Source organism: Burkholderia sp. GW821-FHT14F03, assembly GCF_058803765.1.
Map to the genome: position 1 here is coordinate 11,605 of NZ_JBXAPG010000009.1, position 57,671 is coordinate 69,275.

General features: G+C 68.6%; 45 protein-coding genes and 2 pseudogenes (1 of these 47 running past the window's edge). 18 read left to right on the forward strand and 29 right to left on the reverse strand.

The genetic code is table 11. From position 1 onward, the window contains the following. The first annotated feature begins 593 nt into the window (after window positions 1-593). The gene (locus tag AC1RQF_RS08185) at window positions 594-1,454 is read left to right on the forward strand and encodes an MBL fold metallo-hydrolase (protein ID WP_273998243.1); all 861 of its coding nucleotides are present in this window, start codon (window positions 594-596) and stop codon (window positions 1,452-1,454) included. A 58-nt stretch (window positions 1,455-1,512) separates the two neighbouring features. Further along, window positions 1,513-2,745 (forward strand): NAD(P)/FAD-dependent oxidoreductase, encoded by a 1,233-nt coding sequence (locus AC1RQF_RS08190; RefSeq protein ID WP_273998242.1) that lies wholly within the window; start codon window positions 1,513-1,515, stop codon window positions 2,743-2,745. Window positions 2,746-2,764: 19 nt separating this feature from the next. Here AC1RQF_RS08190 and AC1RQF_RS08195 read toward each other — a convergent pair whose 3' ends face one another. Together AC1RQF_RS08195 and AC1RQF_RS08200 are read right to left on the reverse strand one after the other, a co-directional pair. Beyond that, entirely contained in the window at window positions 2,765-3,205 is a 441-nt protein-coding gene (locus tag AC1RQF_RS08195; RefSeq protein WP_273998241.1) for a DUF2867 domain-containing protein, read from the reverse strand. Continuing rightward, window positions 3,202-4,446, reverse strand: a complete 1,245-nt coding sequence (locus AC1RQF_RS08200) for an MFS transporter (protein WP_273998239.1) — start codon at window positions 4,444-4,446, stop codon at window positions 3,202-3,204. Before AC1RQF_RS08200 ends, AC1RQF_RS08195 begins: the two co-directional genes overlap by 4 nt. A gap of 124 nt (window positions 4,447-4,570) precedes the next feature. Here AC1RQF_RS08200 and AC1RQF_RS08205 point away from each other — a divergent pair, with 124 nt between their 5' ends. From AC1RQF_RS08205 to AC1RQF_RS08220, 4 genes are all read left to right on the forward strand, one after another. Next, window positions 4,571-5,530, forward strand: a complete 960-nt coding sequence (locus AC1RQF_RS08205; RefSeq protein WP_492871739.1) for a LysR family transcriptional regulator — start codon at window positions 4,571-4,573, stop codon at window positions 5,528-5,530. Between the two features lie 487 nt (window positions 5,531-6,017). Further along, window positions 6,018-8,207 carry a glycoside hydrolase family 3 C-terminal domain-containing protein gene (locus AC1RQF_RS08210; RefSeq protein ID WP_492871740.1) on the forward strand — a complete coding sequence of 730 codons (2,190 nt, stop codon included), beginning with the start codon at window positions 6,018-6,020 and terminating at the stop codon, window positions 8,205-8,207. A gap of 501 nt (window positions 8,208-8,708) precedes the next feature. After that, complete coding sequence (locus tag AC1RQF_RS08215; protein WP_273998232.1) at window positions 8,709-8,981, forward strand: hypothetical protein; 273 nt, start codon at window positions 8,709-8,711, stop codon at window positions 8,979-8,981. Between the two features lie 35 nt (window positions 8,982-9,016). Next, window positions 9,017-10,414 (forward strand): MFS transporter, encoded by a 1,398-nt coding sequence (locus tag AC1RQF_RS08220; protein ID WP_273998230.1) that lies wholly within the window; start codon window positions 9,017-9,019, stop codon window positions 10,412-10,414. Window positions 10,415-10,493: 79 nt separating this feature from the next. On the opposite strand, the gene AC1RQF_RS08225 is transcribed toward AC1RQF_RS08220, so the two are convergent. The 12 genes from AC1RQF_RS08225 to AC1RQF_RS08280 all read right to left on the reverse strand — a co-directional run bounded on the left by AC1RQF_RS08225 (window position 10,494) and on the right by AC1RQF_RS08280 (window position 23,261). Continuing rightward, window positions 10,494-10,823 carry a hypothetical protein gene (locus tag AC1RQF_RS08225; protein ID WP_492871806.1) on the reverse strand — a complete coding sequence of 110 codons (330 nt, stop codon included), beginning with the start codon at window positions 10,821-10,823 and terminating at the stop codon, window positions 10,494-10,496. A gap of 188 nt (window positions 10,824-11,011) precedes the next feature. Continuing rightward, on the reverse strand, window positions 11,012-11,401 hold the full coding sequence (locus tag AC1RQF_RS08230) for a DUF4150 domain-containing protein (protein WP_273998229.1): 390 nt from the start codon (window positions 11,399-11,401) through the stop codon (window positions 11,012-11,014). An 11-nt stretch (window positions 11,402-11,412) separates the two neighbouring features. After that, window positions 11,413-12,048 carry a DUF3540 domain-containing protein gene (locus AC1RQF_RS08235; protein ID WP_273998228.1) on the reverse strand — a complete coding sequence of 212 codons (636 nt, stop codon included), beginning with the start codon at window positions 12,046-12,048 and terminating at the stop codon, window positions 11,413-11,415. Between the two features lie 49 nt (window positions 12,049-12,097). After that, complete coding sequence (locus AC1RQF_RS08240) at window positions 12,098-13,177, reverse strand: pentapeptide repeat-containing protein (RefSeq protein WP_492871742.1); 1,080 nt, start codon at window positions 13,175-13,177, stop codon at window positions 12,098-12,100. Beyond that, window positions 13,174-15,600, reverse strand: a complete 2,427-nt coding sequence (locus AC1RQF_RS08245; protein WP_492871743.1) for a DUF2169 domain-containing protein — start codon at window positions 15,598-15,600, stop codon at window positions 13,174-13,176. The genes AC1RQF_RS08240 and AC1RQF_RS08245 overlap by 4 nt, the downstream gene beginning before the upstream one ends. A gap of 31 nt (window positions 15,601-15,631) precedes the next feature. Continuing rightward, window positions 15,632-17,932 carry a type VI secretion system tip protein TssI/VgrG gene (gene tssI / locus AC1RQF_RS08250; RefSeq protein ID WP_492871744.1) on the reverse strand — a complete coding sequence of 767 codons (2,301 nt, stop codon included), beginning with the start codon at window positions 17,930-17,932 and terminating at the stop codon, window positions 15,632-15,634. A gap of 53 nt (window positions 17,933-17,985) precedes the next feature. Further along, entirely contained in the window at window positions 17,986-19,101 is a 1,116-nt protein-coding gene (locus tag AC1RQF_RS08255) for a type VI secretion system protein TssA (protein ID WP_492871745.1), read from the reverse strand. Continuing rightward, window positions 19,098-20,177 carry a type VI secretion system baseplate subunit TssG gene (gene tssG, locus AC1RQF_RS08260; RefSeq protein ID WP_273998218.1) on the reverse strand — a complete coding sequence of 360 codons (1,080 nt, stop codon included), beginning with the start codon at window positions 20,175-20,177 and terminating at the stop codon, window positions 19,098-19,100. Before tssG ends, AC1RQF_RS08255 begins: the two co-directional genes overlap by 4 nt. Further along, the gene (tssF, locus tag AC1RQF_RS08265; RefSeq protein WP_273998215.1) at window positions 20,177-22,066 is read right to left on the reverse strand and encodes a type VI secretion system baseplate subunit TssF; all 1,890 of its coding nucleotides are present in this window, start codon (window positions 22,064-22,066) and stop codon (window positions 20,177-20,179) included. Before tssF ends, tssG begins: the two co-directional genes overlap by 1 nt. A gap of 25 nt (window positions 22,067-22,091) precedes the next feature. Then, window positions 22,092-22,664, reverse strand: a complete 573-nt coding sequence (gene tssE, locus AC1RQF_RS08270; RefSeq protein ID WP_492871746.1) for a type VI secretion system baseplate subunit TssE — start codon at window positions 22,662-22,664, stop codon at window positions 22,092-22,094. Continuing rightward, window positions 22,651-22,803 carry a hypothetical protein gene (locus tag AC1RQF_RS08275; RefSeq protein WP_273998211.1) on the reverse strand — a complete coding sequence of 51 codons (153 nt, stop codon included), beginning with the start codon at window positions 22,801-22,803 and terminating at the stop codon, window positions 22,651-22,653. Before AC1RQF_RS08275 ends, tssE begins: the two co-directional genes overlap by 14 nt. Beyond that, window positions 22,800-23,261: a TagK domain-containing protein gene (locus AC1RQF_RS08280; protein WP_273998210.1), complete on the reverse strand. Its 462-nt coding sequence runs from the start codon at window positions 23,259-23,261 to the stop codon at window positions 22,800-22,802. The genes AC1RQF_RS08275 and AC1RQF_RS08280 overlap by 4 nt, the downstream gene beginning before the upstream one ends. 649 nt (window positions 23,262-23,910) lie before the next feature. On the opposite strand from AC1RQF_RS08280, the gene tssH reads away from it, so the two are divergent. From tssH to AC1RQF_RS08330, 10 genes are all read left to right on the forward strand, one after another. After that, the gene (tssH, locus tag AC1RQF_RS08285; RefSeq protein ID WP_492871747.1) at window positions 23,911-26,592 is read left to right on the forward strand and encodes a type VI secretion system ATPase TssH; all 2,682 of its coding nucleotides are present in this window, start codon (window positions 23,911-23,913) and stop codon (window positions 26,590-26,592) included. A gap of 36 nt (window positions 26,593-26,628) precedes the next feature. Further along, window positions 26,629-27,171 (forward strand): type VI secretion system contractile sheath small subunit, encoded by a 543-nt coding sequence (tssB, locus tag AC1RQF_RS08290; protein WP_273998206.1) that lies wholly within the window; start codon window positions 26,629-26,631, stop codon window positions 27,169-27,171. 38 nt (window positions 27,172-27,209) lie between these two features. Continuing rightward, window positions 27,210-28,706, forward strand: a complete 1,497-nt coding sequence (gene tssC / locus AC1RQF_RS08295; RefSeq protein ID WP_273998204.1) for a type VI secretion system contractile sheath large subunit — start codon at window positions 27,210-27,212, stop codon at window positions 28,704-28,706. Window positions 28,707-28,811: 105 nt separating this feature from the next. Next, complete coding sequence (locus tag AC1RQF_RS08300; RefSeq protein WP_273998202.1) at window positions 28,812-29,297, forward strand: Hcp family type VI secretion system effector; 486 nt, start codon at window positions 28,812-28,814, stop codon at window positions 29,295-29,297. Window positions 29,298-29,377: 80 nt separating this feature from the next. Then, window positions 29,378-29,881 (forward strand): type VI secretion system lipoprotein TssJ, encoded by a 504-nt coding sequence (gene tssJ / locus AC1RQF_RS08305; RefSeq protein WP_273998201.1) that lies wholly within the window; start codon window positions 29,378-29,380, stop codon window positions 29,879-29,881. A gap of 21 nt (window positions 29,882-29,902) precedes the next feature. Further along, the gene (gene tssK, locus AC1RQF_RS08310; protein ID WP_492871748.1) at window positions 29,903-31,249 is read left to right on the forward strand and encodes a type VI secretion system baseplate subunit TssK; all 1,347 of its coding nucleotides are present in this window, start codon (window positions 29,903-29,905) and stop codon (window positions 31,247-31,249) included. A gap of 47 nt (window positions 31,250-31,296) precedes the next feature. Then, entirely contained in the window at window positions 31,297-32,598 is a 1,302-nt protein-coding gene (tssL, locus tag AC1RQF_RS08315) for a type VI secretion system protein TssL, long form (protein ID WP_492871802.1), read from the forward strand. A 30-nt stretch (window positions 32,599-32,628) separates the two neighbouring features. After that, the gene (tssM, locus tag AC1RQF_RS08320; RefSeq protein ID WP_492871749.1) at window positions 32,629-36,555 is read left to right on the forward strand and encodes a type VI secretion system membrane subunit TssM; all 3,927 of its coding nucleotides are present in this window, start codon (window positions 32,629-32,631) and stop codon (window positions 36,553-36,555) included. Window positions 36,556-36,687: 132 nt separating this feature from the next. Continuing rightward, a complete protein-coding gene (locus tag AC1RQF_RS08325) occupies window positions 36,688-36,990 on the forward strand; it encodes an ArsR/SmtB family transcription factor (RefSeq protein ID WP_273998193.1) in 303 nt (100 codons plus the stop codon). A 59-nt stretch (window positions 36,991-37,049) separates the two neighbouring features. Continuing rightward, window positions 37,050-38,111, forward strand: coding sequence for an alkene reductase (locus AC1RQF_RS08330; protein WP_273998192.1), 1,062 nt, complete (start codon window positions 37,050-37,052; stop codon window positions 38,109-38,111). A gap of 9 nt (window positions 38,112-38,120) precedes the next feature. Here AC1RQF_RS08330 and AC1RQF_RS08335 read toward each other — a convergent pair whose 3' ends face one another. Continuing rightward, complete coding sequence (locus tag AC1RQF_RS08335) at window positions 38,121-38,606, reverse strand: GNAT family N-acetyltransferase (RefSeq protein ID WP_492871803.1); 486 nt, start codon at window positions 38,604-38,606, stop codon at window positions 38,121-38,123. 201 nt (window positions 38,607-38,807) lie between these two features. Between AC1RQF_RS08335 and AC1RQF_RS08340 the strand changes: the two are divergent. After that, window positions 38,808-39,182: pseudogene (locus AC1RQF_RS08340) on the forward strand (LysE family translocator); the annotation flags it as partial. Window positions 39,183-39,506: 324 nt separating this feature from the next. Here the strand turns inward: AC1RQF_RS08340 and AC1RQF_RS08345 are convergent. The 12 genes and pseudogenes from AC1RQF_RS08345 to AC1RQF_RS08400 form a co-directional block, all read right to left on the reverse strand. Then, window positions 39,507-39,938 carry a hypothetical protein gene (locus AC1RQF_RS08345; protein ID WP_273998191.1) on the reverse strand — a complete coding sequence of 144 codons (432 nt, stop codon included), beginning with the start codon at window positions 39,936-39,938 and terminating at the stop codon, window positions 39,507-39,509. Window positions 39,939-40,125: 187 nt separating this feature from the next. Then, window positions 40,126-40,287 (reverse strand): annotated as a pseudogene (locus AC1RQF_RS08350) (transcriptional regulator); the annotation flags it as partial. A gap of 218 nt (window positions 40,288-40,505) precedes the next feature. Continuing rightward, window positions 40,506-40,829 carry a hypothetical protein gene (locus AC1RQF_RS08355; protein WP_252986970.1) on the reverse strand — a complete coding sequence of 108 codons (324 nt, stop codon included), beginning with the start codon at window positions 40,827-40,829 and terminating at the stop codon, window positions 40,506-40,508. A 161-nt stretch (window positions 40,830-40,990) separates the two neighbouring features. Continuing rightward, window positions 40,991-42,193 (reverse strand): porin, encoded by a 1,203-nt coding sequence (locus tag AC1RQF_RS08360; RefSeq protein WP_492871750.1) that lies wholly within the window; start codon window positions 42,191-42,193, stop codon window positions 40,991-40,993. A gap of 131 nt (window positions 42,194-42,324) precedes the next feature. Beyond that, window positions 42,325-43,263 (reverse strand): helix-turn-helix domain-containing protein, encoded by a 939-nt coding sequence (locus AC1RQF_RS08365; RefSeq protein ID WP_492871751.1) that lies wholly within the window; start codon window positions 43,261-43,263, stop codon window positions 42,325-42,327. Between the two features lie 79 nt (window positions 43,264-43,342). Next, window positions 43,343-43,945, reverse strand: a complete 603-nt coding sequence (locus tag AC1RQF_RS08370) for a DUF3156 family protein (protein WP_273998185.1) — start codon at window positions 43,943-43,945, stop codon at window positions 43,343-43,345. An 8-nt stretch (window positions 43,946-43,953) separates the two neighbouring features. Beyond that, window positions 43,954-45,450: an APC family permease gene (locus AC1RQF_RS08375; protein ID WP_273998184.1), complete on the reverse strand. Its 1,497-nt coding sequence runs from the start codon at window positions 45,448-45,450 to the stop codon at window positions 43,954-43,956. 96 nt (window positions 45,451-45,546) lie between these two features. Then, window positions 45,547-46,893 (reverse strand): aspartate aminotransferase family protein, encoded by a 1,347-nt coding sequence (locus AC1RQF_RS08380; RefSeq protein ID WP_492871752.1) that lies wholly within the window; start codon window positions 46,891-46,893, stop codon window positions 45,547-45,549. 31 nt (window positions 46,894-46,924) lie between these two features. Next, a complete protein-coding gene (locus AC1RQF_RS08385; protein WP_492871753.1) occupies window positions 46,925-48,427 on the reverse strand; it encodes an aldehyde dehydrogenase family protein in 1,503 nt (500 codons plus the stop codon). Window positions 48,428-48,517: 90 nt separating this feature from the next. Next, a complete protein-coding gene (locus AC1RQF_RS08390; RefSeq protein WP_492871754.1) occupies window positions 48,518-49,231 on the reverse strand; it encodes a response regulator transcription factor in 714 nt (237 codons plus the stop codon). 158 nt (window positions 49,232-49,389) lie between these two features. Then, complete coding sequence (locus tag AC1RQF_RS08395) at window positions 49,390-50,214, reverse strand: SDR family oxidoreductase (protein WP_492871755.1); 825 nt, start codon at window positions 50,212-50,214, stop codon at window positions 49,390-49,392. Continuing rightward, window positions 50,211-51,032 (reverse strand): molybdenum cofactor biosynthesis F family protein, encoded by an 822-nt coding sequence (locus AC1RQF_RS08400; protein WP_273998179.1) that lies wholly within the window; start codon window positions 51,030-51,032, stop codon window positions 50,211-50,213. The genes AC1RQF_RS08395 and AC1RQF_RS08400 overlap by 4 nt, the downstream gene beginning before the upstream one ends. 145 nt (window positions 51,033-51,177) lie before the next feature. Between AC1RQF_RS08400 and AC1RQF_RS08405 the strand changes: the two genes are divergently transcribed. Next, window positions 51,178-51,975: an AraC family transcriptional regulator gene (locus AC1RQF_RS08405; protein ID WP_492871756.1), complete on the forward strand. Its 798-nt coding sequence runs from the start codon at window positions 51,178-51,180 to the stop codon at window positions 51,973-51,975. A 137-nt stretch (window positions 51,976-52,112) separates the two neighbouring features. On the opposite strand, the gene AC1RQF_RS08410 is transcribed toward AC1RQF_RS08405, so the two are convergent. After that, window positions 52,113-54,671 carry a glycosyl hydrolase family 95 catalytic domain-containing protein gene (locus AC1RQF_RS08410; RefSeq protein WP_492871757.1) on the reverse strand — a complete coding sequence of 853 codons (2,559 nt, stop codon included), beginning with the start codon at window positions 54,669-54,671 and terminating at the stop codon, window positions 52,113-52,115. Window positions 54,672-55,126: 455 nt separating this feature from the next. Beyond that, on the reverse strand, window positions 55,127-57,671 hold the 3' portion of the coding sequence (locus AC1RQF_RS08415) for a beta-glucosidase (protein ID WP_273998173.1). It continues 236 nt past the right edge of the window; the window shows 2,545 of its 2,781 coding nt (coding positions 237-2,781); its start codon lies beyond the right edge, outside the window; it ends in the stop codon at window positions 55,127-55,129.

Below are 57,671 nucleotides of genomic sequence, written 5' to 3' on the forward strand. Positions count from 1 at the left end.
GACTCGCCCGTCACACCCGCCACCCCGCGTACGACATGCATCGTGCGACGCTCGCCACCGATCCCATTCCCGCATCGCATACCCGATGCATCATCCCGATCGAACGCTGCCGCATTCCAACCGCCCGTGCACACCGCCGAGATCGCACCGATAGGCCGCCAAGTCCATATGCCCTCCGCAAGCACGCACGACCGACTCGCCCGTCACACCCGCCACCCCGCGTACGACATGCATCGTGCGACGCTCGCCACCGATCCCATTCCCGCATCGCATACCCGATGCATCATCCCGATCGAGCGCTGCCGCATTCCAACCGTCCGTGCACACCGTCGAGATCTCACCGATAGGCCGCCAAGTCCATATGCCCTCCGCAAGCACGCACGACCGACTCGCCCGTCAACCCCGTCACCCCGCCCATGAAATGCATCGTGCGCCGCCTGCCACCGATTCCATTCCCGCCTCGCACGCCCGATGCATCATCCCGATCGAGCGCTGCCGCATCCCCGCGCCACCTCGCGCTGAAACGGTTCCGCCCGCCGTTGCACACGGCGCGCGGTTGCACATTCCCCGCAATTGAGCGACCCTCTCGCCTCATGAAACCGACCATCGAAGCCTTCCACGATCCCGTCACCTCGACGCTCAGCTACGTCGTGCATGCCGGCCGCGCAACACCCTGCGCGATCGTCGACGCCGTGCTCGACTACGAGCCGCACGCGGGCCGCACCTCGACCCGCTCCGCCGACCGGATCGTCGATTACGTCCGCGCGCACGACCTGCGCGTCGAATGGCTGCTCGAAACGCACGCGCACGCCGACCACATCTCCGCCGCCCCGTATCTGCGCGCGCATCTCGGCGGCAAGATCGCGATCGGCGAGCAGATCCGCGCCGTGCAACGGATCTTCGGTCCGGTCTTCCACCTCGAACCGGCCTTCCTGCCCGACGGCTCGCAGTTCGACCACCTGTTCCACGAAGGCGAATGCTTCAGCGTCGGCGCGCTGCAAGCGAGCGTCATGCACGTGCCGGGCCATACGCCCGCCGACGTCGCGTACCACTTCGACGGCGTCGCGTTCGTCGGCGACACGCTGTTCATGCCCGACGTCGGCACCGCGCGCTGCGATTTCCCCGGCGGCGATGCGCATACGCTCTACCAGTCGATCCAGCGCCTGCTCGCGCTGCCCGACGAGACGCAGCTCTACATGTGCCACGACTATCCGCCCGACGGTCGCGCGCTGCGCTGGCACACGACGGTCGCCGAACAGCGCGCGGCCAACGTGCACGTCGGCGGCGCGATCGCAGAAGCGGACTTCATCGCGATGCGCACCGCCCGCGACCGCACGCTCGGCATGCCGACGCTGATCATCCCGTCGATCCAGCTCAACATCCAGGCCGGCAAGCTGCCCGAGCCGGACAGCAACGGCACCCGCTACCTCAAGATTCCGCTCGACGTCCTCTAGCCGCACGCCCGCGGACGGCCCGCGCGCCGCCCGCTTTCCCTATTCCATTCGATCGCCCATGACTTCTTCCTCCCTGACTTCCCGTTCATTCGACATCGTCGTGGTCGGCGGCGGCGCGGCCGGCATCGGCGTCACCGCCAGCCTGCTCAAGCGCCGCCGCGATCTGCGGATCGCCATCGTCGAACCCAGCGACCGCCATTACTATCAGCCGGCCTGGACCCTGGTCGGCGGCGGCGCCTACGACATCGACAAGACCGTACGCCCGACCGAATCCCTGATCCCGCGCGGCGCGCACTGGATCCGCGCCCGCGCCGCGCGCTTCGAGCCCGACCAGAACCACGTCGTGCTCGACGACGGCGCCGTGCTCGACTACCAGCAACTGATCGTCTGTCCCGGCCTGCAACTCGCATGGGATCGGATCGACGGCCTGGAGGCGACCCTCGGGCGCAACGGCGTGACCTCGAACTATCGTTTCGACCTCGCCCCCTATACGTGGGAATGCGTGCAGGCGCTCAAGCAGGGCCGCGCGCTGTTCACGCAGCCGGCGATGCCGATCAAGTGCGCGGGCGCGCCGCAAAAGGCCATGTATCTCGCGTGCGATCACTGGCGACGCACCGGCGTGCTCGATCGCATCGAGGTCGAATTCGACAACGCCGGCGCGGTGCTGTTCGGGGTCGCGGCCTTCGTGCCGCCGTTGATGGAATACGTCGAGCGCTATCGCGCGCAACTGGCGTTCAACTCGAATCTCGTCGCGGTCGACGGCCCGAAGCGCATCGCCACCTTCGACGTGAAGGACGCGAACGGCCAGGTCAGCCGCATCGACAAGCCGTTCGACCTGCTGCACGTGGTCCCGCCGCAGATCGCGCCGGACTTCGTGCGCGCAAGCCCGCTCGCGAATGCCGACGGCTGGTGCGAGGTCGACCAGGAGACGCTGCGGCACCCGCGCTATCCGAACGTGTTCGCGCTCGGCGATGTGTGCTCCGCGCCCAACGCGAAAACCGCCGCCGCCGCGCGCAAGCAGATCGTGATCGTCGCGCGCAACCTGCTCGCGGTCCGCGACGGCGCGCAGCCGGCCACGCGCTACGACGGCTACGGCGCCTGCCCGCTCACGGTCGAGAAAGGCCGCATCGTGCTCGCGGAATTCGGCTACGGCGGCAAGCTGCTGCCGACCTTCCCGCTCGATCCGCTGGTGCCGCGCCGCACCGCCTGGTACCTGAAGACCACCGTGCTGCCCTGGCTCTACTGGAACGGCATGCTGAAAGGCCACGAGTGGCTGACGCGAGTGCCGTGAGCCACGCGCCCCCGCGCCGTCACGCGCCGGACAAGCCGATCTGCGTGGCGACGTGCGCCGCGATCAGGCGGTGGAACGGCATGATCGCCGCCAGGTAGCCGCGCCCCAGCAGGTTGTGCGTGCGCACGATCGTCGTGATCGTCGCACGCCCGTCCGCAACGACGACCGCGACGCGGAAATCCAGGTGGTAGTCGTCGAAGCCCATCAACACCTCGCGCGGCGATTGCTGCAACACCGGAAAGCGCGCCCCGTGCGCGGGTTTCAACGCGACCAGCATCCCGAGCCGGTTGCGCAGCACGAGCAGCACGCGCAACCAGAGCGGGCTGTCCGCGAACATCCGGTCCGCCGCGGCAATCGCGTCGATACCGGCCGGCGCCGCCACCTGATAGGCGTCGGCGAAATCGAACCCGGGAAGGATGCGCGCGCAATCAATCTCGGGAACAACGGATCGGGCCTTCATTGAACGACTCCTGGATGATCGGTTTGACTGGCCGGCGCGCCGTTCCGCACGACGGCAAAACAGAGTAACGCAAGCGCCGCAAGCACGCCGCCCGTCATGCAGACGCCCGGCCAGCCCGCCCACGCGTACAGCCGCAGCGACAGCTGCGATCCCAGCGCGGCCCCGACGAAGTTGCAGGTCATCGCGCCCGCCGTCAGGCGGCTGCGCGCGTCGGGGCGGCGTCGATACAGCAGCCCGAGGCTGGTGACGTGCACGCCCTGGATCGCACAATCGAGCAGCACGATGCCGACCACGAGCGCCCATGGCGACACTGTGCCGCAGGCCAGCGGCAGCCATGACGCCAGCAACAGCGCGAGCCCGCCCCAGGTCGCGCGATCGCCGCGACCGCGATCGACGAGCCTGCCGAACCAGCCGACGCTCCACGCTCCGGCCGCGCCCGCGAGACCGAACAGGCCGATCGCCGCGCTCGAATAGCGATACGGCGGCGCGGACAGCAGGAACGTGAGCGGCGTCCACATCAGGCTGAACGAGGCGAACAGCATGACGCCGAGCAGCGAGCGCGTGCGCACGAGCGGCTCGTCGACATACAGCCGCAGCGTGGAAGCCAACAGGCGCGGATAGGAGGCGCCGCCCGTCGCGGCCACGCGCGGCAGCATGCGCCAGAGCGCGGCGGACAGCACGAGCATCGCCGCCGCCGCGATGCGGTACACGAGCCGCCAGTCGCCCAGATCGGCCAGGATGCCGGCGAACACGCGCGCGAGCAGGATGCCCAGCAGCAGGCCGCTCATCACCGTGCCGACGGCCTTGCCGCGCGCGTCGGGCGCAGCCAGCGCCGACGCCAGCGGCAACAGCACTTGCGCCACCACCGACAGCCCCCCGGTCATCGCCGTGCCGAGCAGCATCACCGGCAGGCTCGGCGCATGCGCGGTCACGAGCAATCCCACGGCCGACAAGGCGGTCATCAGCACGACGAGGCCGCGCCGCCCGACCAGATCGCCGAGCGGCACGAGCAGCAGCAACCCCATCGCGTAGCTCAGTTGCGCAACGGTCACGATGCCGCCCGCCTCGGTGGCCGATACGCCGAAGTGCGCGCTGATCGCCTGCAGCAGCGGCTGTGCGTAGTAATTGCTCGCGACCGCGCATCCGACCGTGATCGCCATCAGCCGCACGACGGCCGCGCTCAAGTAGGCCTGGCCCTCGCCCGATGCAGGGCGGGCAGCGGGTTTCAGCTTGGATTTCATGACACTCCGTTCGTCGTGGTCGGGAGTGTCAAGTTAGAGCCGGCACGTAGGAAGCTCAACTCGCCGATATCGATATGCTTTATCTGCTTTTTCCTATAATGCCAATTTCCATTTCGAGGCCGCGATGCCGCGTCATGTCGCCCTGGAGCAGCTCGACTTCCGTTTGCTGAAGGTGTTCGTCACGTTGTATCGCGAACGTCACGTCGGCCGCGCGGCCGATCTGCTCGGCATGTCCCAGCCCGCGGTCTCGACGCTGCTCGCGCGCCTGCGGCAGATCGCCGGCGATCCGCTCTTCACGCGCAGCGCGCAGGGCATGCAGCCGAGCGCGCTCGCGCGCCAATGGGCCGATCCCATCGCGACCGCGCTCGGCGCGCTGGAATCCGCGCTCAACGTGCCGTCCGGTTTCGACCCGTCCACCTCGCGGCGCACGTTCTCGCTCTATATGACCGACGTCGGCCAGGCGCTGCTGCTCAACCGGATCGTCGCGCGCCTCGGCAAGCACGCGCCGGACGTGCGGATCCAGGTCGTCGGCGCCTGGGACGGCGCGCTCGCGGAACGCCTCGCCGACGGCCAGCTCGACGTCGCGTTCGGCTGGATTCCGCAGCTCAAGGCGAGCAAGACCAGCACGCTGTTGTTCAAGGATCGCTATGTCGGGGTTCAGGCCCCCCGCGCCCCGGCGGATGCCGCGCGGCGCTACGCGGTCGCGAACGTGCCGCACTCCGCCCATCAGATCGTGATCGAACGCATGCGCGCGCTGGGCATCCAGCCCTCGCTCGTCGTACCCAGCTTCTTCATGCTGCCGGAAGTGCTCGCGCATACCGCCCTCACCGCCGTGCTGCCGGAGCGGCTCGTCCAGCAACTCGCGCAGCAGCGCGGCGTGGCGCTGCGCGTCGTCGAATTGCCGTTCCGGCTGCCGCAGATCAGCATCCGCCTGCACTGGTCGGTCCGCACCTGGCGCGACGAAGGCATCGACTGGCTGCGCGACCAGATCGTCGCGAGCGCCGCCGCGCTTCCGCCATTGCGACGGCCGGGTGCGCGCGGCGCGACGCGCAGCGGGCCCCGGCGCGCCCGAAGCGCTCAGTAAGAATTGCCGGGCGCGTCGCCGCGGCAAAACGCCGTGCTCCGGCATGGCGATCTCGCGTCGCACCATCCTCGTCGGCGTCACGCCGCGCGCCTTCGCCGGATCGTCGATGCTGCGATCCAACATGAGCGCGTTCCGGTTGTTCCGGACTTCGATGCATTTCTCCCTCGTCAATGCATGCGCCGTTCGGTCGTACACGATCGGAAATTTTTTCATGCAAATAGTTGCGTACGCAACCTATTGATCCATTCCCGCTCCCATCCTCAATTTCCATCGACCAAGGGAAAACACCGATGCTGTAGTCAGACTACTTTCATACCATGACTCGCTATGGAGTCTGGCTATACCCACCTGAACGAGCCCGAGCCCCATCCCGCGCGCTGCGCGGCGCGCCATCCCGGCATCGACACCTCCGGCGAAGGACGTCCGCGTCCGCCGCCGGCCGCATCTCGCATCACCGCACCAGACGATCCCATTCATGGAGAGAGACATGAAGGTCAACCGTTGGCCGGCCGCCGCGTTGCTGGCGGCCGCACTCACGAGCGCGCACGCGGACACCCCATCGAGCCCGGCCGGCTTCGACGCCGGCACGGCATCGGTCGCGCACCGGCGCGCCGCCGCGCTCGTCAAGCAGATGACGCTCGACGAGAAGCTGCGCTTCATCCATTCGCAATACGCGATGAGCGACGTCCCGGGCGGCGGCGCGGGCTATATCCAGGGCGTGCCGCGCCTCGGCATCCCCGACCTCAACATGGTCGACTCGGCAACCGGCTCGGGCAGCACCTCGCAGCCGAGCACGACCTTCCCCGCGACGCTCGCGCTCGCGGCCAGCTGGGATCGGCGCCTGTCGTTCGACTACGGCGCGCAGGTCGCCAGGCAGTTGCGCGCGCAAGGGTTCGCGATGGGGCTCGGCGGCGGCACGAACCTCGCCCGCGAACCGCGCGGCGGGCGCTTGTTCGAATACCTCGGCGAAGACCCGCAACTGGCCGGCGAGCTGCTCGCGGAACGCACCGAAGGCACGCAGCGCGAGCGCGTGATCGCGACCATCAAGCACTTCGCCGGCAACGAGCAGGAACACGGCCGCATGGGCGGCAACAGCCAGATCGACGAGCGCACGCTGCGCGAACTCTATCTGCTGCCGTTCGAGATCGCGGCGAAGCGCGCGCAGCCGGGCAGCGTGATGTGCAGCTACAACCGCCTGAACGGCGACTATGCGTGCGAGAACCCGCACCTGCTCAACGACATCCTGAAGAACGAATGGGGCTTCGAGGGCCAGGTGCAATCCGACTGGGGCGCGACGCACAGCACCGCCGCCGCGATCAATGCCGGGCTCGACGAGGAAGAGGACGTCGGGCCGACGGTCTACCTGACGCCGCAGGCGGTGCGCCAGGCCCTCGCGAGCCATGCGATCTCGTCCGCGCGCCTCGACGACATGGTGCGCCGCAAGCTCTACGTGATGATCCGCACCGGCGTGCTCGATCACCCGCCCAAGGGCGGCGCGGTCGATTTCGCCGCCGGCACCGCGTTCGCGCAAACGGTCGCCGAACAGTCGATCGTGCTGCTCAAGAACGACGGCGATCAACTGCCGCTCGCGGCATCCGCGTTGAAGCGGATCGCCGTGATCGGCGGCCATGCCGACACGGCCGTGCTGTCGGGCGGCGGCTCCGGCAACACGCGCGACCCGGTCAGCGGCGCTTTCGCGGGCTGCGGCGGGCTGAGCTTCGGCGCCGCCACCGGTTGCAGCTGGTGGCGCAATCCGTGGTTGAAGATCGACGTGCCGATCGTCGCCGCGCTCCAGGCGCTCGCGCCCGCCGCGCAGGTCGGGTTCGCCGGCAACCGCGACCAGCAGTCGCCGTTCCGCGCCTACACCGCGCAGGAAATCGCCGATGCCGTCGTGCTCGCGCGCAATGCCGACGTCGCGATCGTCGTCGTCGCGCAACCGGCCGGCGAGGACTTCGGCGATCTGTCGAGCCTCGGCCTCGCGAATCCATCGAACCAGGATGCGCTCGTCGACGCGGTCGCCCGGGCCAACCCGCGCACCGTGGTGATCGTCGAGAGCGGCAACCCCGTGTTGATGCCGTGGAAGGACCGCGTCGCGGCGATCGTCGAGGCGTGGTATCCGGGCGAGGCCGGCGGCAAGGCGATCGCGAACGTGCTGTTCGGCAAGGTCAACCCGTCGGGCAAGCTGCCCGTCACGTTCCCCGCGCGCGACCAGGACACGCCGACCTGGGGGCCGGACGGCGCGTTCCAGACCGACCCGGTTTACGCGGAGAAGCTCAATATCGGCTATCGCTGGTACGACGTGAAGAATATCGCGCCGCTCTATCCGTTCGGGCACGGGCTCTCCTATACGCGCTTCGGCTATTCGGGGCTGTCGGTGCGGCACGGGCCGGACGGCGCGCTCGAGGTCGCGTTCACCGTCCGCAACGACGGGCGCGTCGCCGGCGCGGAAGTGCCGCAGGTCTATCTCGCCGTGCCGTACAAGGACGAGCCGCCGCGCCGGCTGGTCGGCTGGGACAAGGTCGCCCTGAATCCGGGCGAGGCGCGCCGCGTGCGCATCCTCGTGACGCCGCGCATGCAAAGCGTCTGGGACGACACCCGGCGCACCTGGCGCCAGGTCCCGGGCGGAACCGTGTATGTCGGCGCGTCGTCGCGCGATATCCGGTTACAGGGAAAGTAAGCCCGCGCCGGGCGGCGCATCCGCCGCCCGGCGCGCATGAGCGCCGCAGCGCCCCTCATGCGATCGGCCCCCGCCGATCGCGGCATTCATTCCCCCGTCATCGACGTCACGCGCGTCGCGACATAGCCGCGCCCCCTCGTTTGACGTCCTTCGGATTGACGTCACATCGACACCTCCGTCGATTATCTTGCGGCTGATATCAGCACTGGCTGACAAAGCGTAACTTCGCCCAATGTGCTGACGTCGAAGCAGCGTCGCGTCGAATTCCTCGGCGGGTTCGCGCCGCGCCATGCGCTGCGGGTCGCCGGGCGGTCGCGCTGATCGAAGCCGGCCTGCCGCGCCTCCCCGGGTCGGACGCCCGCTTCGACGCGGACGAGGCACGCGGCGGTGTCGTGCTCGACTCGACGCGCCTCGGCGGCGCGCCCCGATGCGCAGCGCCTGATCGACGCCCGCCCGCCGCAGCCGGGCCTGCATCGGGATCCGTCGCCGCTGCCGCGCCGCATGGCCGAGCGCGGCCTGTTCAGCCGCCTTCGCAACCACCGCGGCGACGCGCCGTTCGATACGGGCGCCATCGACGTCGCCGCCGCACCCTGCCGTCCACGCCCCGCGAACGGCGCGCCGAACAAAGGGCTGTACGTGCGCGGCATTCGCGCGGAACATACGCGCTGGCTCATGCCGATCGGCAACGGCCGCCTCGGCAAACGAGGCGACTTCACGCGCGACGCCGCCCCGATCGCGGCCGCTATCGCCAGCATGCGCGCCGCCCCGGAATGAGCGCGCCCACTTCGACCGACGAACCCACGAGGAACATGGACCGCTCCCGCTCACGCCCCGCCGCCTCTCTAACCTGGGTCACGCTCACCGCCAGCTTCGGCTTCTCGGTCGGACAGCTCGACGTGACCATCGTCAACGTCGCGCTGCCCCGCATCGGCCGTGAACTCGGGATGCCGCTGTCCGGCCTGCAATGGGTCGTCGACGCCTATGTGCTCGCGTTCGCCGTGGTGCTGTTGCTGGCCGGCACGCTGTGCGACCGGTTCGGCGCGCGACGCGCGTACCGTCTCGGGCTCGCGGGCTTCGCGCTGGCCTCGCTCGCGTGCGGCGCCGCGCAGGGCCCGTGGCAGTTGATCGCCGCGCGCGCCGCGCAAGGGCTCGCGGTCGCGCTGCTGGTGCCGCCATCGCTGAGCCTGATCAACCATGCCTGCGCGGGCCAGCCGCACCGCCGCGCCCGCGCGATCGCCGCCTGGACCGCGGCCGGCGGCATGTCGATCGCGCTCGGCCCCGTGCTCGGCGGCATGCTGCTGCAAGGCTTCGGCTGGCGCAGCATCTTCCTCGTCAATCTGCCGCTGTGCGCCGCCGGCCTCGCGATGACGCTGCGCGTGCCGGAAACGCCCCGCGCACACGGCCGCAGCCTCGACCTGCTCGGCCAGCTGCTCGCCATGCTGAGCCTCGGCGGCTGCATCGCCGCGGTGATCGAATGGCGCACGCTCGGCGCCGCGCATCCGCTGGTGTGGGGCGGCGCGCTCGTCGCCGTCGTCGCGGGCGTCGGTTTCGTCTGGAGCCAGACGCGCCTCGCGCAGCCCATGCTGTCGCTCGAACTGTTCCGCATTCCCGATTTCAGCACGGCGATCGCCTATGGAATGACGATGAACTTCACGTACTACGGGATGTTGTTCGTGCTGAGCCTGTTCCTGCAAAACGTGCACCACTACTCGGCGATGCAGGCAGGTTGGGCTTACCTGCCGCTCACCGGCATGCTGTTCATCGGCAATGTGCTGAGCGGGCGCGTGGTCGATCGCTTCGGGCTGCGCCTGCCGATGGCGCTGGGCGCGGCGCTCGACGCGCTCGGCTTCCTGCTGCTGGCGCAGCTCGATCAGGACAGCCGCTTCGCCGCGATGCTGCCCGCGTTCGTGCTGATCCCGGCGGGCATGGGCCTCGCGGTGCCCGCGATGACCACCGCGCTGCTCGGCAGCGTCGAACATACGCGCAGCGGCATGGCATCCGCCGCGCTCAATGCCGCGCGGCAAGCGGCGGGCGCGATCGGCGTCGCGCTGTTCGGCGCGCTCGCCGCCGGGAGCGGCGAGCAGTTCGTGCGCGGGATGCGCGGGGCCGCGCTCGTCTCCGTCGTGTTGCTGGCCGGTTCGGCCGTGCTGGCGTGGCGGATGATCGGCCGGCCGCTCGGCCACGGCGGCGCGCGGCGCGCCGATTGAACCGATTGAACCGATCGAACCGATCGAACCGATCGAACCGCGCGGCGCGCCCGGCCCGCGCGTCTCGGCAGCGCGCGTCTCAGTAGCGCGCGCCCGGCGGCGGCGCGGGGTGCGTCGCGGGCGTCGTCTTGCGCACCTTCGCCACCTGTGCGGCCGTCACCGGCGCCCCGGGGAACGCTTCATCGAATGGAATTTCGTCTCCAGCTCGCGCGACGCGATCGCGATCGCGAGCGCGCGGCAAGCCTGGGCCGCGCAGACCTTCGGCAAGGTTCCCGGCGAGGAACACGAGTGGACGCGCCAGCCGCCGGCCCGTTCGGGCCCGCGCTGAAGCGGCGACGGCGGCGCCCCGCGCCGCGGAGTCGGCCTGGAGGAAACGCTTCACCTCGCCCGCGAGCCCGACGGAAAGCAAGAACCCGTTATTGGGATGCCCCGCCCTTCCGCAAGCGTGCCTTCGTCGTACGTGGCGTTGCCGATCGAGGTCGCGCCGACGGCCGCCGCTTGCGCCAGGCCCGCGCGCTAATTGAGGCCGTCGTCGGCGCCGCCCACGCGGATGCGCGGCAAACGCCGGGCACCCGCGAACGAACCCATCCCGCCCGCTCACCGCGCCAGGGTCTGCACGGTCATCTGGCTCGGACTGATGCCCATGCCGATGGTGTTCCCGTTGTTCTGCTGGGTCGGATCGGTCATGCGCGTGGCCGGCATCCCCGCGATCAGCACCGTGTTCGCGCCGGCGACGTTGCGGGACATGCTCGAGACGGTGCCCGACACGACGCCGCCGAGCGCTCCCGCGCTGTCGCCGCTCGACTTCGGCACTCGCGTCGCGAGATTGTGGATCGTGCCGCCGCCGACGAAGATCGTCGGCACGTTGGGAATCGCCGCCGCACGCTCCGCGAGGTTCGGATAGGAACCCGGCGAGGACGTCGGTGGTGTCCAATTGATCGTGACAGCGAAATTCAGTCCGGCCGCGCCGGAGTTCGCCCATGGCATCGTGTCGCCCCCTAGCCCAGATGGATCTGCCCGGCGTCGATCTTCGCCAGTTGCTCGGCCGTGACCAGCGTGTGTTGCGCGTGCAGGCGCAGGCTGCTGCTTGCAGCATGATCGATATGCGCCGCGCGCAGGTGTTCGACGGTTTCCACGGTCCGAAAGCTGCTGCGGCATGCCTGGGCGACGTGATCCAGCACCATCTCCAGGCTCTTGCCGACCACGCGCAGCGCGCCGAAGCGGCTGCGCAGCACGCCGCCCGTCAGCGACGCCTCGTCCGCCCGCAGCGAGGCCTCCCGCGCCGCCAGCGAGACGCGCCCGGACTCGAGCGTCAGTTGGTCGGGGCTCGTCACGCGCACCGTCCGGGTCGCTTCCAGCACCAGGTCTCCGTCGACGCGAATATGCACGCCCTCCGCGCCGGGACGCGACAGGATCGCCGTCACATACGCGCAGCGCGGATCCGCCCCGGACAGCGCGACGCGGTCGCCCTCGCGCGGTTCGACCAGGCAGCTGAACGCGCGCCGGGCGCGCAGCGTCGCGCCGTCCGCCTCGACCACGAACACCGCGCCGCCCAGATCGCGCAGCACGGTCGCCAGACGCTCGGGGACGTCCGGCACACGCCCCTCGTGCAGTTGCTTGACTGTGGAATGCATTGCCCGCCTCCTCTTCGTGAAGATTCGATGCGCGGCGCGTCGCGCCGCCTCATGCGTCGTGCTCGCGCCGCCGATCCCGCTGCCGCGACCAGGCCTGCGCCTCGGCCAGCGCCGCATCGCGTTCAACCGCGCCCGGTTGTGCGCGCCAGTCGATGGCGGGCGCCCGCGCCCCGTGGAACGCGGTCAGCGCGAAGCCCGCCTGCTCGAAGGTCGCGCCGCTCAGCTCCGCATACGCGAAATCCGCGCCGTCGAGCCCGGCCCCCGCAAAACATGCGCCATGGCAGCGTGCGTGCTCGAACACCGCGCGTTCGAGCCGCGCGTGGGCGAAATCGGCGTCCGTGACGTCGGCCTGCGACCACACACTGCCCGGCATCGCCGCGTCGCGACACACGATGCCGCGTGCGTTCGCCTCATGAAAGATCGACAACGGCGCGTCCACGCCGTCCAGGCGCGCCGCCGTTAATGTCGCGCGCTGGAAATTGCACTGCGCGAGCCGCGCGCCGCTCAGGTCGACGCCGCTCAGATCCGCGCGCGTGAACTGGCAGCGCTGCATCCATTGTCCGCACAGGCGCTGGCCGGCCAGCGCCGATTCGGCGAACACCGCATCGGTCAACTTCGCCTCGGCGAACCGGACCTGCGTCAGATCGAGCCGGTAGAACACCGTCTTGCTCACGGCCGCGCACGTGAAATCGGCCCCCGCCAGCCGCGTGTCGCTGAACATCGTGCGCATGAGCCGCGCGCCGTCGAAGCGGCACGACGCGAGATCGCTGCCCAGGCAATTGAATCCGTCCGCGCGCGCGTCGATGAATTCGGTCCCCGCCGCGTGCGTCGCATGCAGCGTGCAACCGTCCAGCACGCTGCCCGACAGCACGACGCCCTCGAAGCGACATTGCTCGAACACGCTCTTCGTCAGATCGGCGTGCCGCAGGTCCACGCCCCGCAACAGGCAGTCGCGGAACACCGCCTCGCCCAGCCGCGCGCGCGGCAAGCTCGCGCCGACGAAATGCACCTGCTCGAAGGTCGCGCCGGCCAGGTCGGCATCCGCCAGATCGTGCGCCTCGATCAGCACGTTCCGCACGACCTGCCCGTCGCGCAGCGCGGCGCGCCATGCGGCGCCGGCCGCGCTCATGCGCGCGGCTCCGCGCGCGGAAAACGCATCGCGTCGACGAGGTAGGCGTCGTCCCAGCGCGTATCGGCATCGGTCAGGATCTGCGCGAGATTCGCGCGGAACAGGTTGGCCCGGCGCAGGTCGGCCCGGTCGAGCCGCGCGCCGCGCAGAAAGCCGCCCAGCAGATCGGCGTCGCGCAGATCCGCACCGGCGAGATCCGCGCGCGCGAAACCGCCGCCGTCGATCTTCGCGCCGCGCAACCGCGCGCGTGGCAGGCGCGCCCCCGTGAAATCGCAATCGTCGAGCCACGCATCGCTGAAATCGGCCGCTTGCAGATCCGCGCCGCGAAAATTGCTTTCGCGCACGATCGCGGCGGAGAAATCCACGCCGGCCAGCCCGCTCGATTCGACGAAGCACGCGTGGCTCACGCGCGCGCGATCGAAATGCAAGGGGCCGGGCCCACGCGCGCCGGAGACGCCCAGGCCGTCGATCTGCGCGCCCGAGAAACGGAGCACTGTGAGCGGGCATTGCATCAGCAGCAGCTTGCTGATCGTCGCCTCGGAAAAGTCGACGGTATCGAACGGCTGTTCGATGAAGACCAGGTTGCGCAGGTGAGCGCGGCTGAAATCCACGCGCAGGAATGCACAGGACTGAAAACGGGTATCCGCCAGCCGCGCCCCCGGCAACGCGCAGTCCTGAAAGCGCACGCGCTCCACGACGCACTCGCTCAGGTCCGCGCCCGAGAAGTCGGTCTGTTCGCACCTGGCCAACGACAGGTTCGCGCCGCGCAGATCCGCGTCCGCAAGCCGTGCACGCGCGAGATTCGCTCGCACCAGCACGGCGCGTCCCAGCGTCGCGCCCGTCAGGTCCGCGTCGCTCAGGTCGGCGTTTTCCAGCAGCGCGCCGGCCAAGCGCGCGCCGCGCAGGTTCATCCCGGCGAGATGCACGCCCGTCAGGTCCACGCCGTCGAGCGAGCCCCCGTCGGCCAACGCGGCGGCGACCCGCGCACGCTGCGCGCCCGATTCGACCGCGCTCAGCCGCGGCGGCGCGACCTGATGATGCGCCGCGTGCAGGTACAGCTTGCGCAATCCGTCCTGCGCATGACTGCCGCGCAGCGCAGGGTCCGCGCGCGTGGCGCGCGGCGGCCCGGACTGCGCGTGCGCGGATGTGGATGCGGATGCCCCATCGTCCGGGGGCGCGTCCTCGAGCATGCGCGCCAGTTCGGCGCGCCGCGCGGCGGCCTCGGCCTCATGGCGTTCGACGAATTCGAGCAGCTGGTCCGCGCGCGGCGGCGTCTCGACCATCGCGTTCGGGAACGCGCTCAGTTGCGCCCGCGCCCGCGCCTGCCGCACGCCCGGCGGCCCCATCTCCGGCGCGTCGACGTCGAGATACTGCGCGGGCAGCAGGTCCTGGTCGCGCAACGCATACAGCGCGGCCTTCTCGTGCCGTGTACGCCACGCGATGACCTGCCGATACCAGTCGTCGGGCCGCGCATGCCCGCTGTCTTCCGCGCCGAGCAGCAGCGCGTCGAGATCGCTCGCGTCGTATTCGCGCAGCGGCGCGACGCCGTGATAGATCAACACCGCGCGCGCGCGATGCGGAATGAACCAGACGGTCGTCAGCCGCATCGGCACCGCTTCGGGCGCCTCGTCGCCGGCCCGCACCACGAACGCGCGCGCGCGCAAGGCCGGCAGGCGGCCCGCGATCAGCGCGTGGTCGGGATGCAGATGCCGCAATTCGTAGGACGCGCCGTCCGGGAACGCGGACGCGCCGGGCAATTGCTGATCGGCCGGCGCGATGTTGAAGTAGCGCGGATCGAGCGTGCGCGGAAAACCCGGACAGTCATGCTCCAGCCACTGCCGGTCGTACTCGCCGGACAGGCGCGCCCGCGCCGGCCAGGCCGCATCGAGCGGGCGAAATCCCGCGGGCGCCGGCCGCGCCTCCGCGTCGCGGCCCGGCTCGGGCGGATAGACGATGACGGGCGGTACGCTCGCGCTGTCCGCAGGCGGGACGGCGCCGTGACCGAGCGGATTGTCGGCATGGTCCGCGCCGCCGCAGGCATAGGTCCAGTCGAGCGCCAGCCGCTCGAACGGACGCGGCGCGCCGGTCGGTCCGTCCGGCCGCTCGCCGCATACGCGCAGGCGTTTGTGCAGGCCCGCGATGCCGACCTCGACGTCGCAGACCCCGCCGCCCGGCGTGGCCGCATGCTTGCCGTAGGCATAGCCGGACACGAGAAATTCCGGGTGCGGCTTCGGCAACGCCATATCCAGCGTATCGCCGCGCAGCTCGTCGGCGACGAGCCCCCACAATTCCTGTTCGGTCAGCAGCCGGGGGATTTCCTCCAGCGTCGCGCCGACGAGCGCCGCGATGCCGAAGTGCTCTCCGCCCAGCCTTCGGTAGGCGCGCGTCAGCAGGCTCATCCTGCATGGCTTGATGATCTTCATGAGCGATCCCGATTCGGGTTGTCAGGCAGGGTCAGTATGTGATCTTGATGCCGTCGATCAGGGTGCAATCCGTCGTCTTCCTCGCCACCGCCACGCTCGTTTCGGTGATGCTCGCGCCGGTCCACGTGACGCTGGCGCCGGTCGCCGACGTACTGAATCCCGTCGTGCTCGCGCTCGCGCCGACAACGCTGCCCTGGAAGCCGTTCAGCGACAGGTTGACCGGCGTGGCCGACGACGACGTCCCGTTGACCGTCGAATTCGAATTGCCGCCCGTCACCTGCGTGGTATTGCCGGCGTTCACGCTGAAGCTGTCGCCGAACACGACCGCGGTCGACATGCCCAGGTTGGTCGAGTTGGCGACGGTCGCCGACTTGTTGCTCAGGAGCGCCGCGATCGCCTGGAGCGCTTGCGCGACGTTGCCGGCCAGCGCGGCCAGCGGCCCCGCGCCTTGCATCTGCTGTTGCTGCTTCAGCGGTTGATAAGGCTGCTGTCGTTGCTGCTGTCGTTGCTGCTGTCGTTGCTGCTGCTGTTGCTGCTGCCGAAGCGGCTGCTGCCGGGCAGGCTCCGCCGCCGCGCCGCCCCCGCCCCCGCCCCCGCTCAGCAAGCGGATCAGGCGATCCAGCGGCGAGCGCGTCGACGGCACCGGAAACGGCTCCAGCCCTACCTGCACCAGATACTTTTTCCCGACCGCGAGCGTCGCGTCCTGTTCCACCGACACGTCGTAATTGCGCTCCGCGTGCAGCTTGATCTGCTCTTCCCCGGGCTTGTCCTCGAAGCGCAGCATGTTCGCGTTGTCGCCGCTGCCGGCCGGCGTGCGCGTCAGCATCCCGCTTTGCGTCGCATGGTCGGGCAAGGGCCACGGCGGCATGTGCAGCGCGTTGTACACCTGGCCCGTCACGATCGGCCGGTCCGGGTCGCCGTTCTCGAAATCGACGATCACCTCCGCCCCCACGCGCGGAATCTGGATGCCGCCGTAGTTGTTCCCCGCCCACGCATACGACACCCGCACCCAGCACGACGAATTCTGGTCGCGCCCCGGCGAGCGATCCCAATGGAACTTGAGCTTGACCCGCCCGTACTGGTCGGTCCAGATGTCCTGCCCCTGCGGCCCCGTCACGATCGCCGTCTGCGGCCCGCGCGTGCGCGGCCGGGGCGTCGTGCGCGGCGGGCGGAACACCGTCGTCGCCGGCTGCACGACGAACGACGTCTCGATCCGGTACGCGCCGCCGCCGCTCGCGCCGCTCGTCTCGGCGGCGGTCAGCGTCGCGCCGAGCACCAGATACGCGCGATTCGCGCTCAGTTGCGGATAGCCCGCCAGCCGGAAGGTCGTACCGCACACGATGTCGCGGACCTTGCCGCGCCCCGACGCGCGCTCGCCCTGCGCGCGCAATTCTTCCATCCGTACCTGCGCGACATGCGCGCCGTGCGCCGGATCGGTATAGTCGCCCGGCCATTCGTAGCGTTCGAGGCCGTTGTGCGCGGTCTCGGCGGGCAATGCGTTCTCGACGCCCAGGCGCGCGTTCGGATGCTCGAAATCGAAATCGTCGGTGCGCCAGCGCCCCGGCTGCAACTGCTCCGAGGTATTGAACACGTCGATGTACTCGGCATCGATCTTGTGGCCGGGCGGAAAGTAATGCAGGGTCTGGTAGGCGACGCTGTCCACCGGCCGGTGCGCGCCGAGATGATCGACGAGCACCATCCTGTGCACCTGATTCGTGTGTTCGAAGAACCAGTAGATGCCGTGCTCCTGCATCAGCCGCTGGATGAACGCGAAATCCGTTTCGCCGTACTGCACCTGATAGCCGAGCACCGGATAACGCCGGCTGAGGCGCTTGTCGTAGGAATACGAGTACGTGCTCAGCACCTCGTCGATGATCTCGTCCACGGTGCGATTCTGGAAGATCCGGCTGTCCGAGCGCTGGTCGGCCAGATAGATCCACGGCTGCATCGTCAGCCGGTAGCGGCACTGCCGCGCCGTTTCGCCCTCGAAGCGCGCGCCGGTCACGATTCCGCTGATCTCGCGCTTGCCCCGGCCCACGTTCGAGGCCGTGGCGCGGCCCGCTTCGCCGGGCACGAAGGCCCCCATCCCGTCGAGCTGGATGGTCACGGTCAGCGCCTTGCCGATCATCGCCTTCAGGTCGAGATTGGCGGCGCGCAGGTCCGGCAGCGCGGGGTCAGGCGGCGTCACGCAGGTCAGCGTGTACGCGTAGATCTCCGACAGGCGCTCCGCGCCGCGGAGCGCGCTCAGTTCGAGCACGGGAACGCCGTCGGACGTGGTCGGCAACGCGGGACCGTTGACCGAAACCGTGCGATCGGGACGAAAGATCGGCATGTCTGCCCTCCCAGGAAACGATATGGATCGATGCCGCGCGTCGGCTGGCGCGCTCAGGATTCGTCGTTGCTCCACTGCGCGAGCAGTTCGGCCGGAATCGCCCGCACCACCTCCGCGTAGCCTTTCCCGACGTAGTGCTCCGCGCGCCGCAGCAGCACCGGAATCGGGCTGCTCGGTTCTTGCTGTTCGAACCACAGGCGCGCGGCGCGGATCAAGTCGCGCGCCGCGAGCCGGTCCGCCGGCCCGTCGGACGCCGGGTGCGGCCACGCCGCCGCGACGACGGCCGGCGCGGCATGGGTCGGCGCCGCACCAGCCGGTGCGGCGACCTCGGACGGACCCGCCACGGGCGGCCGCGCCGGCACCCCATGCGCATCCGGCTCGGCCGGCGCGGCCTCGGGCGATCCGGCCTCCGCGCGTTCGCGACGGCCCGCGACATGGCGCAACAGGTTCGCGAGCGGCCTCAGGTCGGGCGTGAACGCGCCCAGATGTTCGAAGCTCCACAGCTCGATCGCGGTCACGCCCGCGAGCGCGTCGTCGAAACCGGCAAGCGCGGCACGCTGCTGCGCCTGTATTTCGTCGAGCTGGCGCGCGACCGATTCCGGCGCCAGCGCATCGCCGGGTCGCGGTTGGGCGAACGCGCGCTCGACATCGCGCACCTGGAGCCGCGCCGCGCTCGAACGCGTCAGTGCGATCTCGCGCACATCCGCGAGCAGGCCGTCGCCGTCGGTCAGCGCCTGCAACGCGTTCATGCGGATCTCCAGCGCGGCTTCGTGGTCCGCGTCGACGTCGGGACGCGGATGCAGCGTGTCCGGAAACGCCGTCAGCCATCCCGCCAGCAAGCCGATGCCTTCCGCGAGCCCGACCGCGCCGGCCAGCCGGGTCCGGCAACGCGTGAACAGCACGGCGACGCGCATGTCCTTGCTGCGCATCATCAGGCGCAGGCAGTCGCGCTCCGCGTCGCTCCAGCTCACCGGCTCCGGCGAGCCGACGAAGTCGCCGTACTGCGCATCCGGGCGCGGCGCGACCTTGGCCGACAGCACCACGAACTCCGGGTCGTATTCGAGATCGACGCCGCACGGCGCGGCCGGCTCGATCGGCGTCATCCAGTCGTGTCCCTTCGCCGTGCGGGCGGACGACGCCTTCGTCGCGGCTTTCTTCGTCTGGTTCATGGCGCGTCTCCTTGGTTCGGGCTCTCCGTGTCGCGCGCGAATCCGCGCGCGTAGCGCTCCGGCTCGAAGCGCATGCCGGTCACCGGCTCGTCCGACGGCGAATGGCCGAGCCATCCCGACCAGCCGAGCTGCTGCGGCCCGCCCACCACCGCGGGCGGCGCGCAGTTCGGCTTGATGCGCAGCTCCAGCTCCCATTCGAACTCGTAGCCGATGAACGCGCGCACCCATTCGACGAGCCGGGGCAAGGCCTCGCCCTGCGGCGTGAGACGCTGGTAGGCATCGATCTCCAGCGGACCGATCACGAGACGGAACTTGCACTGCCGGTCCGGCACGAACTCGCCGAGCATCGCGCTTGCCGCCATCACCGAGGCGTCGCCGGGCTTGCCGAGGTGGAAATGCTCGCCGGCGTCGACCTCGATCCAGTGGAAGACGTTTTCCTCGAGCGCCACCGGCACGCCGAAATAACGCGCGAGCGTCGCCCTGAGGCCGTCCGGGTTGCGCGCCTCGCGCACCAGATGCGGCGTGGCGGACAGGCGCGCATGCGCGGGCAGCGGCCCCGCGCCGATCTCGTCCGGGTCGAGGCCCGCGAGACTGGCGACATAGAACGAGAAGCGCTCGTCGGCAGGACGATCGAGCCCCGCCGCCGCCTGCGCGGACGCCCATGCGCGGTACAGCAGCGTCAGATAGCGGTGATGAAACAGGTCGAGAAAGTCCACCAGCGTCGCGTCGCGCCGGCTTTCCTCCCGATCGCGCGCGATCTCGGTCACATGGATCGGCAACGGTCCGTTCGGCCCGAGCATGCCCAGGCCGAACAGCCGCACCTTGAGCCGGCCGGCCGCGGCCCGCACACTCGCGATTTCGCGCGCCGCGAATGCCAGGCTCGGTTGCTGGCCGAGCCGGAACGGCTCCGCGTGCGGACGCCGTGCGGTCCCGATCGGGTCGATGCGCGGGTCCGCGCCGATGCGCCGCAACAAGGTCAGGAAATCGTAGCGCCACGGTTCGGCCCTCAGGCGCTCGACCAGTTGCGGCGACAGCGCGACGCCGCGCGCGTCGTCCGTGGCGGCGTGGTCGGCCATCACGCCCCTCCTCGCGCGCCCATCCGCGCCGGCCAGCGCGCAACCTGCCCGCGCTGGATCGAATGCAGTTCGGTCTGCGTAAATACATTGATCGATACGTGCCGCGCCAGATAGTGTTCGAGCACCAGGCCGAACAGATAGGGGCTCACGCCCGAGAATCCCGGCTCGTCGACCGTCAACGCACACTCGATGCCGCGTCCGAACACGAGCGGGCCCGCGCCCGGCAGCTTGCGCGTGACCGGCTGCGTCCTGACGCCGATCAGGCTTTCGATCTGGCGGCGGTTGTCGGCGTCGTCGCCGGTCAGGAACAGCCGCAGCAGATCGCGCAGGCCTTGTCCGCCGGTGCGGTGGTCGAGTGCGTCGAGCGGCAGGTAGTTGAAGTTCAGCTGGCGGATCAGCCGCCACGCGACGTCGCGCTCCGCATAGGGCGCCTTCGGCGCGCTCGGCGCGCGGATCAGGCCGACGCTCGCGAGCGGCGCCGATTCGGTGACCGTCAGGTCGTGCACGCCGTCACGCGGCACGAGGCTCGGCAGGTCGCGGTTCGTCACCAGCGCATCGACCGACAGGTAGCGGATCTCCTCGCCGTACGGCGCTTCGTTCTGGTCGACCAGCGACACGAACATCTCGGTGCCGACATAGGGCGTGCGCGTGCCGTACCGGCGTGCCGAGTCCGAGGTCAGGCGCTGCTCGCGGCGGGTCGAGAAATAGCGGCCGTGATTGCGCTCGTCGTCGTTGAGCGTCTGGTACAGCGGCCGGAACTCGAGTTCGGCGGAGGTCGCCGCGACCTGCCCGTGCATCGCCTCGACCGAGAACACCTCGTAGTCGAGCGGCGCGAGGCGCGCCGGCAGCAGGTGGAATTCGGTGCGCCCCACGCTCAGTTCGAGGCGGTCCGTGTGCCGGGGAAACAGATTGATCACGGGCGTGCAGAACAGCGCGAAGTGCGACGCATCGACGACGCTCTCCAGCCGCTCGGGCGACTGGTCCAGCAGCACGACGATCTCGACCTCCTGGCCGCGCACCCGGCTCAGTCCCGGCGCAAGGCCGGTCAGCGCGACAAAGTAGAAGCGCGCCGGACATGCGAAGTATTCGTGCAGCAGATTGTTGCCATGAAATTTCGACCAGCTCAGCGGCAGCAGGCCCTGGTCCGCGCCGAGCCCCTCGTGATCCACCGCGTTGACCGTCACCGCCGCGAGCGGCCCGCCCGGCCCGGCGAATTCGCCGGGCGCCGCGATCAGCGTCGCGACGCCCGCGACGTGCAGCAGTTCGAACAGATGCGAGGCCGTCTGGTCGTCGCCCGCGAGATACAGCGGCAGCCGGTCCAACCCCTTCAGATCCCCCACCTGCGTATTGCCGGTGGTGCGCAGGCGCAGGCGCAACGCGCCGCGCACCTGCGCGCCGGCCGGCACGTAGCGGTCGAGCGCCGGGATGTCGGGTGGAATGCCCGTCAGCGCCGCGCCGACGATCTCCAGCGGATAGAGCACGACATCCTGGCTGCTGCGGAACCGGCAGGCGGTCTGCTCGCCGTCCGGCACGCGCGCGGTGAAGCTCGTTCCGCGCGCGACCCGGAAACCGTCGGCGAGATGGCCCTCGGTGCGGCTCGGATACAGGCGCGCGACCGCCATCGACGGCGTGGGCGCGACGTAATTCGGATACAGCACTTCCAGCAGCCGGCCGGTAAAGCGCGGGAATTCGGCATCGAGCTTGATCTGCATCCGGGCCGCCATGAAACAGAACGACTCGATCAGTCGTTCGACGTACGGATCGGCCACCTCGTCCGCCTGCATGCCGAGCCGTCGCGCAATCTTCGGATGCGCGCGCGCAAACTCGGCCGCGAGTTCGCGCATGTAGATCAGTTCCTGGTTGTAATAGTCGAGCAGTCGCGGGTCCACGGTTGGCGTCCGGTGTCGGCGTGCGTCAGCTGACGCGCATGCCGGTGATGTTGACCTGGCTCGTCTCGAGGTCGAGCGCGCTTTGCACCAGAAATTCGAGCGGATACGGATCCATGCGGATCAGGCCGCGCACCTCGAACGAGACGACGTTCGCGCGCGCGAGCGCCGTCTCGTCGCGCGTGGGCGCAATGACCAGCCGGTCCGGAACCAGACGCGGCTCGAAATCGGCGATCACACGCCGGATGACCTGCTCGATCTCGGCCCACCGGCGCGACGCGATGAACGCGCCCGCGAGCGGCGGCATGCCGAAATTCAGCGTCGATGCGGCCGCTTCGGGGTAACGCTCGCGATCGATGTGCTCGTCGATGTTGGTCGTGTTGAGCAGGAATGCGAGATCGCGCTGCACGATCGCGCGCATCTGCGCGCGCGTCACCGCGTATTCGGCCGGCGCTTCGGTCTGCCGGTGCGGCGCGTCGTCGCGCAGCCGGTCGAGCAGCGTCGGCAGCAGCCGGAGGTTCGTGCGACGCGGCCTGGCCATTCCCGTGCCGTCCGGGCGCGTCGGTTCGCCGCCGCCCGCGTCGTGATCACGCCGATTCATGCCGGCCTCCGGACAGTTTCACGCCGCGCGCCGCGCCGAACCCGCGCGGCGCGCGTCCGGGCAGGCTTTCGGCTTCGGCGCGAATGGTTGGGTACGCAACGAAGCGTCGACGTTCTCCGATCGCGGCATGGGCTTTCATGTGCGCGGCTCCGCTGCCGCGCGCGGCGTCGCGAGCGGGCTGTCGATCGCCAGCGCCTGGTGTTCGCGCCGCGCCAGGGCGGGCGGCAGGCTTGTCGTGCGGCGGCCCGCTTGGTGCTCGGCCGGCGCGAACAGCCTCAGGATGTCCGGAATGGGTTCGTCGGCCGCCGGGTCCGGCGCATCGGCCGGCCCGAGCAGGCCCAGCACCTCGTCGATCGTGCGCGCGCGGGACAGCAGGAGATCGATCGGATCGGCCGGCTCCTCGCCGCGCGCCGGCGGACTCGGGGCGAGCGGCGGCGGCAGAGGCGGCCGCGCCGTCTGCGCGGCCCATTCGTTCGCGAGCGACGCCAGCGGCGCGTCGAGCGCACCGCAGTATTGCTCGTAGAGCGTCTGCACGAGATCGCGCGGCGCATCCGACGCCGCATCCGACGCCATCGCCGGCCCGACCAGTTCGAACACCCCTTCGTCAACCGCGGCGACGCATTCCGCCGATGTCGTCCCGCGGCCCCGCCGCCCCGTATCGGGCTCGCAGGAATCCGCCTTGCTGCGCCGAAGCCATTTAAAGACGAGCATGGTCACCCCGATTAATCGTGGATATCAGTCGAAAATTCGAATCGGAACGAATTTCGATACATCCGCCCGATTACTTCTCGCGGTCGCGCAATCACCATCCAATAAGACGCATTACATTGGCCTCATTAGTTAATAAACAAAGCGCCTTCCAATGCCATCCAAAATCAGAATCGACACTTTATTTTATGCGGCGATGACGCATTCAAAGGATCGCCGAAAACCATTTGATACCAGCGCAATGCCTTTGTCCACCTACATTTCCCGGATATTGTCAAAATTTGACAATCGGCCGTTTCGATAAAATAAACACTCATCCAATTTCTTCAAATAAATAACCACCCATTTATGGTAGTTGACCGCCAATTAAGCGCGGCAAAATAATCCACTCCAATTCGATTCCCCAAAAATCAAAATCAAACACCGACCACTCCGGAAAAATTCAAACCGGAGCGCTTTAAAAAATAATCCACGGACCGATTCCAATACGCATCGCGCTGAAAATCGTGACGGGGTAACGCAGAGAGAAGGATTCTTCATGGCGATTTCACGTCAGGCGTTGTTCAGCAAGCTCGACGGCAGTCTCTTCAAGGCCATCGAGTCGGCGACCGCCTTTTGCAAGCTGCGCGCCAATCCCTACGTGGAGCTGGTTCACTGGCTCCACCAGATCCTCCAGCAAGCCGATTCCGACCTGCATCGGATCGTCCGGCACGCCGGCATCGAACGCGATGCGCTCGAGCGCGACATGGCGCGCGCGCTCGCGGCCCTGCCCGCCGGCGCCGGTGCGGTCAGCGATTTCTCGCACCACGTCGAAACGGCGGTCGAGCGCGCCTGGCTGCTGGCCACGCTGCAATTCGGCGACCGGCGCATCCGGGGCGCGTGGCTCGTCGCCGCGCTGGCGGGCACGCCGGAACTGCGCCGCGTGCTGCTGTCGATCTCGCCGACGTTCGCGAAGCTGCCGGCCGACGGGCTCGACGAACGGCTCGCCGGCTGGATCGACGGCTCGCCCGAAGCCGGCGCGCCCGACCTGACCGCGCCCGACGCCGCAGCCGCGGCCGGCGCATCGCCGGCGGGCACGCCGCTCGACCCGTTCTGCACGGATCTGGTTGCGCGCGCACGCAACGGCGAGATCGACACCGTGGTCGGACGCGAGCTGGAGATCCGCACGATGATCGACGTGCTGCTGCGCCGCCGCCAGAACAATCCGCTCCTCACCGGCGAGGCGGGCGTCGGCAAGACCGCCGTGGTGGAAGGACTCGCGCTGGCGATCGCGCAGGGCGACGTCCCGCCGAAGCTGGCCGACGTCCGCCTGATGAGCGTCGATGTCGGCGCCCTGCTCGCCGGCGCGAGCCTGAAGGGCGAATTCGAGGCCCGCCTGAAAGGCGTGCTGGAGGCGGCCGCGAAGTCGCCCTCGCCGGTGATCCTGTTCGTCGACGAGATCCATACGCTGATCGGCGCGGGCGGCCAGGCCGGCACCGGCGACGCGGCGAACCTGCTGAAGCCCGCGCTCGCGCGCGGCACGATCCGCACCATCGGCGCCACCACGTGGGCCGAGTACAAGCGTTACATCGAGAAGGATCCCGCGCTGACGCGCCGCTTCCAGGTGCTGCAGGTGCAGGAGCCCGAGGAAGCCGCGGCGATCCACATGGTGCGCGGGCTCGCGCCGATGTTCGCGCGGCACCACGGCGTCGTGGTGCGCGACGAGGCGATCCGCGCGGCGGTGGCGCTGTCGCATCGCTATATCCCGTCGCGCCAGTTGCCCGACAAGGCGATCAGCCTGCTCGACACCGCCTGTGCGCGGGTCGCGCTGTCACAGCATGCCGCGCCGCGCGAATTGCAGCACCTGCGTCAGCGCCTGCACGCGGCGCGCGTCGAACTCGCGCTGCTCACGCAGGAAGCCCGCCTCGGTTTGGCCGCCGAACAGGCGGACGGCGACGCCCGGGCGCGCATCGCGGCCTTGAGCGCCGACGAGGCCGCGCTCGACGCGCGCTGGCAGGCCCAGGCCGAAGCGGCGCGAGCGTTGCTGGACGCCCGCGCCGCGGCGTTGGCGAACGAGCCCGGGCCGGGCGACGGCGAGGCGCTGCGCTCGCTCGAACGCCGCCTCGTCGCCGCCCAGGGCGAGCAGCCGCTCGTGTTCCCGGAAGTCAACGAGGCGATCGTCGCCGAGATCGTGTCCGACTGGACCGGCATTCCGCTCGGCCGCATGGTGACCGACGAGGTCGCGGCGGTGCGCACCCTGCCCGCGACCCTCGCCGCGCGCGTGATCGGCCAGACCGAGGCGCTGCGCCAGATCAGCGAACGCGTGCAGACCGCGCGCGCGCGGCTCACCGATCCGCGCAAGCCGCTCGGCGTGTTCCTGCTCGCCGGACCGTCCGGCGTCGGCAAGACCGAGACCGCGCTGGCGCTGGCCGAGGCGCTGTATGGCGGGGAGCAGAACCTGATCACGATCAATCTGAGCGAGTACCAGGAGGCGCACACGATTTCCGGGCTCAAGGGCGCGCCGCCCGGGTACGTCGGCTACGGCGAGGGCGGCGTGCTGACCGAGGCGGTGCGGCGACGCCCGTATTCGGTGGTGCTGCTCGACGAGATCGAGAAGGCCCACGGCGACGTGCACGAGATGTTCTTCCAGGTGTTCGACAAGGGCTACATGGAAGACGGCGACGGTCGCTTCATCGACTTCCGCAACACGACGATCCTGCTGACGAGCAACGCCGGCGCGGCGCTGTGCGCGGCCCTGTGCGCCGATCCGGCCTGCGCGCCCGACGCCGCGGGCCTGCGCGACGCGCTGCTGCCCGAACTGCTGAAGACGTTTCCCGCCGCCTTCCTCGGCCGCGTGAGCGTCGTGCCGTATCGGCCCCTCGACCCCGCCGCGCTGTCGCGCATCGTGCGCCTGCACCTCGATCGCGTGGTCGCGCGCATGGCGCAACAGCACCACATCGCGGTCGACTACGACGACGCCGTGCTCGCCTACATCGTCGAGCGCTGCCTCGTGCAGGAAACCGGCGCGCGGGTGCTGGTCGGTTTCATCGAGCAATACGTGCTGCCGCGCCTCGCCGCGCTGTGGCTCGACACGTTGGACACGCACGCCGTGCTTGCGCACATCGGGATTGGCGTAGCGGATCCAGCCGCGCCGGCACAGGACGCGCTCGTGTTCCGCCCGAGCCTAAAGGCTCCGGCGACGTCCGCACCGACGCCGGTTTCCGCCGGGCAGGCCGCCTAGCGCCTGCCCGCCTTTCCTTCGTTCATGGAGTCACGCATGTCCACATCCGGCAGTTCTCAGAAATTCATCGCGCGCAACCGCGCGCCGCGGGTGCAGATCGAATACGACGTCGAAGTCTACGGATCGGAGAAGAAGGTCGAGCTGCCGTTCGTGATGGGCGTGCTGGCCGACCTGTCGGGCAAACCGGTCACGCCGTTGCCGTCGGTGGCCGACCGGCGCTTCCTCGACATCGACATCGACAACTTCGACGAGCGCATGAAAGCGGTCGGGCCGCGCGTCGCATTCGCGGTGCCCAACACGCTGACGGGCGACGGGCAACTGATGGTCGACATGACGTTCGAGAGCATCGAGGATTTCTCGCCGGCCGCGATCGCGCGCAAGGTCGAGCCGTTGCGCCGGCTGCTCGAGGCGCGCACCCAGCTCGCGAACCTGCAGACCTACATGGACGGCAAGTCGGGAGCCGAGGCGCTCGTGAATCAGCTGCTGCAGGACACGGCGCTGCTCCAGGCGCTCGCGGCCGCGCCGAAACCGCCCGCCGACGACGCGGACGGCGCCGGCCGCGAGACCGACGCACGGTGACCGATCGCCATCCCATCTTCGTTTCCGAGGAAGCCATCATGAAGAAAACGCAAGCATCGACGGCGCTCGCCGACGCGCCGCAGACCGAGTCGGATTTCGCCCGCCTGCTCACGCACGAGTTCCGGCCCAAGACCGAACAGGCCCGCGAGGCAGTCGAGTACGCCGTGCGCACGCTCGCCGAGCAGGCGCTGCAACAGGCCGCGACGATCAGCGACGATGCGTACAAGAGCATCGCGTCGATCATCGCGCGGATCGACCAGAAGCTGTCCGAACAGATCAACCTGATCCTCCACGACGAGGATTTCCAGAAGATCGAATCCGCCTGGCGCGGGCTGCATCACATGGTGTCGAACACCGAGACCGACGAGCGCCTGAAGATCCGCTTCATGGATATCTCGAAGGAGGAGCTGCGCCGCGCGATGCGACGCTACAAGGGCCAGGCCTGGGACCAGAGCCCGCTGTTCAAGCAGATCTACGAGGAGGAATACGGCCAGCTCGGCGGCGAGCCGTATGGCTGCCTGATGGCCGACTACTACTTCGACCACACGCCGCCCGATGTCGACCTGCTGGGTTCGATCGCGAAAGTGGCGGCGGCGGCGCACACGCCGTTCATCTCGGGCGCGTCGCCGTCGGTGCTGCAGATGGAGTCGTGGCAGGAGCTGGCGAATCCGCGCGATCTCACCAAGATCTTCACGCAGAATCTCGAATACGCGTCGTGGAATTCGCTGCGCAACATGGACGACGCGCGCTACATCGGCCTCGCGATGCCGCGCTTCCTGTCGCGCCTGCCCTACGGCGTGCACACCAACCCGGTCGACGAATTCGACTTCGAGGAAGTCACGGACGGCGCCGATCACCGCCGCTATGCGTGGACCAACGCCGCCTATGCGATGGGCGTGAACATCAACCGCTCGTTCCGGCAGTACGGATGGTGCTCGCTGATCCGCGGCGTCGAATCGGGCGGCACGGTCGCCAACCTGCCGTGCCATACCTTCCCGACCGACGACGGCGGCGTCGACATGAAGTGTCCGACCGAGATCGCGATCTCCGACCGGCGCGAGGCCGAGCTGTCGAAGAACGGCTTCATTCCGCTCGTGCACCGCAAGAACACCGACAACGCGACCTTCATCGGCGCGCAATCGCTGCACAAGCCCGCGGAATACGACGATTCGGACGCCACGGCGAACGCGAACCTGTCGGCGCGCCTGCCCTATCTGTTCGCGTGTTCGCGCTTCGCGCACTACCTGAAGTGCATCGTGCGCGACAAGATCGGCGCGTTCAAGGAGCGCGAGGACATGCAGCGCTGGCTCAACGAATGGATCATGAACTACGTCGACGCCGATCCGGCCAATTCCTCGCAGGACACCAAGGCGCGCCGCCCGCTCGCGGCGGCCGAAGTGCTGGTCGAGGAAGCGGAAGGCAATCCCGGCTATTACCAGGCGAAGTTCTTCCTGCGGCCGCATTTCCAGCTGGAAGGCCTGACCGTGTCGCTGCGGCTGGTCGCGAAGCTGCCCTCGATCAAGGAGGCCGCCTGAGTCCACGCGGGGCGGCAGCCTCGGCCGGCCGGACGCGCGAACCCGACGCGCAGCGCCCCGCGCGTCCGGCCTTCTTCATTGTCATTCACCACAGAGAGCAAGCACATGGCTCAGGATATTTTCTTGAAGATCGACGGCATCAACGGCGAATCGCTCGATGAAAGCCACAAGGACGAAATCGAGGTATTGAGCTGGGACTGGCAGATCCTGCAGGAATCGTCGATGCATGCCGGCAGCGGCGGCGGCGCAGGCAAGGCGTCGGTCCGCGATCTCACGTTCGAGCACGCGATCGATCGCGCCAGCCCGAACCTCATGAAATACGCGCTGACCGGCAAGCATGTCGACCAGGCCGTGCTCGTGATGCGCAAGGCGGGCGGCAATCCGCTCGAATACCTGAAGCTCACGATGAGCGACGTGATCGTCACGCGCGTCCACCCGTCGGGCAACAGCATCGACCATGCCCTCAGCCGCGAGACGGTGTCCCTGTCGTTCGCGCGCGTGAAGCAGGAGTACGTCGTGCAGAACGCGCAGGGCGGCAGCGGCGGCGCCGTCACGACCAGCTTCGACATCAAGGGCAACAAGGAAGCCTGAACGGCGGACCCGCGCATCCGGCGGCGGCTCCGAGCGCCGCCGGATGCCCCCGCCCCGATCCATTCCACCTGGTCACTGGCATGCGTCCGATCTCTCCTGTCTGCGGGTTCGCCTGCGCGCTCGCGCTCGCCGCGTGCGCGAACGGCGCACCCGCGGCGAAGCAAACGATCCGTCTCGACCTCGTCGTGAACGCCGCGCCGACCGTCAACCCGGACGACCGCAACCGCGCCGCGCCGATCGTCGTCAGCCTCTATCAGCTGAAGACCGACGGCGCCTTTCGCGCGGCCGATTTCTTCTCGCTGCAGGACAAGGACCGGACGGTGCTCGCGGACGATCTCGCGAGCCGCGACCGGTTCCAGCTGCGGCCCGGCGAGCACCGGACGATCCGCCGCGACCAGGACCCGGCCGCCACAGCGCTCGGCGTCGTCGCGGCTTACCGCGACCTGCCGCATTCGGTCTGGCGCGCGGTCTATCCGCTGCCCGCCGCGCCGGATGCGAAGTGGTATCGCTTCTCGTCGCCGCGCGTGAAACTGAACATCGACCTCGACACCCATGCGATCAACGTCACCGAAACCGCAAAATGACCCGAACGGCGGAACGCAATCATGAGCTGGACTAACAAGGTGGTCTGGAGCGAGGGCCTGTTCATGCGCCCGCAACTGTTCCAGCAGCAGGAACGCTACCTGGAGCAGTACGCGCACAAGCGCGCGGCGCCGCTCTCGCCGTTCTTCTTCGGCTTCAGTCACTACAGCCTCGACACCGAGGCGCCGGCGCTCGGCAAGATCATCGTCAAATCGGCGAGCGGCGTGTTCGCCGACGGCACGCCGTTCGACGCGCCGGGCAGCACCCCGCCGCCCGCGCCGCTGACGATCCGGCCCGAGCACCTGGACCAGCTGATCTATCTCGCCGTGCCGATCCGCGTGCCGAACCGCGAGGAAACCACGTTCGACCATGCGGCCGAATCGCTCGCGCGCTACGTCGTGTTCGACACCGACCTGCGCGACACGAACTCGATCGGCCAGGGTCCGAAAACGGTCCAGCTCGCGAACCTGCGCTTGCGGCTGCTCCCCGAGAAGGAGCTGACGGATGCGTGGATCGGCCTCGCGCTGACCCGCGTCAAGGCGATCCGCGCGGATGCCGGCATCGAGTTGGACGATACGCTGACGCCGCCGGTGATCGGCTACGGCGCGAGCGACATGCTGAGCAGCTGGCTCGCGAAGATCCTCGATCTCACGCGCCTGCGCGCGAGCGGGCTCGCGGAGCGGCTGACCGGCGCGGACGGCCGCCCCGGCACCACGGCCGAAGTCTCGGACTACCTGCTGCTGCAGGCGCTCAATCGCTACGAGCCGTTGCTGCGGCACCTGCAGCGCGTGCCGAGCACCTCGCCCGCCGATCTCTACGCGCTGCTCATCGGCATGGCGGGCGAACTGTCCACCTACGTGCGCGTCGACACGCGCCGGCCGCTCGATTCGCATCCGCCGTACCAGCACGACGCGCCGCACCTGTGCCTGAAGCCCGTCGTCGACGATACCCATCGGCTGCTGAACGCCGTGCTGGTGCGCAGCGCGCAGAGCATCCCGCTCGCGGACCAGGGGCACGGGATGCGCAATGCGGTGGTCGATCCCGTCGACATGCAGGGCTTCAGCGCGGTCGTGCTCGCCGTGCACGCGCAGATGCCGCCCGACGTGCTGCAGCAGCAGTTCATCGCCCAGGCGAAGGCGGGGCCGTCCGAGCGCCTGCCCGACCTGGTGCGCAGCCACCTGTCCGGCATCGGGCTCCAGGCCCTGCCGGTGCCGCCCCGGCAGCTCCCCTTCAACGCGGGCTATGTGTACTACGAGCTCGTGCGCAACGGGCCGCTGTGGGAAGAAGTGGCGCGCCACGGCGGGCTCGCGCTGCACGTCGCGGGCGATTTTCCCGCCCTGAGGCTGGAACTGTGGGGCATCCGAGGCTAGCGGAGCCGTCACGAACGAACCGGAGAAGATCAGTGAGCCAAGAAGCCTTGCATCATCCGGACGCGGCCGCTCCGGAATCGCGCGATCCCGCCGCCGCGCCCTTCGCATGGTCGGGCGGCGCGAATGCCGCAGGGTCGCCTGCCGCAGGATCGCCTGCCGCAGGATCGCCTGCCGCAGAATCCCCCGCCGCGCGCTTCGCCGCCGTCCAGGCCGCGCGCAATCCGCTGCTGGAGGCCGCGCGTCCGCTGCTGCGCGCGCTCGCGGACATGCCCGACGGGCTCGACCGCGACGGCATCCAGCAGTTGCGGCGGCTGCTCGAACAGGAGGTCCGCATGTTCCAGCGGCTGTGCGAGCAGGCGAACATCCGCCGCGACCACATGCTCGGCGCGCGCTACTGCCTGTGCACCGCGCTCGACGAGGCCGCGATGCAGACGAGCTGGGCGCGCACGGGCGACGGCAGCCTCGGCGCGTGGATCAGCGACGGTCTCGCGACCACCTTTCACGAGGACCGGCAAGGCGGCGACAAGGTCTACCTGCTGATCGGACGGCTGATGAATGCGCCGCACGAACACCTGGACCTGCTCGAAGTCGCGTACCGGCTGCTGAGCCTCGGTTTCGAGGGCCGTTACCGTTACGAAGCCGACGGCCAGCGCAAGCACGAGACGGTGCGGCAACGGATCTACAACGCGCTGGCCGCGCAACGCGGCCCGGTCTCGGTCGCGCTGTCGCCGCACTGGCAGCCCGGCGCGCGCGGCAAGCGCCTGTCGTTCCGTGACTTCCCGGTCTGGATCACGGTCGCGGCGCTGTCGCTGATCCTGCTCGCGCTGTTCGGCTACTTCAAGTACACGCTCTCCACCCGCGCGGCCGACCTGCAAAAGGAGATCGCCGAGCTGGGCCGCATGACGCCGCCCGCCGCCGCGCCCACGCTGCGCCTGAAGAACCTGCTCGCGAACGAGATCGCGAGCGGGCTCGTGCAGGTCGACGAAAACGACCATCGCAGCACGCTGGTCTTCCGCAGCGATGCGATGTTTCCCCCTGGCGCGGCCGCCGTGAATCCCGCGATGGCGCCGCTGATCGCGACGATTGCCCGCGAGATCGCCCGCGTGCCCGGCAAGGTGACGGTGCTCGGCTACACCGACAAGCAGCCGGTGCGCAACGGCGCCTTCGCGTCGAACGCCGCGTTGTCCGAGGAGCGGGCGACCCAGGTGATGCAGATGCTGCAGGCCGCCGGCGTGCCGCTGGGTCGGCTGGAGGCGCTCGGCAAGGGCGAGTCGGAGCCGGTCGGCGACAACGGAACCGTGTCCGGCCGCGCGCTGAACCGGCGCGTCGACATCACGGTCGAGCACTGACCCCTCGCCAGACGATCCGGGAATCCCGTCATGAACAAATTCCTTTCCTTCCTGATATCGCGCCCGTTTCTGGCCTTCGCCGCCCTGCTGACCGCCGCGCTGCTGGTGTGGTTCGTCGGACCGTTCGTCACGTTCGGGGGCCTGGCGCCGCTCGCGGGCGTCGGCATCCGCGTCCTCGTGATCGCGCTGCTGCTGGGCGGCGTGCTGCTGTGGCTCGCGGAGTGGTCGATCAGCGTGGTGCCGGTCGCGCTGCTGTGCGTCTTGATCTGGCATGCAGCGCCGCTGCTCGCGTTCGGCCAGAGCGCGCCGTTCGTCGCGGCGCCGGCCCGCGCGCTGGCGATCGCCGCCGTGATCGCGCTGTATCTGCTCTACCTGCTGGTCCGGCTGCTGTGCAGGATGCGCGCGGATCCCGCGCTCCTTCGCAACCTGCTCGAGTTCGGCAAGCACAAGCCCGCGTCGCCCGCTGCGGGCCGCCTCGCCAAGATCGATGCGACGCTCGTCGGCGCGCTCGCGCGCCTGAAAGCGGTGCGCACCGGCGTGCGCGGCCTCGCCCGCCTGTTCCAGGGCAAGCGCTATCTGTACGAACTGCCGTGGTACCTGACGCTCGGCCCGGCCGGCGCGGGCAAGACCACCGCGCTCCTGAACGCCGGGCTCTCGTTCCCGATCGCGGGGCAGATGCAGCGCGCCGCGGCGTTGCTCGCGAGCCAGGACGGCACGGCGGACTGGTGGCTGACCAACGACGCCGTGCTGATCGACACCGCGGGCCATTACACGCAGCACGGCTCGTCGCGTCATGCGCTGCCGCGTCAGCCTGCCCCCGACGAGCCCGCGGATCCGACCGACGCCGACGACTCGTGGCGGCATCGGGTCGACGCGGACGAATGGCACGGCTTCCTGCGCCTGCTGCGCAAGCATCGTCCGCGCACGCCGATCAACGGCGCGCTGTTGACCCTCGATGTCGGCGAACTGGCCAGCGCCGACGAGCGCGCGCGCCACGCGCAGGCCGCCGCGTTGCGCGCCCGTCTCGCCGAGCTGCGCGCCGGGCTGGGCATCCGCTTCCCCGTCTACCTGCTGATCACCAAGATGGACCAGCTGCCCGGCTTCGTCGAGTACTTCGGTTCGCTGACCACGGAGGGCCGCGCGCAGCCGTGGGGCTTCACGCTGCCGTACGGCACCGAGACCATCGCGAACGACGGCCTCCACGCGCGCTGCGCGGACGAGCTGGACGCCCTGGCCGCGCGCGTCGCCGCGGGCGTCAACGCGCGCCTGCTGGAAGAGCACGACACGGCCCGGCGGCGCCGCCTGACCCTGCTGGCCGAGGAATTTCTCGTGCTGACGCGCCCACTCGCCGAGCTGATCGACCAGGTCTTCCTCGACTCGCGCTACGACGACACGCAACACCATTCGACGCTGCGCGGCGTGTATTTCACGAGCGCCGCGCAAACCGGCGAACAGGTCGCCGCCGATCCGCACACCGTCGCGCAGCGGCTCGCGGCCGCGCCCGGACGCGCGAGCGCCGCGCCCGCCCCGCCGCACGAAGGCAATCAGAGCTTTTTCCTGCACGATCTGCTGACCCGCCTGGTGGTGCCGGACGCGCATCTCGTGCAGCCGAACCTGCGCTGGGAATACCGGTTCCGCACGCTCGGCATCGCGGGCCATGCGCTCGCGCTGCTGCTGTTCGTCTGGCTCGCGCTCGGCCTGCGCGTCAGCGCCGGCAACAACAGCGACTATCTCGATGCGATCGGCCGCAAGACCGCCGCGCTCACGGCACGCGTCAGCCAGCTGTACAAGACCCCGCATCCCGAAGCCGTGCCCGACGTGCTGAGCGACGCGGCCCGCCTGGCCGCCTATACCGGGCTCGACCTGTCGGCGCCGGACGGCGCATGGCGCTACGGCCTGTACACGCCGCCCGGGATCGTCGCGGAAAGCCGCCGCACCTACGATGCGCTCGAAGACAACCTGTTGATGCCGCAGATCGTGAAGCGGATCGAGACGGTTCTCGAACAGGGCATCGTCACCCGCGATCCCAAGCTCACCTACGGCGCGCTGCGCGTCTACCTGATGCTGTACGACAAGCAACGCTTCGACGCCGCGCAGGTGCAGGCCTGGGTGCTCGACGACTGGGCCGGCACCGACAGCGCCGCGGTCTACGGCAGCCGTGCGTCGATGATCACGCACGTCGGGCAGCTGTTTTCCGGCGGGCGCATCGTGCAATCGCCGCTGATCCGCAACGACGCGCTGATCCAGCAGGCGCGCACGCTCCTCAACGGCACCAACGCGACCGAACGGCTCTACGAACGGGCCAAATCGGCGATGCAGGCGAGCGCGCCGGACGATTTCACGCTGATCCGGGCCGTCGGGCCGCAAGCCGGGACCGTCTTCACGCGTGCGAGCGGCGCGCCGCTCGCGCACGGCGTGCCCGGGCTGTTCACCTACGACGGATACTGGCGTCTGTTCGACAAGCGCCTGCCCGAATTCGTGCAGATCGCGCGCGACGACGACGCCTGGGCGATGGGCCGCGCCGATCTGAACGACGCTCAAAAAAAAACGACGGCGTTCGCGCGCGCGGTCGCCGCACCGGATGATCCGCTGACCGAGGCCATCCGCCGGCAATACCTGCAGGAATATGTGCAGCAATGGGATGCGTTCCTCGCCGACATCCGCACCGTGAGCGGTACGAGCCTCGCCTTCAATCTGCTGGTGCTGCGCGGCTTCGTCGCGCCGGACTCGCCGCTCGTGCGGCTCGCGCGCGCGGCGGTGCGCGAGACCACCCTCACCCGGCCGGTCGTCGCGACCGAGCGCGACGCGCTGCAAAAAGCCGGCGGCGCGGCGGTGGTCAAGGCGCTCGACGCGCACGTCGACGCCCGCCTGGAACGCACGCTCGTCGACGACCATTTCGCCCTGCTGCGCGACCTCGTGACGGGTGACGCCGACCTGCCCGCGGGCATCCGCCCCGCGGCCGCGCCGGCCGGGAAAACCGGGCTCGACGGCGTGACGAGCCAGCTGAACGACTATTACACGGCCCTGACCGTTGCGAACGAAGCGCTGTCCAACAACAGCGTGCCGCCGCCGAGCGATGTCGCGGCCAAACTGCAGATGACCGCCGACGCGATGCCCGCGCCGCTGCGCGCCGTGCTGCTCGAACTGACGCAGCAGGGATCGCGCGAGGTCAACCGGGGCATCGGGCTGCTGTTGTCGCGACAGCTGGAGGCGACGATCGGCGATACCTGCCGGCTCGCGATCGCCGGCAACTTTCCGTTCTCCGCCGACAGCCGCCGCGACGTCGGCATCGACGACTTCACGCGGGTCTTCGCGCAAGGCGGCCTCCTCGACGACTTCTTCGTGAAGACGCTCGCCCCATTCGTCGACACGTCCACGCGACCGTGGCGCTACCGGACGCTGCCCGGCGCCACCGAGCCCGTACAGGGACCGGATCTCGAACCGTTCCAGCAGGCCAAGGCGATCCGCGACGTGTTCTTCAGCGATCCCGGCCAGAAACAGCTTGCGTGGAAGATCGACCTGCGCGTGCCGGAACTCGATCCGTCGATCACGAGCCTCGCGATCGACGTCGACGGACAGACGATGCTCTACCAGCACGGCCCGGTCGCGCCACGCACGATGAACTGGCCGGGACCGCGCGGCGGCGCGCATGTGGACGTCACGGCCGAGCCGCGGATCCGGCCCGATACCTCGACGCTGTCGGCGGATGGTCCCTGGGCGCTGCTGCGGCTGCTGCAAAAGGGCCGCGTGATCGAGACCGCGACGCCCGGACGCACGCGCATCGCGCTCGATTTCGACGACCGGCGCGCCGTGCTCGATATCGCGAGCCCCGGCACCGCCGCGAATCCCCTGACGAGCCCCGTGCTGAAAGCATTCCACTGCCCGGCGTCGATGCCGACCTTCAGCCTGACGGATACCGGCCCCCCGCCGGGATTGCCGCGCGGCGGGCTGCGTTGAGCCCTTGACGGAAGCCGGCCGCGTCGAGGCCGGTATCCCTACCCCGACCAATGTCTTTCGACATATCGCGATATCCCGATATATGATTCGAAAACCAACGATACACGTATCCCAGCGATTGAACCTGTCCCCATGACGATCGACACCGACGCCATCCACAAAGCGCTTGCCAATCCGGTCCGCCGCGAGATTCTCGCGTGGCTGAAGGAACCCGAACGGTACTTCAACGCGCAGACGCATCCGTTTCACGACGGCGTTTGCGCGGGCCAGATCGACGCGCGCTGCGGCCTGTCGCAATCGACCGTGTCCGCCCATCTGGCCACGCTGCAGCGGGCCGGGCTGATCACGTCGACGCGCGTCGGCCAGTGGGCCTTCTTCAAACGCGACGAACCCGTGATCCAGGCGTTTCTCGACGAACTGCACCGCGGCCTGTGACGCCAGCCGGCCCCGCCTGTATGCGGGCGTGCCGTTCCACTTGATAAGAGGTCCTTACCATGCCGTCCCTGTTCGATCCCCTGACCGTCGGCGATCTCACGCTGCCGAACCGCATCATCATGGCGCCGCTGACGCGCGCCCGCGCCGGCGAGGCGCGCCTGCCCAACGCGCTGATGGCCCGCTACTACGCGGAGCGCGCGTCGGCCGGCCTGATCCTCAGCGAGGCCACTTCAGTCACGCCGCAAGGCGTCGGCTACGCCGAGACGCCCGGCATCTGGTCGCAAGAGCAGGTCGAAGGGTGGAAGCTCGTGACGGACGCCGTGCATCAGGCCGGCGGCCGGATCTTCCTGCAGCTGTGGCACGTCGGCCGGGTCTCCGATCCTGTGTTCCTCGACGGCGAACTGCCCGTCGCGCCGAGCGCGATCGCGCCGAAGGGCCATGTGAGCCTCGTGCGTCCGGAGCGGCCGTACGTGACGCCGCGCGCGCTCGAACTCGACGAGATCCCGGGCGTGGTGGCCGCCTACCGGCGCGGCGCCGAGAATGCGAAGGCAGCCGGCTTCGACGGCGTCGAGGTGCACGGCGCGAACGGCTACCTGCTCGACCAATTCCTGCAGGACAGCACGAACCACCGCACCGACGCCTACGGCGGCTCGATCGAGAACCGCGCGCGGCTGCTGCTCGAAGTGGTCGACGCGGCGATCGACGTGTGGGGCGCGCAACGCGTGGGCGTGCACCTCGCGCCGCGCGGCGACGCGCACACGATGGGCGATTCCGATCCGCTCGCGACCTTCGGCTATGTCGCCCGCGAGCTGGGGCGCCGCAAGATCGCGTTCCTGTTCGCCCGCGAGTCGTTCGGCAACGAACCTATCGGTCCGCAGTTGAAGCAGGCGTTCGGCGGCCCGTTCATCGCGAACGAGAGCTTCACGCTCGACGGCGCGCAGCAGGCGCTCGCGTCCGGCGAAGCCGACGCGGTGGCCTGGGGCAAGCTGTTCATCGCGAATCCGGATCTGCCGCGCCGCTTCGAACTGAACGCGCCGCTCAACCAGCCGAACCCGGCGACCTTCTACGCGAAGGGCGAAACCGGCTACGTCGACTACCCGGCGCTCGACAGCGCCGCGTAACGGCGCGCGTCAGGCCGCGCGCGCGTCCAGCGCGCGGTGCATGAAGACCCGCCGCGATTCGTCGAGGCCGCCCGCGACATGCGCGGCGCGCACCGTGACGAGCAGCGGGTCGAGCGCATCGTCGGCCAGGATCGAGAAGCCGAGGCGGCTGTAGTACGGCGCGTTCCAGGGCGCGTCGCGGAACGTCGACAGCACCAGTGCCGACGCCCCCGTCTCGCGGCCACGCGCCGCGACCGCCTCGATCAGGTCCGCGCCGATGCGCCGGCCCGCGCAGGCGGGCAGCACATCCAGTTCCTCCAGATAAAGCCGCGCGGGGTCCAGCATCCGGTAGATCGCGAACGCGACGAGCGTGTCCGTTTCGTCGACGGCCGCCAGCGCGCGGCCGGCCTCGATGCGCGCGAGCAGGTCGGCGCGGCCGGTCGGCGGGCTCTCGGCGATGTGCGACATGCCGATCGCGTGGAAACGCTGCGCGGCGGCCGCCTCGACGGCGGCCATCGCGTCGGCTTCGCGCGGCAACGCGGCGCGGATGCGGATCGAGGGGGACAAGGGAAGCTCGGCCAAGGTGCGGTCATCCTGTGAGTCTGAACGGACGCACTATAATCAATTCCTTCGATCATTCGCAGCCCCGCGTCGCACATTTCGTCGCGCGCGCTGCGCGATGTCCTTCGTTTCCCGCCCACCGAGCCGCATGCCGCCATGGCCGCATCGAGCCTCGCCGCCCTCGCCTTCTCCTTCGCCCTCATCGCCATGGCCTGCACACCCGGCCCGAGCATTGCCGCGCTGGTCGCGCGCGTGCTGACCAACGGTTTTCGCGACGTGCTGCCGTTTCTCGCGGCGACGTGGATCGGCGAGGTGCTGTGGCTCACGCTCGCGGTGGCGGGTTTGTCGGTGTTCGCGCGCACGTTCTCGACGGGGCTGTTGGTGCTGAAGCTCGCGGGCGTCGGCTACCTGCTGTTCCTGGCCTGGAAGATGTGGTCGGCGCCGGCCGAGGCCGGCGCGGGCGACCTGCCGCAGGCGCGCTCGCCGTGGCGAATGTTCGTCGCGGGGATGCTGGTCACGCTCGGCAAGCCATGATCTGACGGCGGTGGTGGACTGGGCAAGCCGCAAGGTTCTCTCGCACCGGGTGGCGATCACGCTGGAAGCCGTACATGCCGTCGAAGCATTGGAAGAAGCGTTCGCCCGTGCGGGCTTTCGGTTTGCGTGACATAAACGCTCCTGTGTGGCGTCATGTTATGCCCGAAACACGAAATATCTGACAGTCCCAAGTAAGGCCGTGCAATGGAAGGGAGGATAACCTCGACCTCCCGTCGCGTCATACAGACGACGTTTCGTTACCGAACGACACGCAGTCCACATCTTTAGCATGAATTCCAAAAAAATTCAAAATCACCCAATCTACTTCAGTATGTTATAACGACCTGAATTCTGGCGAATATCTGGTTTGATAGCACCCTGCCACTGCGTGGTCACGAGAGTACCAGAAAAATCAGTCAGGCATACCAGCGTAACTGTATAATCAGAAATCTGCCCATCAAAATTTTCCTTCATTCTCAATTGACCGACATTGGGAGCCAAAGCACTGTATTGATAAGCCCCTCGAACGCTTTGTCCAGTCTGAAGAATCTTGAGATCATACACGCCATTACCAAAATCAACCTTCAAAACACTTCCGGCATTCGGGTTTTGTGGTGAGTACTGATCATCAACAACATTAACGAAAGTCCTTCCCGCCACCGTCATCGGCACCCTGCAGTCGGCTCCAGCGTTAGACACGACAACAAATGCAGCGAAACACAAAAACGGCTTGAATAAATTTTTTTCGCTCAATTTTCAATTCCAATTAACAAAAAATAAAATCACATCGAAAACATGATTTTTCGGCTTCATTACAACTCACAAAGAACAATATCGATATCCGGGTAAACACTAAATCAATCCGTTCGCATGCCTAACACATCCGTCACTGCATCCCGCAGGAATCTACGCCCTGCGCCCGGTTACGGCGCGGTCATTTCATCGGGAAATATTCATTCTCGTAGCGCTCGATCAGGATCGCCAAGATCTCCAATTCGTCGCCTTCCCGGGTGCCAGGCGCCGGATCGGCATCGATGAGAACAGACACTGCCTTCAAAGCAGCATCGTAATCGGCCTCGTTTCGAATCGGGTGGATGTTCATCTCATGACTCCATGCGGTACCCATGAAACGAGCGCCACGGCAACGCCTGCATCACCCCGTGCGCCACATCAGGCAAATACCCCGCGAATCCGGAAATCCCGCCGGTTCAAGTTCGAACGGCATGCCTCGTTCGCAGGGCGCCCCAACGGCAACGATGAAGCGCACCGGTTGAAAAAAAAACCGACACGCGCTCGTGCCAAGCCCCGTGCCTCAGGGCGTCAGGGCGTCAGCACGAGCCGATCCGGCGCGGACTGCGCGTTGAACGGCGTGGCCGGCGGATTGCCCTGAATCGTGCGCCGCGCATACTCCAGCGCGGCAAGCGCGCTTCCGGCCGCGTGCCCCAACCCGCGCTGACGGATCTGCTCGCGGGCGAAATCGTCGCGATCGAGCACGTTGACCATCGCGTCGAGATACCGCAACGCTTCGGGATCGGTCGTGGCGCTGTTGTACAAGGTGACTCGGCCGGCCAGGCCGAACACATGATCCAGATTGACGAATGCCGGATCGTTTGCAACGTGCGAAATATCGATGAACGGTCTCATGATCTCTCCAGGTAAGGATGCTGCCTGGAAAGCATAGGACCGCCGGGATCGCGCATGAACGAGGGAAAAGTCACGGCCGGCGTAACGGGTCGTACTGCGTGAGGCGGCGTGAGGCGGCGGGGGGCGCCGATTCGCCTCCCGCCGCCTCTCCCCCTTCACGCTCAGAAGTCCATCTTGATCCCCGCCATCAACGCCAGTTGCCGATTCGAATTGCTGTTGTTCAGCACCGGAATCTGCGCGTAGTCCGCCGGCTCGCCGTCCGCCCCCGTACCCAGCCCGCGTCCCGATGCGATCTGCCCGATCGCGACCGCATACAGCGCGGTCCGCTTCGACAGGCTGTAGTTCGCGCCGAGATTGACCTGATGGAAGCGCGTCGCCGCCACGCCGTCGGGTTTCGCGCGATTGAAGATGTACGCGAGGCCGCCGCGCAGCGCGGGCGTGAACGCATACGTCGCATTCAGCTCCGCGATGTCGAACACCACCGTGTCGCCGCGCGGCCGCGCGCTGCTCGCGAAGAACGCGCTGTCGCCGAGCCGCGTATGCGTATAGGTCAGCGCCACCGTGGCGCCGCCGAACGTGACGGAACCGCCCACGCCCAGCACCTTCAGCGACTGCGCGTCCTGCAGGCTGCAATACATCGCGCCCGGATTCGCGCACGAGAAATCGCCGATATAGCCGTTCGCGCCGCCCAGCGCCGCGTCGAGCGGCTGCCGCAGGTTCATGTAGCCGGCGCTCAGCGAGAACGGCGCGCGATTATAGGCGGCCGCCAGCGCATACCCGCGCTTCGCCGCGAAGTTGCCCGCCTGCCCGCCGAGACTGAACGTGCCGCCGAACGTGAACCCGTTGAAATCGACGCTCGTGAACTTCAGCGCGTTGTTGAAATTGAACGCGGCGTTCAGGTTGTCGACGTCGCCCAGATGCGAACCATAAGGCGTCGACCAGTTGTTGCTCGACACGTACGCGCCGAGGAAATCGGTATATGAATCGTACTGGCGCCCCAGCCCGAGCGTGCCGACCGCGTCGTTGCGCAACCCGACCCAGGCCTGCCGGCTGAACGCCGCGCCGCTCTGCAGGGCCTGCCCGCTCGCGGACAGGAACTGCTGCTCCAGCTGGAACGCCGCCTTCCAGCCGCCCCCCAGGTCCTCCGTGCCCTGCAGCCCCCAGCGCGACGGCACCAGATTGCCGCCGCCCATCTGCCACGCGGGGCCGCCGTGCGTCGAGCCGTCGGCCCGCGTGGTCTGCTGGCTGCTCGAATAGATGATGCCCGTGTCCACCGTGCCGTACAGCGTCACGCTGCTCTGCGCGTGCGCGGCCGTGGCCAACGCGCCCGCCATCCCAGCCGCGGCCCATGCTCCGATCTTCATGTCCCATCCCCATTGAATCCGTTGCTTTGCAGTGCAAATCAACAGTGCTGATTGAAGGTGTGATGGGACTCTATCCAGCGAAAAAAACCCTCTATATCCCAAATCGGCAAATGCATGCGCGCGACGCGCCGTCACGCGGCGCGCAACGTTTGCGAGGGCAATTCGCCGAACAGGTCGCGGTATTCGCGCGCGAAATAGCCGAGATGGGTAAACCCCCAGCGCGCCGCGGCCTCGCCGACGCACAGCTCTTCCACCCCGGTCGTGCGCAGCAGCCGGCGCACCGCGTTGAGGCGGATCGTGCGCAGGTACGTGACGGGCGTCACGTCGGCGACGCGCTGGAAGCTCGTCTGCAGCGTACGGCGGCTGCAGCGCAGCGCGCGGCACAGTTCGAGCACCGTCACCGGCTCCTCGGGCCGCTCGCGCAGGTAGCGCTCGCAGCGCCGCACGATGTCGCTGTAGGTGGCGTGCGTGATGTCGCGCCGCTCGTCGCCGACCGCGCCCGCGAGGAAGTCGAGGAACACACTGAGCATGGTGTCGCGGAACATGCGGCGGGTGGCCGCGTATTCGAGCCAGGCCGGGCTGCGCTGCGCATCGTCGATGCACGACGACAGCCGGCCGCCCAGCGCCAGCCCCTGCTCTCCGGTCAGGCGGATCACGTGCCGCAGCCGGCGGCCCTCGCCCATGCCCAGCTCGACCTCGCACAGCTCGTCGATCATGTCGGAGCCCGCGCTGATCCCGACGAGCCGCATCCCCTCCGGCGTATGGAATTCGAAATCCTCTCCCGCGCGCAGCGCCAGCAGCGCATAGCCGTCGACCTGCTGCCCCTGGAAGGTGCCGATCAGCGGCGCGAGCAGCGGCACGGCGAGCGAGGTGCTCGACGCGGGCGCCGTGCCCGTCTGCGCGACGCGCCGGTTCAGGGTCTCGCGGAAGAAATGGAAGTCGTCGTACAGCACCTGCGTCACCGTGCCCTTGAAGCGCCCGGGCGTCATCTGACGATAGGTCTGGTGCCAGCCCGCGACCGCGAGCCCGTGGTCGTGGACGTCTTCGAGTGAGCGCGACTGGAACAGCATGGGTGTCTCCGGTGAGAGCCTCGCCCGCCGCGCGGGCGGGCGGCTTGCGCGGCATGCGTCACGCACGGCTTGAACCGCGTCAAATTTGCGCGAGCCCGGCGGCGAAGGCCTGGAACGCCGCCAGCAGCGCCGCGCGCTGCGCATCCGTCACGCGGATATAGCGCCGGAACGACGGCATCCGGCTCACCACTTCGCTGCCGCCGAACGGCACGACGCACAGCGTCCAGCCGTGCGCATCCGCGTCGATCGCACAGTATGTCAGATCGAGCGCCGCGAGCGCCCGCCCCAGTGCGGCGGTATCGAGCAGCGCGGCCACGCGGCGCGCGAACGCGTCGTCCGCATCGGGTCCGAGCCGCGCGGCGACGCCGGTACGCCGCCACCAGCCCTGCTGGCCGATCGTCGCGCGCCCGCGCGCGGCCGGCCCCGGTACCTTCAGGCTCAGGCGCACCAGCACCGTGTGCATCAGGAACTGGCGCTCGACGCACTCCTCCGCCGCCAGCGCGAGGCCGCCGTCCAGCGTCAACCGCCCGCGCGCGGCGACGACGCCGTCCGCTTCGCACGACGCCGCCTGCAGATCGCGCGCCACCCGTGCGAGCGTCGCGCCCGCGCGATAGCCCGGCGCCGGCCCCGGCGCGAACCAGCGCCGCCAGCCGCGCGGCTGCGCTGCGCCCGATTCGGACACGGCGGACCTCACGCGCGCGCCACGTGCTCGTTGCGCAGCACTTCCTCGACCGGCACCGGCCGGAACGGATGCTTGCGCTGCACGACCACGGTCCAGAACAGCGCGTAGAGCGCGGTCAGGCCGAGCATCGCGCCGAACGGCACGTAGATGTCGCGGCTGTTCATGCCGGGCGGCGCGATATACCAGATCGCCAATACGATCCCGACGCTCGACACGATCTGCGGCAGCGGAAACCACGGCGACCGGTACGGCCGCGCGAGATCCGGCCGGCGGATCCGCAGCATCACGACCGACAGCGTGACGAGCAGGTAGGCGGTGCCCCAGGCGCAGGTCGCCGCGAGCACGAGGTGCAGGATGCTGTCGAGGTTGCCGCGGATCAGCCACGCATGCGTGATCGGCACCAGCGCCGCGACGACGATCCCGACCACCGGCGTGCGAAAGCGCGGATGCAGGTAGGCGAAGCACTTCGGCAGCGCGCCGTCGATCGCCATCCCGTACAGGATGCGCGGCAGGCCGGCCATCAGCGTGTTGATCGTCGCCGCGCCCGCGAACAGGAACGCGACGCCGAACCAGATCCGCCCGAACGGCCCGAGCACCTGCAGCGCGAACGCCGGGATCGCGCCCGGCGTGTCGAGCAGGTGCGTGAGCCCGTCCGCGCTGACCGCGACGTTCGGCACCTGGCGCTTGATCGCCGCGCCGTAGATGAACATGCACACCGCGACGCCGAGCAGCCCGAGCGCCATCGCGCGCGGGATGGTGCGGCCCGGCGCGCGCATTTCCGGCGCGAGCGGCGTGACGAATTCGCAGCCGACGAACATGAACATCGCCATGCCGACGAGCGACAGCACCGCGGGCGCCGACGCGCCGATCTCGGAGCGGCCGAACCAGCCGTCGAGCGGCACCGCCGGCGCGGCGACGAGCCCGAGCACGCCGAAGGTCAGCAGCGACAGCCACATGCCGGCCGTCAGCACGATCTCGAGCCGGCTGAACACGCGGATGCCGATGATGTTGGTGCACGCGAACAGGACGACGAGGCCGACGCCGACGAGCCAGGAACTGTTGTGCCGTTCGAGCGCGGCGTTCAGCGATTCGAAGTTGACGAGCGCCATGATGCCGCTCAGGATCGTCTCGGCCGTGCCGGCGAACACGTGGACGAGGAAATACGCGGAGATCGTGCCGGTGATCGCGAAGAAGCGGCCGAGGCCGCACGACAGATAGTCGTAAACCGAGCCCGCCGTCGGCAGCATCGCCGCCGCCTCGGAGAAGGTCGTCGCCTGCGCCTGCATCATCACGAACGCGATCAGCATCGCGACCGCGAAGGCCCAGCCGCCCATGCCGAAGCCCGAGGTGGCGGTGAGGATCACCGGGCTTGCCATGATGAGGCCGACGGCGCTCGCGAGCGCCGTCGGGAAACCGACCGCGCCGGCGGCGAGCGCCGCCTGAGCGCCGCCCGCCTGCGCCGGGGCTGCGGCCGGCGCGCTGGAATACCCTGGTGAACCCGACATGGTCGTCTCCCTGATTGTGTCGTCCGATGTCGAGACCATACGGAGGCCAATATTCCCGCGCATAGCGCAAATTGGCAAACCGGCCGGCCGGCGCCGTCAGGACGGGCGGAACGGCGTTTCCGCGAAGCCCGCCGCGAGCCCGTCGACAAGCCGGTCCAGCTCCGGTCGGCCGATCACGAGCGGCGGCGACAGGATGATCTTGGTGCCCACCGGCCGCACCAGCACCCCGTTCGCACGCGCGATCTCGGCCACCGCGTTCGCATAGCCCGACATCGGATCGATCGGCTCGCGGGTCGCCTTGTCGGCCACCAGGTCGAGCGCGAGCATCAGTCCCTTGCCGCGCACCTCGCCGACCGCGTCGAACCGCTCGACGAACGGTTGCAGCGCCTCGAGCAGGTAGGCGCCCTGCTTCGCCGCGTTGCCGGGCAGGTCTTCGCGCAGCACGATGTCGAGGCTCGCGAGCGCGGCCGCGCAGGCGACCGGGTGGCCGGCGTAGGTATAGCCGTGCATGATCGCGCCGCCGAAATCCGCGTTGGCGGCGAACGCCTCCTCGATCCGCGCATTGACCACCGTCGCGCCGAGCGGCACGTAGCCCGACGAAATGCCCTTCGCGAGACACATGATGTCGGGCCGCACGCCCCAGCCCCGGCTGCCGAACAGGCTGCCGCTGCGCCCGAAGCCCGTCACCACCTCGTCGGCGATCAGCAGCACGCCGTAACGGTCGCAGACCTCGCGCACGAGCGGCCAGTAGCTCGCGGGCGGCACGATCACGCCGCCCGCGCCCTGGATCGGCTCGGCGATGAAGGCGGCCACCGTGTCCGGGCTCTGGAACAGGATCTCGCGTTCGAGCAGCGTCGCGCAGATGCGCGCCAGCTCCTCCGGATCCCGCGTGAACGGATTGCGGTACGGCCACGGCGTTTCCACGTGGAAGCAGCCCGGCAGGTTGGGCTCGTAGTTGCGGCGGAACACCGTGTTGCCGTTGACCGACGCGCCGCCGAAATGGGTGCCGTGATAACCCTGCTTCAACGAGATGAACTTGGTGCGGTCCGCCTGGCCGCGTACTTTCCAGTACTGACGGGCGATCTTCAGCGCGGTCTCGACCGAATCCGAGCCGCCCGAGCTGTACAGCACGCGGCGCATCCCTTCCGGCTCCATCAGGTCGATCAGGCGCGCCGACAGTTCCTCCGCGCGCGGATGCGACACGCCGTCGAACAGCTGGAAATATTCGAGTTCGTCGAGCTGCGCGACGATCGCCTGCTTGACCTCGGCCCGGTTGTGGCCGACGTTGACGTTCCACAGGCCTGCGACGCCGTCGACGAGGCGATTGCCGCGATCGTCGTAGACATGACAGCCGTCGCCGCGCACGATCCGGATCGGATCGCGGCGCTTCATGTCGTTCGGATGCAGCATCGGGTGCCAGAAACGCGAATCGGTATAGCTCATTGCATGGACTCCAGAATAAAAGGCGCGCGGCTCAGTGCGCGATGCAGACGGATTTGGTCTCGGTGAAGCCCTCGACCGCGTACTGGCCGAATTCGCGGCCGATGCCCGACTGCTTGTAGCCGCCGAACGGCATCGCCGGATCGAGCGGGATGTGGCAGTTGACCCACACGGTGCCGGCCTCCAGCTCCGGCACGAGATCCATGACCGCCTTGAGATCGTTGCTCCACAGGCTCGCCGTGAGCCCGTACGGCGACGCGTTGGCGGCCTGGACCGCCTGCGCCGCATCGTCGAACGGCTGCACGACCACCACCGGGCCGAACACCTCGTCGCGCACGATCGCGCTGTCGGGCGGCGCATCGGCCAGCACCACCGGCTTCACGAAATAGCCGGGCAGCGCCGGCGCGCGCGCATCGCCCGCGAGGAAGGTCACGCCGTCGCGGCGCGCGCGATCGAGATGCTGGAGCACCTTGTCGCGATGCGAGGCGGACACGAGCGGGTTGATCTGCGCCGCCGCGTCGAGCCCGGGGCCGAGCCGCATCGCGCCCGCCAGCGCCGCGAGGCCGTCGGCGAGCTCGCGATACTTGCTGCGATGCACATAGATCCGCGACGCGGCTGCGCACACCTGGCCCTGGTTGAAGAACGCGCCCGCCGCCACCCCTTCGAGCGCCTGCGAGACATCGACATCGGCGAGCATCACGATCGGGTTCTTGCCGCCCAGTTCGAGCGAGAAGCGCGTCATGTTCTGCACGGCGGCCGTGCCGACCAGCTTGCCGGTCGCGGTCGAGCCGGTGAACGAGATCTTGCCGAGCGCCGGATGCGCGGTGAGCGCCGCGCCGCATTCGCGGCCGCCCGTCACGACGTTGAACACGCCGGGCGGCACGCCCGCGTCGAGCGCGATCTCGGCGATCCGCAACGCGGTGAGCGGCGTTTCCGGCGAAGGTTTCAGCACCACCGTGCAGCCGGCCGCCAGCGCCGGCACGAGCTTCCACACCGCGATCATCAGCGGGAAATTCCACGGCACGATCGCGGCGACCACGCCGACCGGCTCCTTGCGCGTATAGGCCGTGTAGCGCGCGCCGGGCACCATCGGGATCGACACGTCGAAGGTCTGCCCGGTGATCTTGGTCGCCCAGCCCGCCATGTAGCGCACGTATTCGACCGTCGCGCCGACCTCGACGCCGCGCGCGACGTTGATCGACTTGCCCTGGTTCAGGGTTTCGAGCTGCGCCAGTTCCTCGGCGTGCGCCTCCAGCAGGTCGGCGAAGCGCAGCAGCACGCGCTCGCGATCGGCGGGCCGCAGGCCGCGCCACACCCGGGTGTCGAACGCGCGCCGCGCGCTCTCGACCGCACGGTCGACGTCGGTCGCATCGGCGTCCGGCACGCGCGCGAGGCGCTCGCCCGTGGCCGGATCGAACACGTCGAGCGTGCGCGCCGAATGCGCGCTCTGGTGGCGGCCGTCGATGAACAGGCCGAAGTCGCGCGCGGCGAAGGCCCTCACCGCGCCGCTCACTGTGACAGTAGTCGTCTGAGTCATATGCGTCTCGTTATCGTGATTGACGGTACGCGCCGGCTTGGACGGGCGCGTCATCCGCGTACCACTCTAGCGAGGGCCGTGCGCGCGCCGTTAGCGCAAATTGGCAGACCCGCGCGCCAGGAACAGCGCGCCCACCAGCTCCGTGCGGTTCGAGACGCCGAGCTTGCGGAACATGCGCAGCAGATGGGTCTTGACGGTCGGCTGGCCGAGCGCGAGATCGCGCGCGATCTCCTTGTTCGAGCGCCCGTCGCGCACGAGGCGCGCGATCTGCTCCTCGCGATAGGTCAGGCGCGCATCGCAGTCGATCCGCTGGATGCCGCGGATCGCGCGCAGATGCGGCAGCAGCGCGGTCTCGACGAGCGGTTGCAGCGCGCCGAGCGCCGCCAGCTCGGCCGCCGTGAAGCGCGCGGCCGCACCGGCGCGCAGCAGTGAGAACGCCGCGACGGTCGCGCCGCCGTCGCGCAGCCACAGCTCGACCACGTCGGATACGCCGTGCTGCCGCAGGAAGCCGGTCCAATAAGGGCAAGTCGCGCGCTGCGCGTCGGGCAGCTGCGACGCGAGCGTGACCACGGGTTCCGGCTGCGCGGCGCAGCGCGACGGATGCATGGGATCGAGCGGCCGGTAGCGCCCGACGTAGGCGCGATGCATGGCCTCGGGCATGCCGAACAGCTCGAAGTCGGCCGGCTGGCCGTCGGCGTCCAGCCGGTAGAACACCATCGACGACGCCCGCGCGAACGCCTGCAGCGTCGACGCGCTCACGTGCAGCGCGGCGCGCCACGCGGCGGGATTCGGGTCCGCATCCATCGACGCCATCCGTGGGAAAGGTGCGGCACGCGCCGCGAACGAATGCGCGTCAGCTTAGCCACGCGTGCGACGGAGGCGATAGCACGAATTGGCAAATGAAGCGGCGTACCGCGCCCGGGCCCCTTCGTCGCGCCGGGCGCACCGCCCGTCCGCCTGCGTCACGCGCCCGCCGTGTGGCTCTCCGGCAGCGTCGCGCCGCCGTCCACGACGATCGTCTGCCCCGTGATGTACGCGGCGGCGTCGGAGGCGAGGAACAGCATCGCCCCCGCGATGTCGGCCGGCTCGCCGAGCCGGCCGAGCGGAATCCCGCGCGCGATCCGCGCGCTCAGCGCCGGATCGCCGAGATTGTCGGCCGCCGGCGTGCGGATCATGCCCGGCTCGACGCCGTTGACCGTCACCCGGTGCGGCGCGAGTTCGAGCGCCGCCGCCCGGATGAAACCGTTCACCCCGGCCTTCGAGGCCGCATAGTGCGCCAGCCCCGGATAGGCGACGCGCGGCCCGGTCACCGACGAGGTCGCGAGCAGGCGGCCCCCGCCGCGCCGCCTGAACGCCGGCAGCGCCGCCTGCGCGAGCCAGAACAACGCGCTCAGGTTGACGTCGAGCGTGCGGCCGAGCACCTCGGGCGTGATGGCTTCGAACGGCGTCAGCGGGAAATAGGCGGCGTTGTGCACGACCACGTCGAGCCCGCCCAGCTCGGCCTCGACCCGCGCCGCCAGGTCGAACAGCGCGTCACGGCTCGCGACATCGACGGGATACGCGCGCACCGTCCGGCCCACCTCGCCCACGGCGGCCGCGAGACGCGCGGCGCGTTCGGTCGCGGCCGTATGTTGCAGGTCGGCGATCGCCACCGACGCCCCCGCCGCGACGAACGCCTCGACGATCGCCGCGCCGATGCCCTGCGCGCCGCCCGTGACGAGCACCGCGCGACCGCGAAATGCGCCGGCGAAGGCCGCGCCCGGCTCGATCGGCTGGCCCGCGCTCATCGTTCGAGCGGATACACGGTTTCGTTCAGCACCGTCGCATGCGCGCCGACCGGGAAATTCGACAGCGCGCCAAAATCGCCCCCGCGGTAGCCGAAGATCTTGCCGTCGGTCTTGCGCTGCGCGAGGTCGATCAACACGACGCCGAGCGTCGGCACGATCTTTTCCCGCCACACGAACAGGTACAGCTGGTCCGCGAGCTTGAAGTAATGGCAGCGATCGACGTCGGCCAGCTCCGCCTCGACGCCCGACAGGCACTGCCACGCGTAGAAATGCGCGTTCAGATAGATGTGCTCGTAGCATTCGGTCGCGCTGTAGCGATACATCGTGCGCTTGCCGATCAACTCATCCGTCGGCGCGTGCAGCGGCCCGCGCGTGGGCACGCCCTCGATCGTGCCGTGACGGAAGCTCGCCTCGACCGCCGTGAGCGGCAGGCCGCGCTCGACGCGCGTCAGCGCATCGAGATGCGCGTCGGCCTCGGTCGGCAATACGCCGTCGATCGAGGTCCAGAGGCCGTCGGCGAGATCGAGCACCACGCTCGTCGCCGCCGCGCGGCGGGTCGGATCGAGGTAGTCGACGAAGTACAGGCCGTCGCGCAGCCGCGTCGCTCGATAGGCCGCCTCGCCCGAGGCGGCGCCCTCGCCCTCGCGCCAGTGCAGCGTCGTCGCGCTGACGAAGTGGTACGCGCGCGGCGTCGCGCCGGGCGCGTCGAGCGTCAGCGTACGGCCGGCGAGATCGCCGACCGGCGCGAGCACGTGATTGTCGGGGGCGAAGCCGTCGGCCAGCGCGCCGACCTGGATGAATACCGGGTTTGCTTCCATGCGTATGCTCCGGGCAGGTTGTATGGCGACCATGGTGCCCGCGCGTCGCCGCGCCCGCCATCAACCGGAAGGATGAACGGGCGGCCCGCCCGGCGTACAGTAACGCCCATGCGCGCGCCGCCGCGCCGTCCCCGGAGCCGCCCGAATGCACCGCGTCACCCTGCACCGCTGCGCCAGCCTGCCCATCGAGGCGATGAGCCTCGCCACCGACCGCGCGTTCCCCCGCCATGCGCACGACCAGTTCGGCGTGGGCGTGCTCGCGGCGGGCGCGCATCGGTCGTGGAGCGGACGCGGGCAGGTCGACGCGTGCGCGGGCGACGCGATCATGGTCAATCCCGGCGAAGTCCACGACGGCGCGCCGCTCGGCGGCCCGCGCGCGTGGCGCATGATCTATGTCGAGACGGCGGCGTTCCTGGCGCTGGCCGGCGAGGCCGGCCTCGACACGGTGGAATTGACCCGCCCGGCCGTGCGCGATCCCGTACTCGCGACGCACTTCGCACGGTTGTTCCGGTGCGCGACCGCGCCGGATGCGTCGCCGCTCGCCGCCGACGAAGCGCTCGCACGGGTAGTCGCGCATCTGCTCGCGCGGCATGCGCGCCGCCCGCCGCGCGACGCCGGGCCCGCGCCGTCGGTGCGACGCGCGCTCGCGCGCATCGACGCCGCGCCCGCCGCGCCGGTCACGCTCGCCGAACTGGCGGCGCTCTCCGGCGTGAGCCGTTTCCAGTTGCTGCGCGGCTTCGCCCGCGATGTGGGCATCACGCCGCATGCGTATCTGCTGCAGCAACGGGTGCGGCTCGCCCGCGCGATGCTCGCACGCGGCACGAGCATCGCGGCGGCGGCCGGCGATGCCGGTTTCGCCGACCAGAGCCACCTGACCCGGGCGTTCGCGCGGCAGTTCGGCGTCACGCCGGGGCAGTACGTGGCGGCGAGGGGGCGGGGGTAGACTCGGGTCCATGGGCGGCGTCGCGAAGGCGGCCATGAATCAATCGATCCTCCCTGCCCCGGAAAACCGCGGGCGGACGTCTCGCCTCGCCATCCCAATAGCCGGCCTGCATGCAGCAGAATCGTCTTTCCGATCAATCAAAGTCCGATCTGAACGGAACCGATGTGCTTCGCCGTCGTAGCCGGAGCCCCGCTGACGGGTGCGACGGGTAGACTGCCGCCCCCGACCTTCTGCAACACGATTGCCTGAGTTCCAACCGGCTGTAAGGTCAAGACGCTCCCGCTCAGCTGGACCGGCTTCGCGAAGCCCGCCGAAGAGGCCGTCACCTTGGCGCCGGGCCAGGGATTGCGCACCGTCAGCGCAACGTTGGAGCCCGGCTCGATCACCACGCCCGCGGGCACGCCACCGCGGACCTGAACATCGACCCGGGTGTTTCCGCGAACGTACACGGTGCCGTCGTAGTCCCAGCCCGCCGGTATCGCGGGGGCAATCCGGATCAATCCATCGTAGTCCTGGACCAGCGACTCCGCGAGCGTCGTCGCGACCACGCCGATCTGTTCGACATAGGGTTCGTCGCCGACGAATTTCGCGAAGCCGCTGGGGAATTTCTGGTAATTGCCCGTCAGCGTCGCCAGCGTGCTTTTCACCTCGGCCGGCAGGCCCAGTCGCGCCGCATGGATCGGATCGAAGCTCCAATCGTTCTGCGTCTTGTTCGGACGATTGATATAGGTACGCTTCGCCAGCGTATAAAGCGGCGACGCATCGCCGATCTGGTCGTATGGCCAAACCGGTTCGAGACCGATGTTCTCGGAATTACGCGCGGCGGCCGCCGGCTGATAGGACATCGCGATAACGTCGGCGCCCGCCGCATCCGCGGCGGCGGACAACAGCGTCAGTGATCCCGATGCCTGGGTGCGCGGGTAATCGGGGGTCTGCGGCAGCGCCGCGTTCATTTTCGCCGCGAGCACCGCATCGACGGCTTGCCCGGGAACCTGGTTCAGCACCCGCCCCGCGCTCAGCGTGTCGGCATAGAGCGTGCGGATGGCGGCGAGATCGGTCGTCGAATCCTTCACGTCCCATTGCGTTTCATGCGCGTTGGTCGGCGATGTGTGGAGCAGCTTGTCGGTGCCGGCACTTTGGTAAGCAAGCATGAAGCGGGCAGCCGCCTCCATCAGCGGATAGTGCTTGGCGAGGAAACTCCGGTCATTGGTGGCGAGATATTGTGTCCAGATGAAGTGCGACACCTCGGCCCCCGTCGACAGCGTACGGGCATTGTAGAAAGGAGCGGAACCGGCGCTGCAATCCAGTCCGACCACGGCGCCATTCGCCTCTTCGATTCCCTGGCCGTTGAAGCGCATCGTTTCGGGCACGCATATGCCCGACCGCCCCCCCATGTTGGCTGTGGTCCATTGCTCGATGTCGGCAAGATTGCTCTGATAGAGATTGAAGTACGGCGCATTGAGGTCGGGCAGTCCAGCGGACAGGTTCGCCGCGACCTGCATCCGCAGATTCCAGTGCCAATACGCGGCGGGGTCCCACTGATGCGCGTCCTGAGCCGACGAGAACAGACTGGCCACGCCTGCCTGGGAGCCCGGATAAACATCCTTGTTTTCGGCGGCGGACGAATACAGGTAGATGTTCCTCAGATTTTCCATGTACTCGCCGCTACCGTCGGACGACGTCAGCTTGATCAGCCCGGCCCGCGACCAGAAGTCGTTCCAGGCGCTGACGTGCGCGCTCGGCAAGGTATCCGCCACGCTGGCGGCCGCCAGCGCCGCGATCGGCTGGCTGCCGTCATAGTGGGGCGCGCCCGCGACAATGCGGAAGGTTCCGTCGGCGTTCGGCGTGAAAGTCACCGTCACCGTCAGCGGGTCCGTGACCGACGCCGTGACATGACGGCCCTGCGCCGTGATCGCCGAGAGCGCACCGAAGGTCCGCCCCGAACTCCCTTTGACGTCGCCCTTGACACCGTCGGTCCACGACTGCGAGAGCACGCCGACGGCATTCCCGCTGAGCGTCGCGGACGGCGTGCGCGGCGACCACAGCTTCAGGATCGCGGTCTGTGGCTGGGCGGGATTGGCGCCCGTGACATCGATCACCAGCGCATCGGTGTCGGGCTGGACGTAGGCGGTCGCGGTCATGCCGCCGCCGCTCTCGCGAAACTCGCCGTTGTACAGATCGAGGCGGCCGGTGTAGTCGGCGGCGCCGGTCAGCGCGGACAACCCCGGAATGACGACCTGCCCCGGCGAGTAGCGTTTCGGCAAGGTATCGGCACGATTGAGCTGGGCCGTCAGGCCGTTCGCCGACCACAGCGCGACACCGAGGCGCCCGTTGCCGAGCGGCATCGCCTGGCTGGCGGCCAGGTTCGGCTGGCTCAGCACGATGTTCGACCGGGCAACGACGTTGGGCCGATCGATCTGGAAGGTCTTGCCGTCCCAGGCGCCAACGGCGCCCGATGCGACCGCGCCCGATGCGACGGCGCCCGGCGAACCGGCGCCCGGTGAACCGGTCGCTGTCGTGCTGTCGGCCGGCGAAGCGAGCGTGTTGCCAGCGACGGATCCGCCCTCGCCGGACCCGTCGCCGTTGCAGCCGCCCGCGAGCAGCGCCGCGGACAGCGTGGACAGCACGGCCAGTCGCCGCCACTGAAGGATCCGCTGCTGTTTCGCGCGGTATTCCAGTTGATTCATGCGTTGCATTGCCCCTCCTCGTGAGCGTGATGCGAAGCGCTCCAGCGCCTGAAGTGCCTGCCATTCATCCAATGGTTGAATGTCGTGTCCGGCGCGCTGTTTCAACACGCGTCGATCCGCCAAATACTTCGCAGTACTGAGCCGCTGTCGACCCCTGCCGGCTCGTTCGCGAAATGCCGACCAGGGAGCAGGCTGTGACCAACCGGATTTCCCGGCAATCTGCGCGAATCGCGGCGTCGCGCCGCGATTCGCGATCGGCCGATACCTGAACGTTCAATGCCTGCCGGTCAATGGTCCATCTATCAGTCACCCGAGATCCGCAGGATCGACCACAACCCGGCAAGCGAATACCTATCGCACGATGCGGCTCCAGCCGGTTCAATCGCAATCAGGTCGATGAGCGGCTGGAGCGGATGTGTCGATCCGGTGTCTTCAGAAGACGGTCACCACGACGTGCCGCCCCTTCAACGGGATAAGCGGATATCTCTCGATGAGGCCCCGACCAGCACGGAACCATTTGGCATATAAACCCATTTGTGGGCACCGGTATCCCAATAGCTCTGCCTGTCCGGCGGGACGACAACGGCGACGTTCCTGGTTTCGCCCGCCTTGAGCGCCACCTTGGCCCAGTTCACCAGACGCTTGGGCGGCTCACCGAAGCCGCTCGGAAATGCCATGTAGACCTGAGCGACTTCCTGTCCGTCCATGGATCCGGTGTTCGTCACCGAGAACCTCACGGTCTTGGTGCCGTCGGCGGCCGCACTGACCGCGAGCCCCGAATAGGCAAAGGTCGTATAAGACAGGCCGAATCCGAATTCAAAGAGCGGCGACTCGCCACGACTGTCATACCAGGCGTAGCCGACGTTCAGACCTTCCTTATAGATCGGATTGTTCGAGAATGTACCGCCGCCCGTCGGCGTCTGATTTTCGCGGGCAGGGAAGGTCAGCGGAAGTTTGCCGGAAGGATTGACCTTGCCGAACAGGATATTGGCCAGAGCCATGCCGCCGCCTTCGCCTGGATACCAGGCCTCGACGATGGCGGGCACCTGATCTTTCCAAGGCATGAGCACAGGATTGCCGCTTTCGACAACGACGATCGTCCTCGGATTGACTGCCGCGATCTGTTGTACAAGGCCATCCTGATTGGCCGGATTCGCCAGCGTCAAACTGGGCAGATCAATCTGCTCACCGGCGATCTGCGTCACGACGACAATGGCGACATCCGCGTTCCTGGCCGTGGCGACAGCATTGTTGACCTCGGCCTGGGTGTAGTTCCTGAAGGGATTCGTGGTCGGATCGGAGCTATAGCCCGCGTAAGTCACAGTCGCGCCGGGCGCGACCTGTTTGATGGCCGCCACGATCGGCGTCCGGATTTTCTTCCAGGCCTTACTGTAGGTTTCCAATCCCGTCGACGCGTTCCCGGAATTGCTGTTGACGAGTGTCGTCACGCCGCCGAATGAGCCAAGCTGGCCCGCGCCCGTCCCTCCCGATCCGCCGCCACCCAGTATGGCCAGGTCGGCCTCGCCGCCAATCACCGCGATTTTGAGCGACTTGGTCGGATCAAGCGGGAGCAACTTGCTTGAAGACGTCGACGCCGTCGAATTCTTGAGCAGAACCATCGATTGCTCGGCAACCGTCTGGGCGACGTTGAGTCCTGCCGCGAAATCGATGGGGCCCGCACTCGGAATTGCCGCCGGCGGAAAATCAGCGTTGCTCGGTGTCACCGCGAAGCTGTCGATGTTGACCGTCCCACTCGCGCTGGAATCGTGTGCAAGCACCACGCTGTGGTTCCCGGGAGCGAGTTGAAGCGGCATGGCCACGACTTTCCAGGTATTCCAGCTTCCTGTTACCGGCAAGCTGAGGTGGCCGGCACTGACTCCATCGACCAGCACGTCCATCGTCCGCGTCGTGGTCCGGCCGTCGTTGCCCGTCGTGTTCGCGTAACGCACCTGCAAACTATATTGTCCTTGTGCCGGGACCCCCGCCAAGGTAGCGGCGACCTGGGATCCGACCGGGTCAAGGCCGGCAACGAACCCGGCGCCCGTGTAGCCCGCATGGTTGGACGCGCTCGTTGCGCCGCCAGAGAGCACGCCATACTCCGCCTCGAATAATTTCCCGAATGTCATCTCCCCCGGGGCTCCAGGCGCGGTAACGAGCCCCGCCTGGATCATGGCGAAAAGTTTGCGCTTTGCCATATTGAAGAGGCGAGCGGGCAAAAGCGTTCCGCTGGTCAACGCAGTGCCGACGAGCGACAAGTTCACGCTGCTTTCCTTCTCGTCCGTCCCGGCATTCATGGCCGCGATCACATTCTGAGCGGCGGTTGAGTCCCAGTCCGACTCGACCTGACCGTTGAAACCCCATTCGGTTTTCAGCACGTCGGTCAACAGTGCCTTATTTTCGCAAGCTTGGAAATTATTGATGGAGTTGTAAGCGCACATGACGCTTCCGGGCGGATTGGGCCCCTTGATCGCGATCTCGAACGGCTTGAGATAGTGTTCCCGCAGCGTCCGCTCATCGATTTGGGAATTGCCTCCGGGCAATGCTTGTCCGGTTGACGACATCCCTACGCCAACGCGATTGGTTTCCTGATCGTTGCCGACGAAATGCTTGGCCGTGGCAATGACATGATTGTCCTGCGATGCTTCCGTGCGCCGCCGGAGCATGACGCCGCTCAGGAGAGGGTCTTCGCCGAAGAACTCGAATATTCGCCCATACCTGGGATCACGCACCATGTTGACGCCCGCTCCCAGGCCCAGGCCGATGCCGTAACTACGCAGCTGCCTGGCGATTTCACCGCCGTTAAGGTAGCTGATATTCGGATCCCAGCTGGCGGCCACCGCTATCGACGATGGGAAATTCGTCCCGATCGCGCCTGCCCAGTCGCCAACGCCGGTGGTCGAATCATTGATGATGAGATCGGGTATCCCGAGACTGGGTACGCCGGTGATATAACCCGCCCACCCGTGCGGATTCTGCGTACCCAACATCTGCATCATCTGGCTTTGCGAC

Bases quoted from the DNA above. Each gene is read 5' to 3' on its own strand.
- AC1RQF_RS08405 (WP_492871756.1), top strand. From the start codon at position 51,178: ATGCACCGCGTCACCCTGCACCGCTGCGCCAGCCTGCCCATCGAGGCG.
- tssE (WP_492871746.1), bottom strand. From the start codon at position 22,664: ATGAATCGGCGTGATCACGACGCGGGCGGCGGCGAACCGACGCGCCCG.
- AC1RQF_RS08400 (WP_273998179.1), bottom strand. From the start codon at position 51,032: ATGGAAGCAAACCCGGTATTCATCCAGGTCGGCGCGCTGGCCGACGGC.
- AC1RQF_RS08235 (WP_273998228.1), bottom strand. From the start codon at position 12,048: ATGCATTCCACAGTCAAGCAACTGCACGAGGGGCGTGTGCCGGACGTC.
- AC1RQF_RS08185 (WP_273998243.1), top strand. From the start codon at position 594: ATGAAACCGACCATCGAAGCCTTCCACGATCCCGTCACCTCGACGCTC.
- AC1RQF_RS08385 (WP_492871753.1), bottom strand. From the start codon at position 48,427: ATGACTCAGACGACTACTGTCACAGTGAGCGGCGCGGTGAGGGCCTTC.
- AC1RQF_RS08335 (WP_492871803.1), bottom strand. From the start codon at position 38,606: ATGGCCGCCGTCGAGGCGGCCGCCGCGCAGCGTTTCCACGCGATCGGC.
- AC1RQF_RS08230 (WP_273998229.1), bottom strand. From the start codon at position 11,401: ATGCCATGGGCGAACTCCGGCGCGGCCGGACTGAATTTCGCTGTCACG.
- AC1RQF_RS08365 (WP_492871751.1), bottom strand. From the start codon at position 43,263: ATGCTGTTCCAGTCGCGCTCACTCGAAGACGTCCACGACCACGGGCTC.
- AC1RQF_RS08330 (WP_273998192.1), top strand. From the start codon at position 37,050: ATGCCGTCCCTGTTCGATCCCCTGACCGTCGGCGATCTCACGCTGCCG.
- AC1RQF_RS08245 (WP_492871743.1), bottom strand. From the start codon at position 15,600: ATGAAGATCATCAAGCCATGCAGGATGAGCCTGCTGACGCGCGCCTAC.
- AC1RQF_RS08390 (WP_492871754.1), bottom strand. From the start codon at position 49,231: ATGGATGCGGACCCGAATCCCGCCGCGTGGCGCGCCGCGCTGCACGTG.
- AC1RQF_RS08300 (WP_273998202.1), top strand. From the start codon at position 28,812: ATGGCTCAGGATATTTTCTTGAAGATCGACGGCATCAACGGCGAATCG.
- tssB (WP_273998206.1), top strand. From the start codon at position 26,629: ATGTCCACATCCGGCAGTTCTCAGAAATTCATCGCGCGCAACCGCGCG.
- AC1RQF_RS08240 (WP_492871742.1), bottom strand. From the start codon at position 13,177: ATGAGCGCGGCCGGCGCCGCATGGCGCGCCGCGCTGCGCGACGGGCAG.
- AC1RQF_RS08275 (WP_273998211.1), bottom strand. From the start codon at position 22,803: ATGAAAGCCCATGCCGCGATCGGAGAACGTCGACGCTTCGTTGCGTAC.
- AC1RQF_RS08220 (WP_273998230.1), top strand. From the start codon at position 9,017: ATGGACCGCTCCCGCTCACGCCCCGCCGCCTCTCTAACCTGGGTCACG.
- tssI (WP_492871744.1), bottom strand. From the start codon at position 17,932: ATGCCGATCTTTCGTCCCGATCGCACGGTTTCGGTCAACGGTCCCGCG.
- tssJ (WP_273998201.1), top strand. From the start codon at position 29,378: ATGCGTCCGATCTCTCCTGTCTGCGGGTTCGCCTGCGCGCTCGCGCTC.
- tssH (WP_492871747.1), top strand. From the start codon at position 23,911: ATGGCGATTTCACGTCAGGCGTTGTTCAGCAAGCTCGACGGCAGTCTC.
- AC1RQF_RS08395 (WP_492871755.1), bottom strand. From the start codon at position 50,214: ATGAGCGCGGGCCAGCCGATCGAGCCGGGCGCGGCCTTCGCCGGCGCA.
- AC1RQF_RS08205 (WP_492871739.1), top strand. From the start codon at position 4,571: ATGCCGCGTCATGTCGCCCTGGAGCAGCTCGACTTCCGTTTGCTGAAG.
- tssG (WP_273998218.1), bottom strand. From the start codon at position 20,177: ATGGCCGACCACGCCGCCACGGACGACGCGCGCGGCGTCGCGCTGTCG.
- AC1RQF_RS08210 (WP_492871740.1), top strand. From the start codon at position 6,018: ATGAAGGTCAACCGTTGGCCGGCCGCCGCGTTGCTGGCGGCCGCACTC.
- AC1RQF_RS08355 (WP_252986970.1), bottom strand. From the start codon at position 40,829: ATGAGACCGTTCATCGATATTTCGCACGTTGCAAACGATCCGGCATTC.
- AC1RQF_RS08215 (WP_273998232.1), top strand. From the start codon at position 8,709: ATGGCCGAGCGCGGCCTGTTCAGCCGCCTTCGCAACCACCGCGGCGAC.
- AC1RQF_RS08190 (WP_273998242.1), top strand. From the start codon at position 1,513: ATGACTTCTTCCTCCCTGACTTCCCGTTCATTCGACATCGTCGTGGTC.
- tssC (WP_273998204.1), top strand. From the start codon at position 27,210: ATGAAGAAAACGCAAGCATCGACGGCGCTCGCCGACGCGCCGCAGACC.
- AC1RQF_RS08195 (WP_273998241.1), bottom strand. From the start codon at position 3,205: ATGAAGGCCCGATCCGTTGTTCCCGAGATTGATTGCGCGCGCATCCTT.
- AC1RQF_RS08380 (WP_492871752.1), bottom strand. From the start codon at position 46,893: ATGAGCTATACCGATTCGCGTTTCTGGCACCCGATGCTGCATCCGAAC.
- AC1RQF_RS08255 (WP_492871745.1), bottom strand. From the start codon at position 19,101: ATGAACCAGACGAAGAAAGCCGCGACGAAGGCGTCGTCCGCCCGCACG.
- AC1RQF_RS08200 (WP_273998239.1), bottom strand. From the start codon at position 4,446: ATGAAATCCAAGCTGAAACCCGCTGCCCGCCCTGCATCGGGCGAGGGC.
- AC1RQF_RS08375 (WP_273998184.1), bottom strand. From the start codon at position 45,450: ATGTCGGGTTCACCAGGGTATTCCAGCGCGCCGGCCGCAGCCCCGGCG.
- tssK (WP_492871748.1), top strand. From the start codon at position 29,903: ATGAGCTGGACTAACAAGGTGGTCTGGAGCGAGGGCCTGTTCATGCGC.
- AC1RQF_RS08410 (WP_492871757.1), bottom strand. From the start codon at position 54,671: ATGCAACGCATGAATCAACTGGAATACCGCGCGAAACAGCAGCGGATC.
- AC1RQF_RS08360 (WP_492871750.1), bottom strand. From the start codon at position 42,193: ATGAAGATCGGAGCATGGGCCGCGGCTGGGATGGCGGGCGCGTTGGCC.
- tssM (WP_492871749.1), top strand. From the start codon at position 32,629: ATGAACAAATTCCTTTCCTTCCTGATATCGCGCCCGTTTCTGGCCTTC.
- AC1RQF_RS08325 (WP_273998193.1), top strand. From the start codon at position 36,688: ATGACGATCGACACCGACGCCATCCACAAAGCGCTTGCCAATCCGGTC.